49 protein-coding genes and 1 riboswitch (2 of these 50 cut by a window edge) are annotated in these 57,671 nt (G+C 51.4%); of the genes, 3 read left to right on the forward strand and 46 right to left on the reverse strand.

The genetic code is table 11. From position 1 onward, the window contains the following. The 46 genes from RJP21_RS07210 to prfA form a co-directional block, all read right to left on the reverse strand. A protein-coding gene (locus tag RJP21_RS07210; protein WP_310858699.1) for a stalk domain-containing protein crosses the window boundary here: on the reverse strand, positions 1–1,364 show its 5' portion. It extends 1,348 nt beyond the left edge of the window; 1,364 of the gene's 2,712 nt are visible here — the first part of the coding sequence; the start codon lies at positions 1,362–1,364; its stop codon lies beyond the left edge, outside the window. Between the two features lie 290 nt (positions 1,365–1,654). Next, positions 1,655–5,638, reverse strand: coding sequence for a SwmB domain-containing protein (locus RJP21_RS07215; RefSeq protein ID WP_310858700.1), 3,984 nt, complete (start codon positions 5,636–5,638; stop codon positions 1,655–1,657). 278 nt (positions 5,639–5,916) lie between these two features. Continuing rightward, positions 5,917–7,119: a methionine adenosyltransferase gene (gene metK / locus RJP21_RS07220; protein WP_310858701.1), complete on the reverse strand. Its 1,203-nt coding sequence runs from the start codon at positions 7,117–7,119 to the stop codon at positions 5,917–5,919. A gap of 448 nt (positions 7,120–7,567) precedes the next feature. Further along, positions 7,568–7,846, reverse strand: coding sequence for an alpha/beta-type small acid-soluble spore protein (locus RJP21_RS07225; RefSeq protein ID WP_310858702.1), 279 nt, complete (start codon positions 7,844–7,846; stop codon positions 7,568–7,570). 122 nt (positions 7,847–7,968) lie between these two features. After that, positions 7,969–8,547: a hypothetical protein gene (locus tag RJP21_RS07230; RefSeq protein ID WP_310858703.1), complete on the reverse strand. Its 579-nt coding sequence runs from the start codon at positions 8,545–8,547 to the stop codon at positions 7,969–7,971. Positions 8,548–8,653: 106 nt separating this feature from the next. Then, positions 8,654–11,692, reverse strand: coding sequence for an S-layer homology domain-containing protein (locus RJP21_RS07235; RefSeq protein ID WP_310858704.1), 3,039 nt, complete (start codon positions 11,690–11,692; stop codon positions 8,654–8,656). A gap of 447 nt (positions 11,693–12,139) precedes the next feature. After that, a complete protein-coding gene (locus RJP21_RS07240; protein WP_160044072.1) occupies positions 12,140–12,481 on the reverse strand; it encodes a hypothetical protein in 342 nt (113 codons plus the stop codon). A gap of 135 nt (positions 12,482–12,616) precedes the next feature. Next, complete coding sequence (locus RJP21_RS07245) at positions 12,617–16,603, reverse strand: S-layer homology domain-containing protein (protein ID WP_310858705.1); 3,987 nt, start codon at positions 16,601–16,603, stop codon at positions 12,617–12,619. Between the two features lie 225 nt (positions 16,604–16,828). Then, entirely contained in the window at positions 16,829–17,953 is a 1,125-nt protein-coding gene (locus RJP21_RS07250; RefSeq protein ID WP_160044070.1) for a glycosyltransferase family 4 protein, read from the reverse strand. Positions 17,954–18,067: 114 nt separating this feature from the next. Then, positions 18,068–18,832 (reverse strand): WecB/TagA/CpsF family glycosyltransferase, encoded by a 765-nt coding sequence (locus RJP21_RS07255; protein ID WP_310858706.1) that lies wholly within the window; start codon positions 18,830–18,832, stop codon positions 18,068–18,070. Positions 18,833–18,844: 12 nt separating this feature from the next. After that, on the reverse strand, positions 18,845–19,978 hold the full coding sequence (gene csaB, locus RJP21_RS07260) for a polysaccharide pyruvyl transferase CsaB (protein WP_310858707.1): 1,134 nt from the start codon (positions 19,976–19,978) through the stop codon (positions 18,845–18,847). Continuing rightward, on the reverse strand, positions 19,951–21,969 hold the full coding sequence (locus tag RJP21_RS07265; protein ID WP_310858708.1) for a DUF5693 family protein: 2,019 nt from the start codon (positions 21,967–21,969) through the stop codon (positions 19,951–19,953). The genes csaB and RJP21_RS07265 overlap by 28 nt, the downstream gene beginning before the upstream one ends. A gap of 82 nt (positions 21,970–22,051) precedes the next feature. After that, positions 22,052–23,770, reverse strand: coding sequence for a phospho-sugar mutase (locus RJP21_RS07270; RefSeq protein WP_310858709.1), 1,719 nt, complete (start codon positions 23,768–23,770; stop codon positions 22,052–22,054). A 41-nt stretch (positions 23,771–23,811) separates the two neighbouring features. Next, positions 23,812–24,249 (reverse strand): 3-hydroxyacyl-ACP dehydratase FabZ, encoded by a 438-nt coding sequence (gene fabZ, locus RJP21_RS07275; protein ID WP_160044066.1) that lies wholly within the window; start codon positions 24,247–24,249, stop codon positions 23,812–23,814. A 324-nt stretch (positions 24,250–24,573) separates the two neighbouring features. Next, positions 24,574–24,855 (reverse strand): DNA-directed RNA polymerase subunit beta, encoded by a 282-nt coding sequence (locus tag RJP21_RS07280; protein ID WP_397386188.1) that lies wholly within the window; start codon positions 24,853–24,855, stop codon positions 24,574–24,576. A 12-nt stretch (positions 24,856–24,867) separates the two neighbouring features. After that, positions 24,868–25,686 carry a flagellar hook-basal body protein gene (locus RJP21_RS07285; protein ID WP_310858710.1) on the reverse strand — a complete coding sequence of 273 codons (819 nt, stop codon included), beginning with the start codon at positions 25,684–25,686 and terminating at the stop codon, positions 24,868–24,870. A 30-nt stretch (positions 25,687–25,716) separates the two neighbouring features. Next, a complete protein-coding gene (locus RJP21_RS07290; RefSeq protein WP_310858711.1) occupies positions 25,717–26,598 on the reverse strand; it encodes a flagellar hook-basal body protein in 882 nt (293 codons plus the stop codon). An 86-nt stretch (positions 26,599–26,684) separates the two neighbouring features. Next, positions 26,685–27,683 (reverse strand): rod shape-determining protein, encoded by a 999-nt coding sequence (gene mreB, locus RJP21_RS07295; protein ID WP_310858995.1) that lies wholly within the window; start codon positions 27,681–27,683, stop codon positions 26,685–26,687. Between the two features lie 198 nt (positions 27,684–27,881). Further along, positions 27,882–28,163 carry a sporulation transcriptional regulator SpoIIID gene (gene spoIIID, locus RJP21_RS07300; RefSeq protein ID WP_036715046.1) on the reverse strand — a complete coding sequence of 94 codons (282 nt, stop codon included), beginning with the start codon at positions 28,161–28,163 and terminating at the stop codon, positions 27,882–27,884. 266 nt (positions 28,164–28,429) lie between these two features. Continuing rightward, complete coding sequence (locus tag RJP21_RS07305; RefSeq protein WP_160044063.1) at positions 28,430–29,176, reverse strand: M23 family metallopeptidase; 747 nt, start codon at positions 29,174–29,176, stop codon at positions 28,430–28,432. 489 nt (positions 29,177–29,665) lie between these two features. Beyond that, positions 29,666–31,051, reverse strand: a complete 1,386-nt coding sequence (gene spoIID / locus RJP21_RS07310) for a stage II sporulation protein D (RefSeq protein ID WP_310858712.1) — start codon at positions 31,049–31,051, stop codon at positions 29,666–29,668. Positions 31,052–31,457: 406 nt separating this feature from the next. Then, positions 31,458–32,801: a UDP-N-acetylglucosamine 1-carboxyvinyltransferase gene (murA, locus tag RJP21_RS07315; protein ID WP_310858996.1), complete on the reverse strand. Its 1,344-nt coding sequence runs from the start codon at positions 32,799–32,801 to the stop codon at positions 31,458–31,460. Between the two features lie 390 nt (positions 32,802–33,191). Further along, on the reverse strand, positions 33,192–33,452 hold the full coding sequence (locus RJP21_RS07320; RefSeq protein WP_160044060.1) for a DUF1146 family protein: 261 nt from the start codon (positions 33,450–33,452) through the stop codon (positions 33,192–33,194). 1,066 nt (positions 33,453–34,518) lie between these two features. Then, positions 34,519–34,929, reverse strand: coding sequence for a F0F1 ATP synthase subunit epsilon (locus RJP21_RS07325; RefSeq protein WP_160044059.1), 411 nt, complete (start codon positions 34,927–34,929; stop codon positions 34,519–34,521). A gap of 53 nt (positions 34,930–34,982) precedes the next feature. Then, positions 34,983–36,386, reverse strand: a complete 1,404-nt coding sequence (atpD, locus tag RJP21_RS07330; protein WP_160044058.1) for a F0F1 ATP synthase subunit beta — start codon at positions 36,384–36,386, stop codon at positions 34,983–34,985. A gap of 113 nt (positions 36,387–36,499) precedes the next feature. After that, positions 36,500–37,366 (reverse strand): ATP synthase F1 subunit gamma, encoded by an 867-nt coding sequence (gene atpG, locus RJP21_RS07335; RefSeq protein WP_160044057.1) that lies wholly within the window; start codon positions 37,364–37,366, stop codon positions 36,500–36,502. Positions 37,367–37,742: 376 nt separating this feature from the next. Further along, on the reverse strand, positions 37,743–39,257 hold the full coding sequence (atpA, locus tag RJP21_RS07340) for a F0F1 ATP synthase subunit alpha (RefSeq protein ID WP_310858713.1): 1,515 nt from the start codon (positions 39,255–39,257) through the stop codon (positions 37,743–37,745). 16 nt (positions 39,258–39,273) lie between these two features. Continuing rightward, complete coding sequence (locus RJP21_RS07345; RefSeq protein WP_310858714.1) at positions 39,274–39,822, reverse strand: F0F1 ATP synthase subunit delta; 549 nt, start codon at positions 39,820–39,822, stop codon at positions 39,274–39,276. Continuing rightward, positions 39,819–40,307: a F0F1 ATP synthase subunit B gene (atpF, locus tag RJP21_RS07350; protein WP_310858715.1), complete on the reverse strand. Its 489-nt coding sequence runs from the start codon at positions 40,305–40,307 to the stop codon at positions 39,819–39,821. The genes RJP21_RS07345 and atpF overlap by 4 nt, the downstream gene beginning before the upstream one ends. 129 nt (positions 40,308–40,436) lie before the next feature. Then, complete coding sequence (atpE, locus tag RJP21_RS07355; protein ID WP_036706394.1) at positions 40,437–40,661, reverse strand: F0F1 ATP synthase subunit C; 225 nt, start codon at positions 40,659–40,661, stop codon at positions 40,437–40,439. An 83-nt stretch (positions 40,662–40,744) separates the two neighbouring features. Continuing rightward, entirely contained in the window at positions 40,745–41,548 is an 804-nt protein-coding gene (atpB, locus tag RJP21_RS07360) for a F0F1 ATP synthase subunit A (protein ID WP_310858716.1), read from the reverse strand. A gap of 31 nt (positions 41,549–41,579) precedes the next feature. Beyond that, entirely contained in the window at positions 41,580–41,957 is a 378-nt protein-coding gene (locus RJP21_RS07365) for an ATP synthase subunit I (RefSeq protein WP_310858717.1), read from the reverse strand. After that, complete coding sequence (locus RJP21_RS07370; protein ID WP_160044051.1) at positions 41,950–42,204, reverse strand: AtpZ/AtpI family protein; 255 nt, start codon at positions 42,202–42,204, stop codon at positions 41,950–41,952. The genes RJP21_RS07365 and RJP21_RS07370 overlap by 8 nt, the downstream gene beginning before the upstream one ends. 177 nt (positions 42,205–42,381) lie before the next feature. Further along, positions 42,382–43,542, reverse strand: coding sequence for a non-hydrolyzing UDP-N-acetylglucosamine 2-epimerase (gene wecB, locus RJP21_RS07375; RefSeq protein WP_310858718.1), 1,161 nt, complete (start codon positions 43,540–43,542; stop codon positions 42,382–42,384). A 20-nt stretch (positions 43,543–43,562) separates the two neighbouring features. Further along, the gene (gene upp, locus RJP21_RS07380; protein WP_036706382.1) at positions 43,563–44,192 is read right to left on the reverse strand and encodes a uracil phosphoribosyltransferase; all 630 of its coding nucleotides are present in this window, start codon (positions 44,190–44,192) and stop codon (positions 43,563–43,565) included. 363 nt (positions 44,193–44,555) lie between these two features. After that, a complete protein-coding gene (gene glyA / locus RJP21_RS07385) occupies positions 44,556–45,803 on the reverse strand; it encodes a serine hydroxymethyltransferase (RefSeq protein WP_160045283.1) in 1,248 nt (415 codons plus the stop codon). 194 nt (positions 45,804–45,997) lie between these two features. Next, positions 45,998–46,609 carry a TIGR01440 family protein gene (locus RJP21_RS07390; protein ID WP_310858719.1) on the reverse strand — a complete coding sequence of 204 codons (612 nt, stop codon included), beginning with the start codon at positions 46,607–46,609 and terminating at the stop codon, positions 45,998–46,000. Between the two features lie 12 nt (positions 46,610–46,621). Continuing rightward, complete coding sequence (gene rpiB / locus RJP21_RS07395; protein WP_160045285.1) at positions 46,622–47,077, reverse strand: ribose 5-phosphate isomerase B; 456 nt, start codon at positions 47,075–47,077, stop codon at positions 46,622–46,624. A 153-nt stretch (positions 47,078–47,230) separates the two neighbouring features. Further along, a riboswitch (ZMP/ZTP riboswitch) is annotated at positions 47,231–47,313 on the reverse strand. A gap of 149 nt (positions 47,314–47,462) precedes the next feature. After that, positions 47,463–48,050, reverse strand: a complete 588-nt coding sequence (locus RJP21_RS07400) for a low molecular weight protein arginine phosphatase (protein WP_310858720.1) — start codon at positions 48,048–48,050, stop codon at positions 47,463–47,465. A 41-nt stretch (positions 48,051–48,091) separates the two neighbouring features. After that, positions 48,092–48,652 carry a manganese efflux pump MntP gene (locus tag RJP21_RS07405; RefSeq protein WP_310858721.1) on the reverse strand — a complete coding sequence of 187 codons (561 nt, stop codon included), beginning with the start codon at positions 48,650–48,652 and terminating at the stop codon, positions 48,092–48,094. A 97-nt stretch (positions 48,653–48,749) separates the two neighbouring features. Continuing rightward, positions 48,750–49,874, reverse strand: a complete 1,125-nt coding sequence (locus RJP21_RS07410; protein ID WP_310858722.1) for an L-threonylcarbamoyladenylate synthase — start codon at positions 49,872–49,874, stop codon at positions 48,750–48,752. 243 nt (positions 49,875–50,117) lie between these two features. Next, positions 50,118–50,858, reverse strand: coding sequence for a stage II sporulation protein R (gene spoIIR, locus RJP21_RS07415; RefSeq protein WP_397386189.1), 741 nt, complete (start codon positions 50,856–50,858; stop codon positions 50,118–50,120). A gap of 256 nt (positions 50,859–51,114) precedes the next feature. Next, on the reverse strand, positions 51,115–52,299 hold the full coding sequence (locus tag RJP21_RS07420; RefSeq protein WP_310858723.1) for an FtsW/RodA/SpoVE family cell cycle protein: 1,185 nt from the start codon (positions 52,297–52,299) through the stop codon (positions 51,115–51,117). A 94-nt stretch (positions 52,300–52,393) separates the two neighbouring features. Continuing rightward, on the reverse strand, positions 52,394–53,623 hold the full coding sequence (locus RJP21_RS07425) for an FtsW/RodA/SpoVE family cell cycle protein (protein ID WP_310858724.1): 1,230 nt from the start codon (positions 53,621–53,623) through the stop codon (positions 52,394–52,396). Between the two features lie 87 nt (positions 53,624–53,710). Continuing rightward, positions 53,711–54,679: a peptide chain release factor N(5)-glutamine methyltransferase gene (gene prmC, locus RJP21_RS07430; protein WP_310858725.1), complete on the reverse strand. Its 969-nt coding sequence runs from the start codon at positions 54,677–54,679 to the stop codon at positions 53,711–53,713. A 4-nt stretch (positions 54,680–54,683) separates the two neighbouring features. After that, positions 54,684–55,751, reverse strand: a complete 1,068-nt coding sequence (gene prfA, locus RJP21_RS07435; protein WP_160045293.1) for a peptide chain release factor 1 — start codon at positions 55,749–55,751, stop codon at positions 54,684–54,686. 531 nt (positions 55,752–56,282) lie between these two features. Here prfA and RJP21_RS07440 point away from each other — a divergent pair. The 3 genes in view from RJP21_RS07440 to RJP21_RS07450 are tightly spaced (each overlapping or abutting the next) and all read left to right on the forward strand, a layout consistent with a single transcriptional unit that may run on beyond the window. Beyond that, the gene (locus tag RJP21_RS07440; protein WP_212958341.1) at positions 56,283–56,816 is read left to right on the forward strand and encodes an RNA polymerase sigma factor; all 534 of its coding nucleotides are present in this window, start codon (positions 56,283–56,285) and stop codon (positions 56,814–56,816) included. Beyond that, positions 56,813–57,235, forward strand: coding sequence for a zf-HC2 domain-containing protein (locus RJP21_RS07445; protein ID WP_160045295.1), 423 nt, complete (start codon positions 56,813–56,815; stop codon positions 57,233–57,235). The genes RJP21_RS07440 and RJP21_RS07445 overlap by 4 nt, the downstream gene beginning before the upstream one ends. After that, positions 57,232–57,671: the 5' portion of a hypothetical protein gene (locus RJP21_RS07450; RefSeq protein ID WP_310858726.1), read on the forward strand. The gene runs 82 nt beyond the window's last position; 440 of the gene's 522 nt are visible here — the first part of the coding sequence; the start codon lies at positions 57,232–57,234; its stop codon lies off the right edge, out of view. Before RJP21_RS07445 ends, RJP21_RS07450 begins: the two co-directional genes overlap by 4 nt.

Genomic DNA, 57,671 nt, shown 5'->3' on the forward strand with positions numbered 1-57,671 from the left:
GATGCCTGCTGACCGATGAGAATGGCCGATGAGCCGCTGACCTTCAATCCCTTCAACTCGCCCTTTGGCGCCTCGGAAAATACGCCCAGACCGTTTACAACGCTGCGCTGCTCCGTACCGTATTCTGTATTGAAAGTCAGCGTGGCATCGTTATCTCCGAGCGGTCGGCTGACAAGCGTCGTCGAACCTCCTCCGTCAAGATTCATGCCTTTCCATACACCGATATCCACCATAAAAGATTGCAGTTCCCCAAGCGACATGCCGGAGCTGTTGTCGTTTTTCTCTACCGTTACAATGTAGGCGTAACGTTCGTCCTTCGAATAACCGAGAGCCGTCCGCGCCCGGTATCCGCCGATGCTGGAAACGTCGCGGGAATAAGACGTCGCTTTGCCGTTATTCACCAAAATGGTATGCCCGCCGATCATCATCTGCAGATTAGCCGGATCCACCGACTGCCCCATCGTCTTCGAATTCAGCATGTAGCTCGTTTTAAGCGTCTGACCGACGGCCAGATGATTTTTAACGAACTCCGCCGCCTTGCCGTGCGTCCGCAAAATATATCCGTCCTGAGGCACCGACATGCCCGTGAAGCCCCCAACATCGGAAATTTGGGTAACGACGCCGTTTTGCACCAGCACCTCAACCGGCGTCGTTGCGCTGTTTTTCGGACGTTCCGTCGATTTCCATGCGCTGGTGTAAATGTACATGGCGTCGACATGGCTGTACGTCTGGCCGCTGCTTTCGGGATTGTACGAGGTTTTGTTGATGCCTGCGAGCGGGAAAGTGGAGCCATCCTCCGCCGTAACGGTCCCGCTGAAAGCAAACTCGTCGATGATCGGTTTGCCATCGGTTGTTACCGCAAAGGAATACATCCCTTTAATGTCCGACGGTGTCGACAAAAGCACGCCGTTTGTTACTTGCCCGCCGATCGGCGCGCCATCCGCCGTCGTATTGAAATAGTCTCCGTTTACCGCCGCAACCGCGCCGTTTTCTTTGGCCATGCCGCCGGTGCTTTGTTTTGTCGTAAACTGGCCGTTTTTGCCGTTCATGACGTCGATCTTCACGTAAGGGTTTTGCAGATCTACCCGGATGACGTCCGCAAGTGCCGTCGCCTGCTTCCCGGATCGGGTCGTCGTAAATTTGTATTTCGTCAACATCGCCCCGGACGTGACCGGTGATTCATCCAGCTTGACAACCGATGCCGAAGCCGCGCTTGCGATCGATGAAATGGAATGTCCGTTCAGCGGCACTCCGCTCCCGACGACTGGCGCGATAAAAAGCAGCCCCGCCAGCGATACGACCATCCATTTTTTGCTTGCGGCTATCCCCTGCTTGCTTTTGCTTTTCTCTCTGGTTCTTTTCATGAAGCGCTACTCTCCCATCTTTTCAAACACGTTCCATCCCCGGAAACAAGAATGAACCTAATAATATACTGACGTCATTCGCTAGTAAAAAGTTCCATCACCAATCGTCGTTGCCCTGGATTTAAAACTCGCATGAGTTTAAGAGATTACTAATCTGTAACCTCTGTCCTATTTAATAGACTGTTTTAAACCTGAAAAGTTACGGAAAAATCCGCTTTTTTTAGCGAAATCGATAGAAATGGGAGAAAAAAAGCCCGGCCCCCTGCAAAAGAGAGCGCTAGGCTACGAGCTTACATATATTCTATTTTCTCTAACATTCGTTGAAGCATCACGGCGGCCTGAGCTCTAGTGGCGTTGCCTTTCGGCTGGAACGCTTTTTCGCTCACGCCTTGAATGATTCCCTCTTTGAGGAGTTTGGCGATGGCATCTTTCGCTTGAATCTGTTTATAGTCGGCGAACTTCTTTAAATACGTTTCCGGAGTATAGGCGAGCGTCGCCTGGTATCCGGCGTAATTCATGGCCCGCATCATCATGATCGCCATTTCTTCGCGAGTAATCGGGTTGTTCGGTTTAAATGAACCGTCTTTATTCCCGACGATGATCCCTGCTTTTACCGCAGCTCCTATAAATGCGTTTTCCTTCGTATTGGTGATGTCATAAAAGCGCTGGGAGGTTTGCACATCGCCCGAAAGACCCAATCCTCTGGCTACGTATTCCGCAAATTCGGCACGGGTAATCATTTGATTCGGCTCGAATTTGGAGCTCGTTCTGCCCTCAACGATCAATTTTCCGGATAATGCGTTAATCGCTTTGGAAGCCCAGTGGCTGCCGACGTCGTTATAATATTTATACGAAACGCCAACGACGACCGTATGGTTTCCTTTCGCTTTCGCCTTGAAAACTTTTTTCGAGCCTTGGTTCTCCATAAGGGACGGAACAAAGGTCATTTTATCCGCGCCCGCATCCCATTGGAACAGACTTATTTTATCGACGAGGGCGGTCAAGGTGCTTGCGATCCAATATTGACTGTCGACCTGCACCTCCACCGAAAAAGCGGAAGCGCTGTTGCTGACCGCCGTTATATAAAAGTCGAATGGCTCGGTCATTTTGGTAATGGCGGATGCGCTTATTTTGCCGTTCGTAAAGGCGGCTGCGTCTCCCGTGAGTTTTTCGACCGCGATGTTTAAAGTAACGTTCGAAGATGAGGTGTTCAAGCTCCGTGCAATTTCGTTAATGTTGAGCTTGCTCAGCTGCAGAACTATCATCGCTTCGCCCGCTTTTACGGCGATCGCCGCATTTTTGTCCTTTGCATAAATGCTCTCCAGAGCGCTTAACGGAATGCTTGCGGAAACGCCGTTTGATCCCGACTGAGCGTCGATCAACGTCAAATGCGTGACGGATTTGCTGTTTACGATATACTCGTACGTCGTTTTAAGCTTTTCCGAATCCACGACGAGATGCTTGATCATTTGATTGTTCCGGGATTGGATATTCGCCGAAGGAATCGCGGCCTGATCGTTTAATACGAATACCGAAATACCGAAATCCTTCAAATCCGTCAGCGACAAATAGTCCGGCCGATTGACGTCCGACTTGTCCCCTGTGTTTTCTCCCGCCACCAATTTGTCGAATGGCGACAATCGGTTGCCCGAACTGTCTATAATGCCGTTAGCCCCGGTCAGATACGTTACTTCAACCCGTTGGCCGCTGCTTACCGGACTGCTCAGCTTCAGGGACACGGTATCGCCGCTGACAAACGCTTGGAGCACGCCGCGGATCAACCCGTCCACGTATACCTGGAAAAGTCCGGAGGAAACGTTGGACTGGGAAAGGGTTCTATTGTACGTAATTTGCAGGATATCCCCCTGCACCGTTACTGATTTGACTTCGCTCGTTGCGCCGCCTTCAACGATTTTGACAGGCTCCAGATTGACGTAACCTGCGGAGTTGCCATTAAGGTCGGTCAGGCGGCTCGTACCCGGAACGTAGGAAACCGTAACTTTGGAAAGCTTGTTTATTGCTGTCGCAAGCGTCAAAATGACCTGATTGTTTTTAATTTCCACGGCGCTCACGTAATTCGGAACCCCATTCACCAAAACCGAAAATTGGCTTTTCATCGGTATGTTGCTCGTGCTTAACGGTTCGTTGTACGTCATGGTCACTTTTTTGTCCAAGGCTTCGGCCTTTTGGAACACAGGCGGTTTGGTATCCTGATAGTTGCGGACGAAAAAGTCGGTAAAGGCGCTAATGTTTTGCCCCCGGCTGTCCTGCAGAGGATAGTTGCCCGGCTTATAGCTTATTTTTACCACCTGACCGTCCGAAACGGGGCTGCTTAGCGTCAAATAAACCGTTTGCCCGCTTTGGCTGATCGATTTGATGTCTACCGTGGTGTCGTCCGCTTTTACCGTGAACTGCTCGTAAGCAAAAGAAGAGACCGATTTAAGCGACTGATTGAAATATAAGGTCACATTGCTGTACGACACATTACCGCTTGAAGGTTTGGGCAGGGCCGTGTCCATACCGTTGACCACATCCCGCGCCGAAAAGGTTGCCGCCTGATTTTTATAAAGATCCTGAATCGGACGCGAACCACCGCTATAGCTCACTTTGACGTTCTGACCGACGGCCACCCCGGTTTCCAGCGAAATATAGACGCTATTTCCCGACGTGGAAACATTGCTGATTTTTCGGACCTCGTCGTTGACCGTCACGGAGAAGCTGCTTGTTTGCAGCCATGTATCCGAATAGAGCTGTTTGTTATAGGTCAGCCGGATCGTCGTGTTGTTGTACATTTCGCTGCTTTGAAGCACTGGAGGCTGTTTGTCGGTTACCGGCGTCTGGAACGTCCAGCTCGATGTTAATCCCCCGTATTGGTTGTAGTAGTTTTGCGCATCGTAAAAAGCGTTTTTACCGATCGTGACGTAATACGTCGAATCATAATCGAATGTATAACCGGACTGAAGCCGAACCCGCACTTCGCGGCCGTTTACGCTGACATTGACAGGCACTTCCTTGCCGCTGCTAGACTTGCGCACCGATACTTCGCCTGTTCCCCGTACCACTTCCCGGTTAAAAGTGAAGTACAAATCGGAATCGATGGCAACGCCCGTACTTTGATGATATGGACTGAAGTTGGTGATGGTCAGAACCGAGGAATTGTCGACAGCCGTCGTGAATCTCCAGCCATTCGAAGACGTAATCCCTTGGACGGCATTGCCCTGCTGATCGGTAAAAGCATCGTCGGCGACCGTCACGTAATACCCCGAGTTGCCTGTTATGTAACTGCTCAGATCAATCGTAATCTGGGAAGTGCCGCTTCCCGTTACAATAGAGGTATCATTGGCCGAAATGGATTTGATCAAAGCTCCGTTCGTTCGTCGAAGCTCGATGGCACCGGTACCCGCTATAACCGGAAAGTTATAGTTTAATGTAAATTTTGTTGCTGCCGGAATATTCACGTCATTGTTGCGCGGATATGTACTCGCGATGGCCGTCTTCGCCTGTGTCTTAAAAGACCATTCGCTAGGGTTGTTTATGCCTTCAAACGGAAGTCCCGTTTTGGTTGTGAAAGCATTAGGGTCTATTTTTACCCAGTAAGTCGTATCGCTCGCAAGCGTTTGATTCAATGAAATGACAACCTCGCAGCCGTTAACGCTCACCTGGTTGCCGGCAGCCGGAATCGTCTCAACGATAGCATTATCCGATTGTTTGATGACTTGAATAGAACCCGTACCGGCGGCCATGTCTTCGTTGAATTTCATTTTGAGCTTCAGTTGCACAGGATTGATTCCGGTTGCATTTGATGCCGGCTCGTAAGACTGTACTGCTTTTTTGACCGTACTAAATGGATATGCGAGCTCTTCTGAAGGTGTATTTTGTCCATCGGCCGTCTGAAAAGCCTCCGCACTCATCTTTAATGCATAATTATGGCCATATTGCAGTCGCTTCTGATTGTCGAATCTCACCTCAAAATGCGTTTGTTGGGCCGGATCTTCTTGAACAGGGAGACTATCCATGCTTCCCTTCGGATCGGTAAGATCCTGTAAATAAACTCGGGTTATCCCACCGCTGAGTACGACTAATTTCATGGGTTGATTAAAATCCAAATTGAAGATCGGCGTCAGGCCAACTCCTTCCGTACTGCACGCATTCGGAGCGACCGAAATCTTCGGGGTTAAATCTTGGGTAGAAGCGGCAGCGCTAGCGCCAAGCCCCCCATAGATCACCTCGATCGTTAAGATGAAGGCCAGCAGTAGTGACAGCCTTTTTCTCATTCGTCTCATCCTTCCTTTCCCGGGCGTCGTGTTCTCCTGACATGTTTTATGAGCCCGTCACAAAACACACACCTATACTTCTTTTTCGGTTAAAAATGGGATGAAGTTTAGGACTTTGGCCGGAAGGTTTTTCTACGACAAAAAAACCTCAGCCGGCGTGAAGCCGAACTGAGGTTTTTATTTGATGAGCATCTCCCGCAAAAGTAAGAACTTACTTCGGTACCAATTCACTGTCATGCGGGGACCTCAAAGAATTATAAACGAATAAGGGATAAAGCTTATAGACCCGCTTGGGCTTTCAGCTCTTCCACTTTATCTACGCGTTCCCAAGGAAGATCCACATCCGTCCGGCCAAAATGACCGTAAGCAGCGGTTTGCTTATAGATTGGGCGACGCAGATCCAGCATGCGGATAATGCCTGCAGGACGAAGATCGAAGTTGCCCCGGATCAGTTCTACGAGTTTCTCGTCGCTTACTTTGCCTGTGCCATACGTATCGACGTTGATGGACACCGGAGTAGCAACGCCAATCGCGTAAGCAAGCTGGATTTCGCATTTGTCGGCGAGCCCGGCTGCCACGATGTTTTTCGCTACATAACGAGCTGCATACGCCGCGGAACGGTCTACCTTCGTCGGATCCTTACCGGAGAATGCGCCGCCGCCATGGCGTGCGTAACCGCCGTAAGTATCGACGATAATTTTACGGCCTGTCAGCCCGGCATCCCCTTGAGGACCGCCGATAACGAAACGTCCGGTTGGGTTAATGAAATATTTCGTTTGTTCATCCAGCAATTCGGCCGGTACAACTGGAAGAATAACCTTTTCCTTAATATCTGCTTGAATTTGCTCAAGCGTTACATCCTCAGAATGCTGAGTTGATACTACGATCGTGTCTACACGTACCGGTTTGCCATCGAGATACTCGATCGTCACTTGCGTTTTACCGTCCGGACGGAGGTACTCAAGGGTTCCGTTTTTACGGACTTCGGACAAACGGCGTGCAATACGGTGAGACAATGCGATGGGAAGCGGCATAAGTTCAGGCGTTTCGTTCGTTGCAAAACCAAACATCAAACCTTGGTCGCCTGCGCCGATGTTTTCCGTTTCCTTGTCCACTTGAGCAGGATCGCGGTTTTCTAAAGCAGCGTTAACGCCTTGGGCGATATCGGCCGACTGTTCATTCAACGACGTCAAAACAGCCATCGTATTGTAGTCAAAGCCGTATTTGGCGCGAGTATAACCGATTTCCTTAACCGTATTTCTAACAATAGCTGGGATATCTACATACTCGGATTTGGTACTGATTTCACCAATAACAAGCACGAGGCCTGTCGCAACCGAAACTTCGCAAGCTACGCGAGCGTTAGGATCATTTTCCAGAAATGCATCAAGCACCGCATCGGAGATTTGGTCGCAAATCTTGTCCGGATGTCCTTCCGTAACGGACTCTGAAGTAAACAGATGACGTCCTTTAACAGACATAGGTTCAACCTCCTAAGGATAAAATATTAAGAAAAACGTCAACCGACGTACTTTCACGGAAAACAAACCGCATTTTATCGGAGTTTTTCTTGCAATATAAGATCATGAAATACCAAGGCATCACATTTTCTTAAATCCAAAGAAAAACGTCTTCGACGTACTTTCTCTACAACGAGATGCCGCCAAGCAAGCGGCGATAAGTATGTCCTATACAAAAAATGAACCTTTTCCCAAGCAGGAAAAGGCTGCATGACAATCCTCAATGGTCATATTAACGCATTTGTCAACCTATGTCAACGAAAGGAGAAGCAATCCTCTATTTGCAAAAAACGTTCCTTCTCAGGATCAATGAGGACCCTTAATATGGGAATTGTATTGCTTTAAATGTAGATAAAAGTACTGAATAAACTATACCTTAATACATTCAAATTACAACGAAGGTTGGAAATTACAACAAGCTTTGCTGAGCTTGGCGAACCAACCGCTTGGTCATTTCACCGCCTACGGATCCATTTTGACGGGAAGTCAAATGGCCGGCGTAAGCGTCTCCGCCTACAACCCCACCAACTGCCCCCAACTCACCGGCAAATTCCGTGTCTGCCGAGCCGCCGGACGATCCGTATGCCGAGCTCAACCCTAATTCGGCAGCAATTTCATATTTCAATTGATTTAATGCATGCCCGGATTCAGGAACGATTTTACGATTTCGATTATTTGATCTAGCCATTAAAAATGCACCTCCTGCATAGATGTACTGCAGGATTAGTATCTGTAAAATGCATGGCGCTAGACGTATAAATCATTGTTACTTATGGCAAAAATAAGGTTATAAAAGTGACTCATCTTTAATTATTGAATCGAATATCCACCGCGCACCATGACAATCAAATTGTATTTATTACCATCCTGGACCATGATGCCTCGTCCATTTCTTGGAAAAGAAAGCAAATGGTTATTGCTTACAGCTTGTCCATTAGCAATATCTTTTCCATCCGTAAGGTCAGCTACGCCGTTGGCATCTTCACTGTATACCACGCCCTTGCCGCTGCGAATAATAAATTCGGTGCCGGCTTTGGCAATCAGCTTTTCGCCTGGCTTAAGCGTAACAACCGACACCGTATTTTCAACGATCGTTGTTTCATCCTTGCCACCGGATGGCTTATCCGTGGCAGGTGGCGTTGTAGGATTGGTTGGTGGATTCGTCGGTGTGGTTGGATTTGTTGGCGGCGTAGTTGTTGTGTTTCCGCCACCGCCTAAAGCCTTTTGGATTTGTTGATCTACGTAGCTTTTAGTGACAACCGGATCATCTGCTGTGCCAGGTTGGCCTACAGAGCTAGCGCCTTGGGCGGTGATGTTGAAGATGGAGCCGAGAGTGATGCCGCCAGATAGTAATGCTATCGTAAATAACATCTTAGATACTTTATTCATAAATTGCCTCCATATGATTTTAAACATAAATTAAGTTAAAAAAGAGGCTAATGAGATAATTCTCATTAGCCCCTCTTTCTTAAAGAAGAATTTAATTCCTTAAATCTTAGCGAGTTACCGAAGTTCTGAAGTCTTCAGCAGCATTACCTGCTTCGTCAACAACAAATTTACCATTTGCGTTACCATTGAGGTAAACTTCAAGGTTTCTAATGTCGCCGACTTTTACATCAGATTTGAATTGAACGTACAGTTTGTTGCCGTCTACACGAGCACCAACTGTATCGGCATAATTACCATTCACAGCAACTTTGAATGCTGCAGAAGTGTAGAATACTTTTACATTTTCTACAAATGTAAGTTCTGCTTCATAGTAAGTAGCTCCACCTACAGTGGAAGTACCGATGCTAGCACTCAAAGGATTAGCATTATTTGCTGTATACAATTCAGGAGCAATCTTATCAGCTACAGGTGCCGATACAATCGCTTCAAGGGTACGTCCGTAACCATCAACGGATCTAATGTCATTTTGTGCAACAGTTTTAAGTGTAACACCGGAATTAGCAGGAATCACATCATTGTAGAACTTAAATTCAACCGATGTTTTTCCAGCGGATGCATTTACAATCGTGGCAGAGAAGTCGCTAGAATTATACGTTTTTCCTCCGATTGTAAATTCAAAATCGGAAGCGTACAGACGAGTCAACTCACCTTTAAAGTCAGCAACGACTTTGTTTTTGGCAGTTGCTTGAACACTATCTTTGTCGACTTCAATTCTCGAAGCCTTACGATCTTTCAAGCTAACTGTTTTATCAGAGACAAAGTTTCCATCAGCATCGGAGATGTTGATTGCACGGATGCTAACATTTCCTGCGTCGAAATCAACTTTAACATCTTTTCTAGGAACTGTCAGTTGTACAGTGTTAGAGCTGTAAAGTTTAATTTCAGTCGATGTGGATGGGAATGGATAGTAAGTTGATCCAACAACATAGTTGTATTTGTTTACATCCAGAGCATTTCCGCTACCAGTAGTTACAACAGGCTTATTAAACTGAACATTTACAACGTAGTTGTTGTCCTCATCAATCGTATACCAAGCAGAGTTAAGCTCAATGTTACCTGCTTCAGTTGCAGTAAAGCTTACGCTTTGAGGAACAATAGTGTTTCCGATTGCCGTGTTATCACGAACACCCGCAACTTCAAGGGTATATTTGCCAGATGGCAATTTACCGATTGTTGTCAGAACAACTTTGTTTTTCAATTTTTCATTGTTGTACTTGCTAACAGCGAATTGAGGAACATTTACTGGATGACCTTTAGTATCAAAGCCTTTACCCGAGAAAATGTCTCCATTTTCTTTTTTCAGCGTGAAGTTTTCTCTATTAGCGATGTCAGTCGCATTTACATCTTTAGAGAATTCAACAGTGATTTTCGTAACATCTCCATCAACTTCGCTAGTTACGCCAGCTACAGTCGGACGAGTTGTATCCAACTCAGGCGTTACTTTAATTTGACGGTTAGCAGAGTTACCGCTGTAGTCAGTTACACCATCAACATAGATCGTGTTTTCACCCAAGCTCAATTGCTTATCTTTGTCAAAAGTCAAAATGAGCTTGTTGTCTTTAATTTTGTAATCAGCATTTTTGCTGCTGGAAGTATGATATACTTTGCTGATCGATTTTACGGATTCGTTGAAAGTAATTTCAACTTTAGTAAGGTCCGTTGCTTTTACGGATTCAACTTCTGGTGCAGCTGTATCTTCAGCAACCGTCAGATCCGTCTCAACCGGAGCTACTTTGAAGTTTGCATAATCTTGAACATCTTGTACTGTCAAAGTGTGTTTACCAACACTCAGATCAGTAGTGATGAAGGCAATGTTCGGATAAGTATAATCTACATGTCCGGAAATGTTTTTGCCGTCAACTTTGTAGTTAGCCAAGTTTCTTGCAGTGGTTTGTGTAACCGGCTCAGAGAACACAACTTTGAACGCTTTTGTTCCCAAAGCTTTAGCTTCTTTAACTTGAGGAAGCTGAGTATCTACTGCAGAGAATTGAACTGTTTCATTGAAAGTCTTAGTGCCGCCAGCATTTTTGACGCCGCTAACTTTCAGGTTGTAAGTTTTTTGCGAAGACAACTTGCTGTCTTCTTGCAGCAACAGAGTTACACTCTTCTTGTCGGAAGACAAAGTAGCGGACTCCAGTTTTGTAAATTCAGCAACTTTGTAGTTGTCTGCATTTTCAGCTGTTTGTTGGTCAAGCTCGCCATCAAAATTGATTACCACTTCTTTGTAGTTTGTACCGGAAGCAGAAACGATTTTTTGAGCGGCTGTCACAACCCAAGTCACTTTTGCAGTGATTTCTTGGCCAGCAGATGTTTTGAATTTCACTTCAGTTTCTTTGTTAGGCTCGAGAGCTTTTTCCAAAGTTACTTTTACAACTTCGCCGGAAGTCAAAGTGAACTCGATGTCTTTGCCGTTTTCAGCGATTTTGTATTCCTTTACGGAAAGGTTGATGATTTGGTCTGCTTGGTAAGCAGCGGTAACCAGCTGTTCGCGAGTAGCGTTAGCTTGGAAGTTGATGTCCTTTGCGATCAGACCTTTGTCGATTGCTACTTGAACATAACCTTTAGCCCAAGTGGACGCGCTGTTGTCAGCGTTGGCAGGCACTTCAAGTTTCAGTGCACGAACCAGTGCAGTAGCCATTTCTTCAACAGTTACTTTACCGTTGTAGTTGAAGATTTGTTTTACTTTGTCTTGGCCTTCCATGATGCCGGCAGCAGTTACTGCTTCGATGTAAGGAACAGCCCAGTTTTTAGCGTCGTAGCCTTTGTCTTTGTAAGACAGAGTGCCAGTTACTTCTTTCAGACCGAGAAGTTTAGTCAGGACTTTCGCGAACTCAGCGCGAGTCATGTCTCTTTCCAAGTGAGCTTGCTTGTCTGGATAGCCGTTGAAGATTCCTTTAGCTTCCAGGGAGTTGTATTTGTCTTGTACGGATACTGCGGAATCACCGAATGCTACAGAAGCAAACATGGAGAATGCCATTGCTGTAGACAAAGCGACTGTCAAAATTTTCTTCATAACCTTTTGTTCTCCTCCTTGAACTTTCATCACAATAGAGTTTTCTTTAATTGGGTAGCTCTTGTTACTCATAGTCACGTGCACCCCCTTTCCCGAGTCGGAGCAAAATTACATATAAATGATGTCTGTGACGAAATCACAGAAACTGGTAAACTTGGAATACGACAAAAAAAGAGTAGATTCCTAATCCTACCTAAGTATTATACAATGGGGTCAAGATGTCGTAAAGAACATTTTTCTAATTTATAGACAAATTTCTTCTAAAGGACATTGTTGGATTCACCCATCGTAATTGACTCTACATCTTAGACGCGCGCCGTTATAAAAAGTTGCACCTTTTTTAAAAAAATTTCAAATTTGTTACCCAGGAACGAAAACCATGCCTTCATCTACGGCTTGTACAAGAAAAATGTGGAAAATAAAGGGCTTTGGCAATTGGAAATTCATTCGTGAAAATAAAAAAAGAACGCCTGGCGGCGTTCATTATGTTCCATAAACGAGTGCAATAGTTACAAAATATTAACGGATTTTCATGGCCAAAGAAATGATCTGAGCACGCATCTCCGGATCGGAGTTCAGGTTCTCATACATTTGCTCAATCGGCTGTTTGTTTTCACGGTATGTTTTTTCGTGCTTGATCGTGGTATGGGACCACTCGATCAGAGCATTTTCGGACTGCAGCAATTCGTTATAGGCATCATGAAAGCCCGTTTCCAGTACAAGGCCTTCCATAACTTCTTGAGTAACTTCTCTCGTTTTGCGAGTCATCTCAATTTTCTTCTCCAATGTGCTGGCCTTGTTCTCAAATTTGGTTTTTGCTTTCATATAGTCCAACTGAGCTTTGGAATAGATCGGTTTCATAAGATAGCCTTCACCCTTTAAATAGTAAATTGTATTTCTACGTCATTGTATCCTAAACATCGACAAATTACAAAGATATGTAATTGGAAAAAGATATGGGAGCCGGAAATTCCGGCTCCCGTTGCTTGTTTATGCTTACATTTTAGGCAGTTTCTTAAGGTCTGCCATGACCTTGCCCATGATGATGGCCGCGTCGCCGCGGAGCATATTGGCGGTAGGGTTAAACATGTAACCCCGTTTCGGATCCGCAGCGTCGACAGGCGAGCCTTGGATGAAGCCTTTTTTGGCGATCGCCAACACCGAAGGCTGCGCATAGTAGTCGATGCTTGCGTAGTCTTTGAAATATTTCTGCAGGTCCTTCGTAATTTTGGCACGGTCGGTCTCCAGCTTCAGGTTCAGCGCCTTGGCGATCATCACCGAAGCGTCCTGGCGGGTAATGGCGCTTTCCGCGTCGAAGAACTGCGGCTGAGCCCCTCTCGTGATGCCTTCCCGCGCCGCCGTCTCGATGTATCTGAAATCCCACAATCCATCGACGTTAATGCTGGTGAGCGAGCTCGGAATATCGGAGAAGTGTTTAGGCCCCTGATAGTTCAAAGGAATTTCCAGCGCCCTAATGATCGCGCGCACGAATTCAGCCCGGGAAATGTACAAGTCCGTACCGAAGCGTTCCGACGGATCGAATGCATTCATGACGCCTTTGGCATAGATGGTTTCGATGAAATCTCTGCCATACGGATGCTGAACTACGTCGTTGTAGGAATATCCCAATTTAGCTACGACATAATATCCGAAACGGTCAAACGGCACTTTAATCGTATGTTTTTTCGCATCCACGACGCCGCCGATGTTTTCCCATTTTTGCAGCTCCGGATCAAAACGGAACACCGTGACGAGTCGGCCTGCATCCTGCGAAATGTTGGCGTCATAGTTCAGCGTCAGCGTGCCGCGTTTGGACGGTATCAGCTCGTTCATGCTTTCTCTATTATAGAAGCTTCTCACATCCGAACCTGGAAGCTGATAAGGGTCGGAACCGTGTGTAACCGGGTCGTACACCTTATCCGTGTTGATATCGTCGGCCGTTCCCGGGTCGATCCAGAATACCGGGCTCGATTTGACGAAACGCTGCTGGAAGTTGCCGATGAAAAGCTGTTTGCCCAGCGCGATTTCATTGTCAAAGTTGGCTACAGGTACTTCGAATTCGCGTCTGTCGACGACCCCGTCATCGCTGTTGGCAATGGCGAACAAAACGTCATGCCCGGAGAACACTTGGTTTTTGAACTGATCGGCCACGTTGTAGTCTCTCCGGATCAAACTTGTGCCTTTTGGAAAGGTCAACGACAGGTTGCCGTCAAAAACCTTGTGGGAGTTTTTCATCGTTTCCAAATACTGCGCGCCCGGAATGCTCGTAGGCACGTATTTTACGGTAATATAGTCTTTCAGCTGATCGTTTCCAACAAAAACCGTGATGTCGATCTTGTTGTCCTTGTTTGGTTTGAGATCTTTCACGATCGCCTTGTAAGCGTTCGGATAATCGATGCCGTTGGATGGATCATAGTCGGCGTCAAAAGCGAATTTCGTCGCTTCCTGTTTGCCGATCATCACTTTCGAAGCATTATCGGAAGATACGATGACCTCAACATAGTTCTGATTCACCAGTCTTCTTCCTTCAAGCGGACGAATGATCTGGAACGGAGCCGTTTTGTAGGTTACTTCAAGGCGATAGGTTGCCGTAGGACCGCCTTCCCCGCTGTTGTAAACCGTAATGTTATACACGATCGGACTGCCGTTCAGCGGCAAGGTTTGATTCAAAAGCTTAAAGCTGAACGTTTGGGTTTCATAGTCATAATAAACGTTCAAATTCGGGTTCGTATTACCGTTTGAGCTGTTAAATACGTCGCCAGGGCTCTTCAATGCATAAAATCTTTGATCCATGGACCATGTGTATTCCTGGGTTTTGCCGTCGGTCGTAGGCGTCGAGATTTTAATCATATATTTGGAGTTGCTGGCCGCGTTTGTTAAAAGCTTGCTGTCTACCGCGCTTTTGGTTTGACCCAAATCGATAAAATCAAACGTTCCGTACACGTTCATTTTTTTCTCGGATGTCGTGTATACGGAACCCGATTGTTCGAACTTTTTGTCTTTCGGATCCGGAACCGGATCGGTGTTATCGATGCTGTACGGGAATACCCCTACCGAATTTGGCACCGGAATGACAGGCACGTTCAAAGGCACGTAACTGATGTTGATTGATTTTTCATACGAATTTTTCGGAGACTTGAACACGAATTTAATGATATTGTTGCCCGGGAACAATGCTGTGTAAGCTTTGTTTTCGTCCGCCGAGGCGATTTTGAACTTCGAAGGATCGTTCGGATCCGTGGGTTCAAGACTCACGAGCGTATTGTTGATATACAAAAAGATCGTCTGATCCTTGCCGCTGTATTTGATCTCGGTGTCGTTTGCGACATTCATCAGTTGTCCTTTAAAATAATCCACGTCTTTCATGACGTTGTCTTTCAGGTTCGGATTATTCGTGTCCATTTCGATTTTCATGTCGTCATACAGCGAAGTAAATTGAACGTATGGACCGTACAGCAAGGTCACCGGAACGGTGAGCTCCGAGCCTGCAACGTTGTTGGCTTGGAAGGTAATCTTCTGATAGCCGGCTGCCGGAAGTTTGTCTACCTTGATGATGATGCGCTGCAGCTCAACCTGATTTCCGTTAACGTTTTTAACGACTCTTTCGGAAGCCAGTACCACGGGCTGCGTGAAAGGCGACAGAGCATTGCCTTTGGCATCCGTGATCCCCGTGATTGTAATATTATTGACGCTTGCCCCGTTGGCGACCAATACTTCCATAGCGATCGGCAAGGAGAAGATGTTCGCTCCGCTCAGCGGCGTGCCCGACAGGTTCAATAATTGCGACGTGCTCATTCCGTTGCTGTATCCGGACAAATAATTGACTTCTTGAATAAACGGCTTGTTTTTATCCCGCAATGTCAGACCTACGGTCGAGGTGACGCCGGTGCCGGTAGTTCCGTCCGCCGCGGTCAACGTAACGTTGATCAGGCTGTCAAACTGCGCCGAAGCAGGAGCCACGCCCGAGAACTCGATCAACATGTAGTCATTGGAGCTTTCCAGCACGGTTACAGGCGCCGTTCCGCTGCCAGAGGCCCCGTTCGCAAAAGCATACCCCAAATAGGTCGACAAGGCTGTCGCGTCCGGCAATTGGCCGTTTTTGATCGGGATGATCGCTTTACCTTTTACAGTGAAATTGGTGCTGCTTACATTGAAGTTAGGGAAGGACGACAGATCCGGCGATACATCGGTGCCGTCCGTCGCTTTTACGTCGAAAAAGGTGACTTTCCCGTTATAAAACGTAATTTCGCGGCTGGTTTCCAGCGTTTGGTTTTGGTTCAACACTTTGATTTTGACGATGTTGCTTCCGCTGTTAACATTGATCGGCGAAGCAAAAAACTTATAGTTGTTGTAGCTCGAAACCGAATACGTCCAGCTGCGTCCATTGACCTCGACCGTTACCTTTTCTGCGCTTGGCGCGTAACCGGAGATGCTGATATCCGTTTTGGTTTTGCCATACGCAGGGCTTCCCGCGGAAGCCGTCAATACGGCCGGGCTGTCTTCTTTCAATTCCACGGCTTGGCTGCCGTCCACCAAATTGGCTTTCAGGTCATAAATCGTAGGGCCGTTGCGGTACTCGACATAGATCGAATCTTCGACCTGCGTCGTCCCCTGCAATCCTTTAAATGTAATCCGGTTCAATCCGGAAAACAGCTTAATGTTGGACACCGTGATTTTGCCGTTGTTGACGATAATATTGCCGGTCTGTCCTTCGTTTGAGTTGACGATGGAAATCGTTCCGTCCGCTTTCTTCGTCAATTGGTATACGCTGTAGGAGATTTGCTTGTCATTGACTCCGTTCAGCGTACCCGTCAAGCTGACGCGGTCTTCATTAACAAGGCGCGCCGAATTGGCGTCATACTGTTCGTTCGGAAAAATAAAAAAGGTGCCAGCTTGCGCTGCGCTTGCCTTACTTGCAAAGGAAGCCGGCAACAAACCTATGACTAGGGCTACCGTCAAAAGTACAGATAGGATCCTCTTCAAAATCATTTCCCTCCTGTTTATGCATTTATCTAATTTATCGGCACCAATCTATCGATAATTTAGAAAAAGCTAACAATAAAAAAACCTTTCCACACGAGCACCCAACATGATCGCTTAATTCATGGCCGTACCCGTTCGTCAAAAGACAATAAAAAAACGCCGCACCTCAGTGCAGCGTTCTCCATATAAATAAATATAATGGCATGAATCCATTTCCTTAAAACTTCACTTCGAACCTCGTTCCGCGCTTGCCTTCATCCTAAGCCTTGCAACCAAATCCAGAATCGGACGTTTCGTCTTGCCGACAAGGCCGATGACCTCGGCGCCGATTTGCATGAAAAACATCATCACGCAGATGACGACGAAGGTGACCCAATTCGCTTCATACATCGCGGCGGAGGACTGAATGACAGCCAGGACGCCGAAAAATGCGGCGATGCCGTATACGATGAGAACAGACTGGCGGTGGCTGAAGCCAATTTCCCGCAAGCAATGATGCAGGTGGCCCTTGTCCGGAGCGAAAATCGGTTTCTTCTGGATCCAGCGGCGCACGATGGCGAAAAACGTATCCGACAACGGCACGCCGATAATGATCAGCGGTGTAATAAACGATACGATCGCGATCTGCTTGAACCCGAGCATGGACAACATCGCCAGGCAAAAGCCAAGGAATAGCGATCCCGTATCGCCCATGAAAATCTGTGCCGGATGGAAGTTAAAGAACAGGAATCCGACCACCGCTCCAAGCAGCAGCAGGCACAGCAGCGCAACCGTCAGGTTACCCATCAACAAGGACATGACAAGGATCGTCCCGATCGCGATGCCTGAAACCCCCGCAGCCAACCCGTCCAGACCGTCGATCAGGTTGATGGCGTTCGTGACGCCGACGATCCAGAAAATCGTAAGCGGGATGGCGATCCAGCTTTCGAGCGACGAATAGGAATTGTTAAATGGTATATTCACAAAATCGACGGTGATGCCGAATCCGAAAACGACGATACACGCGGCGACGATTTGTCCAAGCAGCTTTACCTTCGCCGACAGCTCAAACCGGTCATCCAAAGCACCGATCAGGACGATCAGCGAGCCCCCCGTCAAAAAGGCTTTAATAAAATTCGCATCCCGAGTGGAAAAGTGATCTGCGACAAATGGAAGGACGGCAAACATGGACAGCATAAACGCCAAAAATATCGCCAATCCGCCAAGCCGGGGCATGATTTTCGTATGCACTTTTCGGGCGTTCGGAACATCGACGGCGCCGATCTTAATCGCAAATTTCTTCACCAGCGGCGTTAACAGCAGTGCCAAAGCCAATGACACGATACATCCGATGATGGCTATCATTAACATGTGTACGTTCAACCCCCATTTTCATTACCGGATTGAATTATACTCTCATCAAAAAAATAAAACCAATCCTGTTTTTTAGCAAAAAATCGGGTTTTTGCAGCTCATTTCAATCTTTTATCTGGGTTTTGTCACGTTTTCTTTATCCCGCATCACTTTTAAGGCGAATTTCGGCAGCGCAAGCATTCTTGCAGCCCGCGTCGGCTCCCGCAGCAGCCGGTAGAACCATTCGAGGCGCAGTTTTTGGAACAGCTTCGGCGCCCGTTTGGACTTGCCTGAAATGACGTCGAAACTTCCGCCGACGCCCATCATCAGCGGCACGCCAAGCTGCTCCTTGTACCGGGCAATCCAAGGTTCCTGCGTATCCGCCCCCCGTGCCACGAAAAGCAGATCCGGAGCCGCTTTGCGGATTTCGGCGATCACTTCCGCATCCTGATCCGCCTTGAAAAATCCGTCGCGGTATCCGGCGATTTCGACGCCGGGATATTGCAAATGTAACCTCTCCGCGGTAGCCTGAATCACTTCCGGTGTCGAGCCAAGCAAATATACCTTCCAATGGTAGTCTTCTCCGACCCTCATCAATTCATGTAAAAGATCGAAACCGGGCACGCGCTCCTGAACAGGCATCCCCGTTTTGGCGGCCGCCCAGACGACGCCGGTCCCGTCCGGAACCAGCAGCTCGGCGTTTTTCATCACCTGCATGTAGTCCGGTTCTTCCAGCGCCTTCATTACCATAATCGGATTGGCCGTAATGATCTGGACAGGCCTGCGCTCTTCCGATTGCAACATATGGGTTAAATACTTGACGGTATCCTCCATCCCCCATCTGCAAATCTGCAAACCGTAGATGGACACCGTAGGTATCTGTTCGAATTGGTTCACGGTCTAATCCCCTTATCCTTTACTGCTCAAAAAATCGATGATATGCCGCGCAGGCTCCTGCGCTTCCCGCTTCAACCCGTCGACGCGAGGTTTGGCCTGATCCTTCCAGCCTTGCGGGTCGGATAGAAGACGGGACATTTCCGACGCCAGCTTGGCCGGATCGAGCGAACGGCTTGTTCCGACCGGCGAAATATCGAGTCTTTTCAAAAAATGGTCGATTTTCGGATCGTACGAAATGCCGATCAGAGGCACAAGCCGGTTCGCGGCATAAATCAAACTGTGAAGACGCATGCCGATCACGAGATCGCAGCGCCCCACTTCAGCCAGCATTTGCCGCGGATGAACCGCCTCCCGGCATACCGAAATTTTGCTGCCGCCGGAAGCGATGTCCCCCAGCTGCTGGATAATTTCCTGCGAGGCCTTCTCGTCGCCCGGAAAATGGAACGGAAGGAACCGCAGATGGACAGGCTGCTTCCCGCAAAGCATCCGAAGCCCTTCGGCGATCCCGTGCAGTTCCCGGCGCTGCTCATCCCAGTAGCGGACCGAAATGCCGATGACCGGCAGCTGTGGATCTTCAGCTGAACCGACAAGCCCCGGACCTTCCGCTTCGGGCGTTAATCCCATCACGGGATCGGGGACGACCTGAATACGCCCCCTTTCAAGGCCCATGCTTTGCAGCAGCTCTGCGGATTGCTCGTCGCGCACGGAGATGTATTCGCATTTTTTAAACGTACCTTTGATGAGAGGATAAAACAGTTTCCGGTTCACCGGACCGACCCCCTGGGAGTAAATGAACACCGGCTTGTTCAGCCATTGCGCCAGTTTGATGACCCCCAGGTAATACGGAATGGTTTTGGTTCCGGTGGCGTCCTGCAGCAGGCTGCCGCCCCCGCTGATCAAGCCGCTGCTGTTCTTCAGCGCGTTTCTCACTTCGCCCAGCTTCATCCGGTGGACCGCCTGCACGCCATAAGTCGACGAAGTCCACTCCGGATCGATCGAAAGCACGACGGGGTTGATTTTGACCCCCGCCTGCTTCCCCTGCTCTTCCAGCGCCGTCAGGATGGATTGCAGCACGGCCTCGTCGCCGCTGTTTTTAAAGCCGTAATAACCCGAGATGACTATTGTTTTCTGAGGCGAGGTGACCATTTTTTCCAACATCCTTCCGCGATTTGCCATACCAGGATAGCGATCAGTCCGAGAATCAATCCGATTCCCATACCCAACAGGTCACGGGCAAGCGAAATTTTCATCGGCGAATGAATATGGGCAAACGTATCGACCATGGACAATTGTCCGATGACGGCGACGATCATAAGATAAACGGCATTCCGGTATCTGATGGACAGGAAAATTCCAAGCAGGAACAGCGGATGTCCCGCAAAAATCTCCTTATTCCGCGGACGCACATGGAACGTATTTTCCAGGAACGGACGGATCACCATCTCGATGGAGCTGACCTTGCCTCCGTTGCCTGTTCTGCTCAAATAATACATGCCGACGCCGGCGATCAGAACGCCCGCGACCACCCACAGCAGCGTAATCGGCGTTCTGAAGAGCTTGCCGATCTGCTGGAACGGCTTTCCGCCCCGGTACAAGATGACGAACACTGCGATCAGCAGAATCGGTGCCGCATGCAGCAGGCTTACGCCGCGGAACTGGTTCAGCACCAAGCTGTACGTGATATTGTTAAGCAGCGCGATTACAAACGGAATCGCCGCCATTGAAATAATGGATGTTTTGATGAACAAAACGATCGCATGCGCGATACGGCGTCCTGTAGACAGCTGCGAATCGGCGTTATTCAGCGCATTGAGCTTGCGGACCGCAAGAATCATCGCTACCGTCGGGCCGCTGATGGCCACGAACAGGGCAAGCGCCTGTTCAAACAACGTCGGTTTCAGGACATACAATCCCGCGCTGCCGATGAGCCCGAGCACGAAAGCCGGCAAAGTAAGCAGCGGCAGGAAATACGAAATCATAAGCGCAATAAAGGCGACTCCGCCAAGTACAACGACCATTTTGAAATAACGCTGCAGGGAAGAATCGGTAATATGGAATGCTTCCGCGCGTCCCATGGTAAATCCGTTTTTCTCCATCTGCTTGATGGCGTGGCCAGGCTCGTCCAGACTTTTAATGATGTTGTCGATCGAATTGGTGACCGTCGCTTTGGCCGTGTTTTTGCTGGCTGCCGTATTGATGTACAGCATCCGGATATTCCGGTCTTTGGTCGCCAAGGCAAAACGGTCGGCAATCGTGTCTTCATCCAGCTGGGCATCCTTATCGCTCAAAGAATACAAACGAACCACATTATAATGAATGTAATACGCGAGCTGGTTCATGCCTGCCTGCGGTTTTTTCGTGTTTTCGATCGCCGCAATGCCGATGCCATGCTGGTTCAGCAGGTTCGCGAAGCTTTGCAGGCTGTGTTTATCCTTATTATCGTTAAATCCTTTAACAGAGTCCCCTTCGAACAAAATCCGCTTGACGTCGTTCGCTTCATAATAAGCAAGCAGCTTATCCATCGCCTCCTGATCGTAAGGAAGGCTGTCGGACATCCGCGGCACGACGTGGAACCCTTTGCTCCGCAGCATCTCGAACGCAATCGGGTCCGGCTGCATCGGTTTCAGGGCGGCATCCTCCGGCGAAGTTTCGATGATCAGGCCTTTTTGGTCATGGAATTCCCAAGGTTTTACGTTAATATCCAAACTTTTAAACGTGTCTTCAATGAGCGGCGTTAACCGGCCTGCATTTTCTTCATTGGTAAACAGAATATACGTGAAATTTTCATCCGTCGGAACGACGCTTTGCGTCATTTGGGCAATGTCTTGAGCGTTATAGACCATAAGGCGCCGGGATTTTTTGAAATCGTCCAGCGTGCTTTCGAACATAGCCATGCTCGTAATCCCGGCCGCTTTTAATTTATCCAACTGCTCCTGCATAAATTGCTCCGGATGCGCCTGGTATGAAGCCACTTCCGCCAAGCCGCGGTAATTGAATACCAACTCCACGTTGTTGGCCGATGATTCCGTTTGGTATCTGTCGTACGCCACCGGCATTGCGGCGATGATGCCCAGTACGACCAGGATCCACAGCCATTTGCGCGATGCCGTGCTCCAGCGCTGCCATTTTTGATGCACCAAAAGTACCTCCTCATTAATAACTCCGCAAAGCCGCTGCAGCAGTCGCGGCGGCTTTGCGGACTATCCTTGTCTTGTGTGTCTAGGCGTCTACTCTCGCCATCACTTCAGCCGCGAGCTTGACGATCCGCTCTTCGGCATCCTGCAGCGATTGGCCGCGGACGGCGAAATACACTTTAATCTTCGGCTCCGTACCGGACGGGCGAAGACAGAACCACGAACCGTCCTCCAGCATATATTTAAGCACGTTTTCCCGAGGGAGGCCGTTCAGCCCTTTGGAATAATCCAGCACTTCCGTAACACGGGCACCGGCGACCGCCTGCGGCGGATTCTCGCGCCAGTCCGTCATTTTCGCCTGGATTTGGGCCAATCCGTCCTTGCCCTTCAGCGTGCGCGATTCGAGCTTTTCGCGGAAGTAGCCGAACTGCTCGTACAGCTCCTGCAGCACGGCGTACAGCGTTTTGCCCTGGGCTTTATAATATGCCCCCGCTTCGCAGATCAGGAGCGATGCCAGCACCGCGTCCTTGTCCCGGGCATAGTTGCCGGCAAGATAACCATAGCTTTCCTCATATCCGAATAAATACGTATATTTTCCGGATTGTTCAAACTCCGTCATCTTCTCGCCGATATATTTGAAGCCCGTCAGCGTGTTGAAGATTTCGGCCCCGTAATGGCGGGCGATCGCCGCGCCCATTTCGCTTGTCACGATCGTTTTGATAACCGCCCCGTTATGCGGCAGCATGCCCTTGTCCTTCAACTGGCTCAACAGATAATGGATCATGATGGCCCCGGATTGGTTGCCCGAAAGCACCTCATATTCGCCTTCATCATTCAGCACGACCGCTCCCATGCGGTCGCAATCCGGATCCGTGCCGATCAGGATATCGGCCTGTACTTCCTTGCCGAGCTTCATCGCAAGGGTAAATGCTTCGCGTTCTTCCGGGTTCGGCGATTTGACGGTGGAAAATTCGGCATCCGGCTGTTCTTGCTCGGTTACGATATGAACGTTGGTAAAACCCACCTTTTTGAGGACGTTCCGCACCGGAACATTTCCTGTGCCGTGCAGCGGGGTAAAGACGATGTTGAAGTCCTTTCCCAGCTTCGAGGCGATCAGGTCCCGATTGACGCTTGTCGCCGCTACCGTATCTTCGAAGGCCTCGTCCTCGGCTTCCTCTAGCCATACGAGCAGTCCCTTCGCTTCAGCTTCGGAACGGTCAAGCCGTTTCACGGCCGCAAAGGAATCCACTTCCTGGATGTATGCGATGACTTTCTCCGCCTGATCCGGAACAAGCTGGCCGCCTTCGGCATTGTAAACCTTGTATCCGTTATATTCCGGCGGGTTATGGCTCGCGGTCACCACGATGCCTCCTGTTGCGTTCAAATGGCGTACGCTGAAGGAAAGCTGAGGCGTCGGACGGAGCGACGGAAACAACTTGGCCGTAATGCCGTTGCCTGCCAGCACGAGCGCGGCCTCAAGGGCGAATTCCGGAGAAAAATGGCGGGAATCATGAGCGATCACGACCGACGGCACGCCTTCGGCTTGACCGTGCTGCTCCAAAATGTAGCGTGCAAATCCTTGCGTCGCTCTGCCCACAGTATAACGGTTCATCCGGTTGCTCCCTGCGCCGATCACGCCGCGGAGGCCTCCCGTACCGAACTCGAGATCTTTATAAAAGCGGTCTTCCAGCTCCATAGGCTGCTCGCGCAATTGCTGCAGCTCCTGTTTGGTCTCTTCGTCAACCGAAGGATCGGACAGCCAGCGCCGCACATTTTCTTCTGCCGTCAAGCTGAGTTTTGACATATGTTTTCCCCTTTCACCGTCTTTTGATCGCGTTAGCTCTTTTAGCCTTGATTCGGATCGGACAAAGCGAACATAATCTCGCCTTCGGCCACAACCTTGTCGTCAACCTTGGCGACCGCATGGCCTTTGCCGATGCTTCCCTTCAAACGGGTAATTTCCACTTCCAAGCGGAGCGTATCCCCCGGAACGACCTGGCCCCTGAACCGGAATCCGTCCAGACCCGCCAAAAAGCCGATTTTGCCTTTATTGCTCTCCACCTGCAAAATAGCCGCGGCGCCAACCTGGGCGAGCGCTTCGGTAATAAGTACGCCGGGCATAACCGGATATTCCGGAAAATGTCCAATAAAAAACGGCTCGTTGATCGTCACGTTTTTAATGCCGACCGCACGTTTGCCGACCTCCATTTCCACGATCCGGTCCACCAGCAAAAACGGGGGACGATGCGGGATAATTTCCTGAATTTCTTTCACGTTAAGCACGATTCATTTCTCCTTCCAAAATGGTCATTCGCCGGTTGGCGCTCCTGCCTAAGCAAAACACCGATTGACGTTTTCTATCCTCTATATTGCATAAAACCATAAATATACGGAAAAAACTATAGTTATCCTTCACCAACTGCAGAAGGCGAAGGTTCAGATAAGGGGCTTTCTCCATCAGCCGCAGTTTAATCGGCCGTGGCTTGGAGAGGGCCCTTTTGGGTGTTCTGAAGTCCCCCATCATTATACATTTTCCGAGTAAAAAAAGAAAACTCCCACGGACGAACGAAGGAGTTTTCTGTCACTCTGTTGCAGCGTTTCGACCCCTCACGGGGCAAAAACCAAATCGATGACATGCTGCCATGTCTTCCACTCAAACACGTCGGACAAGCTCTGCTTACCCATGACCACATATCCGAAGATCAATCCGCCGATCAGCGCGAGCAGCAGAAACAGCGGAATCATCCAGCGAATGACTATTCTCCAGCGCGCCGTCTTTCTTCTGGCAGGCTTCATCCAATCGTCCCGATCCTCTTCCGGTTTGCCCTGGGCATCGCTTTGATGCCGGGTTCTCGTCAGACGATCTGCCGGCTTATTCGTATCACTCATGGCCGCTTCCACCTAACCCCGCATATTGTTGGCCAGGTTCATCATCGTATCGCTTGAAGCAATGGCCCGGGCCGCCAGCTGATAAGCCCGCTGCACCTGCATCATATCGGTAATTTGACCCATGTAGTCAACGTTCGATTGTTCGAGATACCCGGAACGGATTTTCGTATCCTGCGGCATTCCCCCGCCCGTCGGCACCTGGAACACTTGGTTTTCCGTCAAGCTTGTCGGAACGACGAACAGGTTGCCGTCCATCTGCTGGAGCTCGTTTTCGCGGAGCGGCTTGAGCACTTTGAGCGTGCCCACGGTTGTAATCGCGCTTCCACTGTCCACCAGAACGTTGCCCTGAGGGTCAATGGCCACTTTTGCCGTATTCGGCACCCGGATATGCTGGTTTTTGTCGTTTAATACGAAGTATCCTTGATTATTGACGAGTACCATACTCCCTGGAGCTCCCGGGTCTGGAGCGAAATGAAAGGCGCCTTCCCGCGTATACGCCCGTCTGCCGTTTCCTTCGACTGCGAACATGCCGTCCCCTTCGATCGCAAGATCCAGCGGCTTGTCCGTCTGCTCAAGCGGGCCCTGCGAGATGTCGCGGAACACGTCGCCCGTACGGACGCCGAAACCTGTCGTGTACCCAAGCGGCGAAAACCTTCCCTGCTGCTTGAAGTCGCCCGGCTGCTGCATCACGGAAGTGAGCGTATCCTCAAACGTGGTATCCTTTTGTTTATATCCCACCGTATCCAGGTTCGCGATATTGTCGGCGATGATATCCAGTTTACGCTGAATACCGTTCATCGACACCAACGCGCTGATCATGGAGTTGTTCATCATTAACCTCCCTTAACCCTCATTTCTGCTCTATACCCGGCCGACCTCATTGACGGCTTTGTCCAAACTTTTATCATAAAATTGAATGACTTTCTGATTGGCTTCGTATGCACGCAGCGCCGTATTCATATCGACCATGGCCACGGACGCGTCGACGTTCGAGCTTTCGATATAATTTTGGCGCACTTCGACGCGATCGGTTCCGCCCACAGGCCGAACGCCGGCTCCCTGCGGATCGTCGATCCGGAACACGCCGTTTCCTTCGCGCACCATCTGAAAAGGCTGTCCCACGACCGAGACGCCCAGACGCGCTCCCCGCGCTCCGGTAGCCGGGTTCAGGACGTACCCCTGCTCGTCCACTTTAAAACGGTCCGCCGGACCTGTCAACACAATCGGCCGATTATTGCTGTCCAATACCTGGTAACCGGTAGAAGTCAGCAGTCTGCCGTCAAGGGCAACCTTAAATCTGCCGTCTTTCGTATACCGGATGTCTCCGTTCGGATCCTGCACCGTAAAAAAAGCTTCCGGCTTGTAAAACACTTCGCCGTCGGCGCCCACGTATTTGCCGGAGCCGTCGAACCGGATATTCTCCCCGGTGGCCGGGTCCTTCATTTCCATGTCGGACACAAGCGCGAAATCCGTCGTTTTGCCGCTTTCATGAATCACGCCCTGCTGATAGATCGATAACGCTTCCTCGGCGAATACGCCCGTGTTCAGCTTGCCGATCGTCGGAACCGGAACGTCGCTTGTACCGCCAAGCATCGTCAGAAGCATCTCCGGAAACGAGCGGGCTACGCTGTTCACCTGTTTGTAGCCGGGCGTATTGATATTGGCCAAATTTTGCACCGCCGTATCATGCCGGCTCTCCTGGGTCAGCATGCCGGCTGCTGCCGTGTAAAGTCCTCTTATCATTTGAGCGGAACCCCCTTTTCATGGTCGTGCCATAACCGTTAGCGGGCCGAAGACAGCCCGTTATCCTACTTTATTTTATCGGCGGCTCAGAAGGATTTCTTAACCACCTTGTCCAAATTGTCCAGCATGATGCCCGTTCCTTTTACGACGCAATGCATCGGGTCTTCGGCAATCAGCACCGGTACGCGAAGCTCTTCCGCAAGAAGCTCGTCCAGTCCGTTCAACAGCGCTCCCCCGCCTGTCAAAATGACGCCGCGGTCGATAATGTCCGCCGACAACTCCGGCGGTGTCCGTTCCAAAACCGACTTGGCTGCAGCGACGATGGAGGAAACGGGTTCCCACAGCGCTTCCTGGACCTCGTCCGAGGAGATGGTAACCGTAAGCGGAAGACCCGAAACCATGTCGCGTCCGCGAATATCCATCTCATCTTTGCGTCCTCCCGGGCGCACTGTGCCGATTTTGATTTTGATGTCCTCGGAGGTGCGTTCCCCGATCAACAGTTTGTATTTGTTTTTGATATATCTCACGATGGACTCGTCAAACTTGTCCCCCGCCATTTTAATAGAAGATGCGGTCACGATGTCGCCCATGGAAAGCACGGCCACATCCGTCGTACCGCCGCCTATGTCGACGACCATATTTCCGCTCGGCTCGAAAATGTCCATGCCGGCGCCGATCGCCGCAGCTTTCGGTTCTTCTTCCAAAAATACGTCTTTCGCTCCGCTGCGCTCGGCGGCCTCGCGGATCGCTTTCTGCTCAACCGACGTAATATTCGTAGGCGCACAGATCAGAATGCGGGGGCGGCTGCTCCAGCCGCGTGCACCCACACGTCCGATAAAATATTTGAGCATCGCCTCGGTGATGGCAAAATCAGCGATGACCCCGTCGCGCAGCGGACGGATGGCCACGATGTTGCCCGGCGTACGCCCTACCATTCTCCGCGCTTCTTCGCCGACGGCAAGCACTTTCTTCGAATCGCTTTCAATCGTCACGACGGAAGGTTCGTCCAGGATAACCCCCTTCCCTTTCACATGGATCAGAACGTTAGCCGTGCCGAGATCAATTCCAATATCCTTGCTAAACATCATGAAAAGAGCCCCCAAAGTCATATTTTATGGTAAAAGAGTCCCTGAGCCTTTCGAAGTCCCTTTTCGACAAGATGCAGCAAGAATTATGTATATAGGGAAGCAGGGATCACATTTTTCGACCTCATACCATCTTTTAACATATCATACTTCAGGGGACGGATTCAATGGTTTAACGCGTCGGTGGCTCCGCAAAAATTACGATTTGGCCGATGCCACAGCTTCGCGTTTTTTCGTCTTTTTGTATTTGATTTTTGTCGCTTCCCCTCCCCGCAGATGACGGATCGATTTATGGTACTCGAGTATGTGTTTGACCTGGTCAGCCAGATCGGGATTGATTTCCGGCAAACGCTCGGTCAAGTCCTTATGCACCGTGCTTTTCGACACGCCAAATTCCTTGGCTATAGTCCGGACCGTGTGCTTCGTTTCGACGATGCAACGTCCAATCTTAATAGTCCGTTCCTTGATGTAATCGTGCACGTTCCCGCCTCCCTACTGTGGATAGTTTGGTACATTATATGAGGGGCGTGCCTATATATTCGCGCTTTAGAGGGCTGACAAGCTCCATTAGGCCTATTTATTTTTCGCGGGATGCAAAAAAGACCCCTAAAGCGGGGCCTTGTCTTCGAAGCCGATTCGGGTGCCGTACGGGCCTTCGGTGCTTTTACGTTTACTTGTCTCCATCGCTTTGCGGGGGATTGAACGACAAAAGACGGGGATAACCCCCGCCTTTTACCGCTTATTCATTATTTTTTGGGAAGCAGCTCCTCCGGATTAACCGGCGTTCCTTTTTCATGGACTTCGAAATGCAGATGGTTGCCCAGATCTTTTTCGATTTCGCTGCGGCCGGCGGTACCGATCGGATCGCCCTGCTTCACAACGTCGCCTTCTTTGACTTTTGCGTCGGACAAAGCTTGGTATACCGTTTTGACGTCATTGTCGTGCGTAATTTCGATGACCGTGCCCGTCAGCGGCGGATTTACTTCCACCCGGGTCACTTTGCCGCCAAGCGCCGCTTTGACTTCGAACGTTTTGTCGTCATCGCGGGCCAGGTCTACGCCGACGTTCGGCATAAACGTGTCATTGTACTGCACCATGGCTGCCTGATTGCTTTCAGGCGTTCCATTTTCGTCAAAAAACGGCTTCACGACTTTAATATCCTTGGCATCGGCCACCGGCCATGCCATGTCTTCCACGGTAGCGGTCACTTCAACAGCCTTATCGTTTTTGGTTTCCTTGCCGGCTTCGCTAGCGGTTGGCGTTTTCGCAGTCTCCGACACTTTAGCAGGGTCTTGTGGAAGTTTCTTCATGCTGGCATCCTGGTAGACCCAAACTAAGGTTAGTATAATTGCTGCTGCGGCCACGTAAGCTGCCGGGTATACCCACCGTTTGGACAACAGCTTTTTCCATGAAGACGGCTGATTTACCAGCTCTCCCTGTGATTTTTTAGGAGTTTCTCCATGGTTTTGATTACTTTTGTTTTGTTCATTCATATGGTTATCACCTCAGTAATCATTGTTACCGGGGTCAAACCTTTTATACGTATCTCTTATATTATTTTTGAAAAAATATTCTAGCGGCACGGCGTAAAAGATGCTTAAAAACCGCGGCGGTGCAGGCTTCGGGTTTTATATAAAAGATTATTTGTTGTCTATGAAAAACCTTTGCCCGCTTTCATCCGTCTATAATAAAAGAAGTATTCTAAATCTTTATAAGAGATGAACCAATGTTTTGCACAGATGAAGGCAGCCGGGTGAAGAAATGTACTTCCGCTTTTGAAATTCTTCTCTTTTAAAATCGGATTCGCCGCAGTCGATCCTTCTTTTCAGAAAAATCCGGCCCAAAGATTCAGCTTCATTCAAGGATTGGTTCTGGTATAAAAATCACGCTTTCGGCTTTCGTCCATTGACTCATCTATTTATAGATGAATTTTTTGCGAACCCGTCGTACCGGCCGGGTTTTCTGCCGGCTAACTTTAAAAACTACTTCACAAAGTCGGAAGCTTTTGAAAATTGGACGCCGGTATAGTAGTGCTTCAAAATTTGGGTAGCAGTGTAGCCTTCTTTAGCCATGCCTTCCGCTCCCCATTGGCTCATACCTACGCCGTGTCCGTAACCGTATGTCGTAATCAGGACGTCACTGCCGGACGTTTGCCAGCTGAATTCGCTGGAGCGAAGTCCGAGCTTTTCCCTTACTTCGCGCCCGGTGAACGTTTCACCGCCGATCGAGATCTCCTTGATCCGGTGGCCGGCCGTCTTCGCAAGAATTTGGATAAAAGGCTGCTGTTCTTCAGTTGCCATAGCGGGGATCGCTTTGCCGACCAAGCCGAGTTTTGTTAAAAAATCTTTAATACTCATCGTAACCGTCTCTTTATAGCCCGGGGCCTGCTCGTCCCATGGGCTGGAGACGCTGCGCAGATACGGTATGCTCTGATTCCAATAATCTTCGGAATTTTCGGTGTATCCGTTACCCGTAGAGAAAAAGGAAGCGGTAATCGGCTTTCCGTTATAGGTCATGATCGTGTTGCGGCTTTCTTCGACCGCTCTTCTCAGCTTCGCCAGCTCCTCCGGTTTCTCCTTCCACTTGGCCTCAAGCTCCGCTTTTGAGATGTAGGCCTGATGGTTGACCGTATCGGTGACGTTGGCTTGGGAACCCGGTACGCCGCTTTGATCCCCGTCCGCCAGCCTGCGGACGATGAAGGTGCGCGCGGCGACCGCCTGCGCTTTTAATGCCTCCAGGTCAAACTTGGCGGGCATTTCTGCGGCGACGACGCCGACGACGTATTCTTCGAGCGGCAGCTTTTCCACCTGGCCCGTCTTTGACAGATAGACGGACACCTGGGGCTGTGCCGTCTGCTGCGGCACAGCCGGGGCGACCGGCGCGGGGATCGGCGCCGGCGCGGGTTCCGGCTTGTGGTGCGTCGTCACCACAAGCGCAGGGATGAGCAGCGCCAGCGTCAGCAGCCCGCCCGCCCACATGGCGGCGGGGCGAAGCCTGCGGGCGCTGCCCGGGCCACGCGGCCGCCAGGCGCTGCCGCGGCCGCGTGCGGGCGGCGGGGCCCATGGCCGCCGCCCCGGGTCCTGCCGGGCGCCTGCGGGCGCGCCCGGCTCTTGCCGGAGCGCTTCGCGCGGCTCCGGCGCCGTTGGCGCAGCGGCCTGCGGCGGCTGCGCCGGGGGTGCCGTCAGCACCCGCAGGTGCTGACGGCCGGGGGCGGGCTTCGCCCCTGCGCCCGCCCGGGCACCGGCGGCCGGGCCGTGCCCCCGGCCGCTTTCGGCGTTTACATCCGTTTGATTTATCGGAATGTCGGCTTCCGCCGCTTCGTGTATCGGAACGACGGCCACCTTAATCTGCGTGCGCGGATCTTTCATATACTTTCAACCTCCATTGGTTCGGATCAACCGCTATTGGTAGAATGAAGTCGGCTTCCGACTTTATTTAGGAAACAAAGGCGTATTCCAATCTTTGTTCCTCTCATTTTTCCCTATACCTATAGTTATGAACCAATAACAGGTGATAGAACCCTTTTTTAAGAGAATAGAAAGATTCATATGCAGCAGATCGCGGATTTCAGGCTTGCAAAACCATAACCAATCATATCTCCTTTCCATACATCGTAAGAATAATAAAGGAATTGTAAGCGGATTCACTCAGCCGTCCGGCAACACAAAAAAACCGAACCCTTGCGGGTCCGGTCTTTGTTCACTGTTCCAGTCCAGGTTGTAGCTCATTCCAGTACAATGTTCGTTTACTTCAATAAATGCGAAATAAAAACGGTTATACCCATGTCGGCTGGATTTTGAACAGAGAAACCTCTTCTTCCAGCTCCACTTTTTTCTTCGCCGGCTCGAGCGCAGGCTCGTCAACGGAAATCCGCCAAATGTCGGCGCCAAGTGTAGACAGCTTCTCGGCCAAATCCACATAACCGCGGTCAATGTGATGCGTTCCGCTCACTTCGGTTGTACCTTCGGAAACAAGGCCCGCCAAGATCAGCGCGGCACCGGCACGCAAATCGGTTGCGCATACTTTAGCGCCTTTCAGCTTGGCTCCACCTGTCACAATGGCCGTACGGCCTTCGACCTTAATCTCTGCATTCATAAGCTGGAATTCATCCACATGCATAAAACGGTTTTCGAACACTGTTTCAGTTACGACACTCGTTCCTTCCGACTTTAGCAAGAGCGCCATCATTTGCGACTGCATATCAGTAGGGAATCCTGGATAAGGCAGCGTTTTGATGTCCACCGCTTTCAGCGGCTGGTCAGCTTTTACGCGTACGCCGTTCTCGTCGGTTTCAATCGTAACGCCCATTTCCTCCAACTTGGCAATCACCGGGCCCAGATGGTCCGCAATGGCCCCTTCCACATATACGTCGCCGCCGGTAATCGCAGCCGCCACCATAAACGTGCCTGCTTCGATCCGGTCAGGAATGACCGTATGTTCCGTTCCGTGCAGCTTCTCCACGCCTTCGATCCGGATGACGCCGGTGCCTGCACCGCGAACTTTCGCCCCCATGCCGTTCAGGAAGTTCGCCAGATCGACAATTTCCGGCTCTTTCGCCGCATTTTCGATGACGGTGATCCCTTCAGCCAAAGTGGCAGCCATCATAATATTTTCAGTAGCGCCTACGCTGGCCACATCCAAATAGATTTTTGCCCCACGCAGTTTGCCATCTATTTTCGCTTCAATGTAACCTTGTCCGAGACTGATTTCGGCGCCCAAAGCTTCAAAGCCTTTCAAGTGCTGATCGATCGGTCTCGTTCCAATGGCGCAGCCGCCCGGCAGTGAAATCCGCGTATGCCCCATTCTAGCAAGCAAAGGACCCATAACCAGGAAAGACGCACGCATTTTTCGCACCCATTCGTAAGGTGCTTCGCAAGAGGAAATAGCTTGGGCATCGACCCTCATTACATTGTTGTCGTATGTAATGCCTGCACCTATGGATTCCAACACTTTGCTGATTGTAATTACATCGTCAAGAGGAGGTGCGTCATGAATGACGCTTACTCCTTCTTCCCCAAGAAGAGAGGCAGCGATGATCGGAAGAACTGAATTTTTTGCCCCGCTGACTTTCACGCTTCCGGTCAGTTTATTGCCACCGCGGACGATAAATTTGCTCATCATGATTCCCTCCGCGTCCATTTTTTTCCGCAAATTCTGTCTTTTTAGAAATTACAATGTGAATTCCCTAACCTCCATCTTAACACCGACCATTTCATGGATACAAGCGTTTTTTGACGAATGAGGCCCTGAACACAGCTTTGTTTGTGCCCTAAGACCTACTTTCAATTTGGCCGGTACATTTCATGAATTCGGAGGGATATCGATGCGCGCGAACATCTGCAGTTTCAGACCCGGGCAGCCGATATGAAAAGGGGGGTAAAACAAGCAATACATTCCGTTATATTCATTGTTGACATAAAAAAATGTTATTATTCGACAAGGTTATTGTCCATTCGACATTGTCGCCGGCAAGATAACCTAATCGAGTTATAACCACATACCTTGACGTTAAAACATGTATTTAATCATTTGGCTCCAGTTTAGATAGTCCAGCAGGAATTTGGCGACGAAATGCCCCAAGACGATGGCCAGCAGCAAATGCAGCAGTTTACCCTGAGGACTCTTCGGAAACCGGATAAACAAATCCAGCTTTACATGTTGCAGAGCCCACCAAGACAGTCCAATGCAGACCAGCGAAACGATCATCGAGATCAATCCCGTAACGCCAAGGCTTCCAACCAGGTTGTTTGCAAAATTGGAATCCGACATGGCCACTCCACCCTTCATCAGGATTTGCTTTTAAGCAAAGGTTCAATCGAACTATTATATAATACTTGGCTTTGGATCAATAATCCAGCTTCAAATCCGTAATTTTTCAAAAACTTTCAATCCAAAATAAGGAATACGATAATTTTTTCAGGGGAAATCGGATCCAATACGTCAATATCGACATAATCCTATTCGGTTTACTGCCAGATTCTTTGCGTCAATGATCTCAGAGACTCAAATATTCAATCCTAAAATATCATATGACGAATCCCATTAAAGAATCCATTAAAGAAGATGAACAAAGGATGCTCTCCCGTAGCTCAAAACGCCGCATCTCTATTTTTTTATCTTGGCAGCCTAGTTTTCTTCTACTCTTTATTTCGTCATTTCCTCGGAAATATATTTGAAAATAGATAGAAAACGATGATTATCCCCTTTTTTCTACAAAAGAACATGGCGAGTCATTCAAAAAGTTCACTTTAGGAACACTTTAATACGATATTTATAGCGATCAAATCATTTTAAATATTGGAACAATATCCAATATATGATCTGTATATTGCGAAAATCACGACATCCACGGGTTTATATAATCATTTGAGCCGCATCGTTGATTTCTTCTATAATTGAGACTCCTCTACGGCTAAATCCATGGGATTCTTGGGCGGCAGTCGGGAGTTCATTTCAGCTAACCGTCGTTCCCCAAGTTCAAGGCTGTCCCATCAACCATCCTAAGACAGTGCATCAAGCTTCTTAGGCTGACAGACCGTTGCCATCCGCCACAGGTTGATACATGATATTAAGCGCTCCAGTCCGATACGATGAGCATTAAATCCGCATGAACTTTAAACGGGGGTGGGCACTATTTTTAGAGTAGTTCATGGACCGAAATTTATTTATCGTTTTAAAAGGTAAACCGTCTATCGATGTATTCCTAAGAAGACAGACCGAGTTTAAAGGTAATTTTCCTTGTTATATCAGGAAGAAATAGCTTAGTAGTGTATACTTTTCTGATATTATGAAAAAACCCGCCTCAACTAAGGATGAGACGGGCTGAACAGCTTATTTATTTGTTGCTGCTGTACACATTGATCCGGTTGATAGCCTTTTGCAAAGCCATTTCCGCGCGGCGGTAATCAATTTCATCCTGCTTGTCGGCGTTGGCCAAACGGCGTTCCGCACGCTCCTTTGCGGCCTGTGCGCGCTGCAAGTCGATTTCCTCGGCTGCTTCGGCGCTCTCCGCAAGCACGACCACTTTGTCTTTGCGAACTTCCACAAAGCCGCCGTTGACCGCAATCTTACTGGTCTTATTGCCAGTTTTGATGACAAGCGGAGCGACCTGAAGTGGGGTTACCATCGGAATATGCCCCGGCAAAATGCCGAGATCGCCTTCCACACCCCGAACCGTCAGGCGTTCTACCTCTCCGGAATATGCCAAGTGATCCGGCGTCACAATTTCCAATAAAAAGGTACTCACTTTCATCCCTCCTGAACAGCTCCTATGGGAAGCCTAGGCCCCCCGCACAGGACTTATTCCAGTGTTTTTGCTTTTTCTACGGCTTCTTCAATCGTTCCTACAAAGAGGAAAGCTGCTTCAGGAAGATCATCGTGTTTACCATCGAGGATTTCTTTGAAACTGCGGATCGTTTCTTTTACAGGCACGTACGTTCCCGGCATGCCGTTAAATGCTTCCGCAACGTGGAACGGTTGAGACAAGAAGCGTTGTACTTTACGCGCACGGGCAACGATCAGTTTGTCTTCTTCGCTCAATTCATCCATACCGAGGATCGCGATAATATCTTGAAGCTCGTTATAGCGGGCAAGAAGCTGCTTAACGCCTTGAGCTACGTTGTAATGCTCTTCGCCTACGATTTCAGGCGTCAGAATCCGGGAGCTCGAAGCGAGCGGATCCACCGCCGGGTAAATACCCATCTCGGAAATTTTACGTTCCAAGTTGGTCGTGGCGTCCAAGTGAGCAAATGTCGTTGCAGGAGCCGGGTCAGTATAGTCGTCCGCAGGGACGTAAATCGCCTGGATGGACGTAACGGAACCCTTTTTCGTGGAAGTGATACGCTCTTGCAGTTGGCCCATTTCCGTTGCGAGCGTAGGCTGGTAACCTACGGCCGAAGGCATGCGGCCGAGCAAAGCGGATACTTCGGAACCGGCTTGAGTAAAGCGGAAAATGTTGTCGATAAAGAGCAACACGTCTTTGCCTTCTTGGTCACGGAAATATTCCGCCATCGTCAGACCTGTCAACGCAACGCGCAGACGTGCGCCTGGAGGTTCGTTCATTTGTCCGAAGACCATTGCCGTTTTCGAAATAACGCCGGAATCGCTCATTTCATGATACAAGTCATTACCTTCACGGGTACGTTCGCCAACGCCCGCGAATACGGAAATACCGCCATGTTCTTGTGCGATGTTGTTAATCAATTCCTGGATGGCAACGGTTTTACCTACGCCCGCGCCTCCGAAGAGACCGATCTTACCGCCTTTTTGGTAAGGAGCAAGAAGGTCGATAACTTTAATCCCCGTTTCAAGCATTTCCGCTTGCGTGGACAATTCATCATATTTAGGAGCTTCACGGTGAATCGGGCTGGTAACTTCCGAAGAAACGTCTCCAGCTTCGTCGATCGGCTGACCAAGCACGTTAAATACGCGGCCGAGCGTTGCGCTCCCTACCGGTACGGTGATTGGAGCGCCAAGGTCGACGGCTTCCATGCCGCGAACGAGACCATCCGTGGAGGACATGGCGATACAGCGTACCATGTTGTCGCCAAGATGGTTTGAAGCTTCCAGGGTCAATTCGACTTGGCGTCCGCCAGCGACAGTGCCCTCAATTTTGATCGCATTGTAGATTTCCGGAAGTTGACCTCTTTCGAACTCGATGTCGACAACCGCACCCATAATGCTGACTACGCGTCCTTTGTTCATCTTTTTTGTTCCCTCCTACAAGTCTGCTTATATGCAAACCTTCATCGTAAGCTGCAAGTAGCTTTACGCCAAAATCCGTTCATGGTTTGTCATTTTGGTATAAAAACGTCATTTTACGCCTGAGCGTTCGCTCCGGCCACGATCTCGGTAATCTCCTGCGTAATGGCAGCCTGACGTGCACGGTTGTACGTAAGCGTCAATTCGTTGATCAGCTTGGTCGCGTTTTTCGTAGCAGCGCCCATCGCCGTCATTTTCGAACCCAGCTCACTTGCCTTGCCGTCCAGCAATGCGCTGAAGATCAGGGTTTCCGCATATCTTGGCAGAAGAGCTTCCAGAACAGCCTCCGGAGACGGCTCGTATTCGTAGCTTGCCGTTACGCCGGTTGTCTGCGTCCCCATGTTTTCCATAGGCAGAAGCTGATTCACTTCAGGGATTTGAGTAAGTGCGTTCACGAAACGGTTGTAACAGATAAACAGTTCGTCGATTTGGGATTCTTCAAACTGACGCACCGCCGCATAAGCGATAGACTTGATATCCGAGAAAGAAGGCGTATCGGACAGATCGGTAACCTCCTGCACGACCGGCATTTCGCGGCGGCGGAAATAGTCACGGCCTTTGCGTCCGATGACGAAAATGACGTATTCGTCCTTGGACTTATGCTTCTCTTTAATCGTGGACATCACTGCTTTTAGGATGTTGGAGTTATATCCGCCGCAAAGACCGCGATCCGAGGTAATGACCAGGTATCCGGTCTTTTTCACCGGGCGCTTTTCAAACATCGGATGCTTGATGCCTTTCGTGCCGGTAGCGATGCTGGACACCACTTCTTTCAGCTTCTCCGAGTAAGGACGGGCATGCTGCGCCATCTCCTGCGCTCTTCTCAGCTTGGAGGCGGCGACCATTTCCATCGCTTTCGTGATTTGCTTCGTACCTTGAATACTTTTGATCTGGCGTTTAATTTCACGCAATCCTCTTGCCATGTTTTCACCACCTCAAAACTTTGGCGGAGCCAAAGTTACTTCGAAAGCATTTACTTAGCTTTGGCGAAGCCAAAGCTAACTTCGTAAGCACAAGCTTAAACTTTGGCGGAGCCAAAGTTATTTCGAAAGCATTTACTTAGCTTTGACTGGTAGCCAAAGCTAACTTCGTAAGCATAGGCTAAACTTTGGCAAAGCCAAAGTTACTCTGAAAGCACTTGTTTCGCTTCGACTAGCAAGCGAATTTCAAAGCATATATCCGTCTTTTGGCTTAGGTTCAAAGCCTGCATTGTGCGGCTCCGATACCTAAGCCAAAGCATGTTCGCTATTCATTGAAAAAGATGAATCCGAGCCTTACGGCCCGGTTCATGTTAATGACTTACGCCGTCACAGCAAAGCCTCTCTTGAATTTCGCGATGGCATCCTTCAGAGCAGCTTCGTTTTCAGCGACCAGGTCTTTGGTATCGCGAATGGACGCCAGAATTTCCGGATGGTTGCTTTCCAGGAACGCCAGGAATTCTTTTTCGAAGCGGCGGATGTCGCTCACCGGAATGTCGTCCAGATGGCCTCTGACTGCCGTGTACAAGCTCGCTACCTGCTGCTCGACTTTAAGCGGCTGGTTGACGCCTTGCTTCAAAATTTCCATCAGTCTTGCACCGCGGTTAAGGCGGGCGAGCGTGGATTTATCCAAATCGGAACCGAATTGCGAGAACGCTTGAAGCTCACGGTATTGGGCAAGGTCGAGCTTCATACCGCCGGCTACTTTTTTCATCGCTTTGATTTGGGCGGAGCTACCTACACGGGATACGGAGATACCCACGTTGATCGCCGGGCGTTGACCGGCATAGAACAGCTCGGACTCCAGGAAGATCTGACCGTCCGTAATGGAGATTACGTTGGTCGGAATATATGCGGATACGTCGGAAGCTTGCGTTTCGATAAACGGCAGAGCGGTCAAAGAACCTCCGCCGAGTGCGTCGCTGAGCTTCGCCGCGCGTTCCAGCAAACGGGAATGCAGATAGAATACGTCACCAGGATAAGCTTCACGGCCTGGAGGACGTCTAAGCAGCAAGGAAAGTTCGCGGTATGCCGCTGCTTGTTTGGACAAGTCGTCATAGATGATCAGGGCATGCTCGCCTTTGTACATGAAATATTCGCCCATGGCACAACCCGCGTAAGGAGCGATGTACAAGAGCGGGGACGGCTCGGAAGCCGATGCCGTAACGATGATCGTATATTCCAAAGCGCCATGGCGGCGAAGGTTTTCTACGACGTGAGCAACCGTGGATTGCTTTTGGCCGATCGCAACGTAGATACATTTTACGCCGTTGCCTTTTTGGTTAATGATCGTATCGATCGCGATTTGCGTTTTACCGGTTTGACGGTCACCGATGATAAGCTCGCGCTGTCCGCGGCCGATTGGCACCATGGCGTCAATCGCTTTAATACCTGTCTGCATTGGCTCATGTACCGATTTACGGTCGATAACGCCTGGAGCGTTATTTTCAACAGGACGGAAGTCGGCCGTTTCGATTGGGCCTTTTCCGTCCACCGGTTGACCCAGCGGATTCACAACGCGTCCGAGCAGGGCTTCACCTACAGGAACCTGCATGATGCGTCCGGTACGTTTTACCTGGTCGCCTTCTTTGATTTCCGTGTAAGGTCCGAGGATAACGACACCTACGTTGCTTTCTTCCAAGTTCAGCGCAAGGCCTACGACACCGTTCTCGAATTCCACAAGCTCGCCGGCCATACAGTTGTCGATCCCGTGAACGCGGGCAATACCGTCACTAACTTGAATAACGGTACCGACTTCGGATACCTCGATCTCCGATTTATATTGTTCAATTTGACTTTTAATCAGCGTACTGATTTCTTCAGGTCTGATACTCAAGTGTCTTCACCCCTATCTACTGTGCTTGTCTGTTAAAAGACTTTTCAAGCCGTTCCAGCTTCCCTGCCAGACTTCCGTCATACAGCTTGTCGCCGATGACGACTTTCACGCCGCCGAGCAGGCTTTTATCAATCACGTTTTCCACGCGGATTTTCTTGTTAGCCAAAGCTCCAAATTGTGCAGCAACGGTCGCTTTTTCCTGCTCACTCAGCGGATAAGTGGAGTACACTGTCGCATCCGCAATTCCGAGGCTTTCACCTTCGATCCGGATATAGCTTTCCAGAAGATCCGGGAGGATATCAGCTCTGCCCCGCTCAATGAGCAGTTCTAAGGTGTTGATGACCGGCTGGGATACTTTTTCTTGAAGGGCTTTCTTCAGCACATCCAGTTTTACGGTTACGGAAATGTTGGGTGTAGAGATAAACTGCTGCACGTCATTGTCCGCCGTAATGGCTTCCACGACTGCCTTCAGCTCCTGCTCCACTTCCAGCGTTTTCTGCTGCTGTGCAGCCACTTCAAACAGCGCCTTTGCGTAACGCTTGGCTGCTATCGTTTCCCGGCTCATGGTCTGCCCCCTACCTCTTTAAGGTATTGGTCCACAAGCTCTTCCTGTACGCTGTCGCTGCTGACTTCTTTCTCAAGCAGCTTGGAAGCGATCTTCACGGACACGGCTCCCACTTCGCTGCGCAGCTCCTGAACCGCCTTGTTCTTTTCGCTGGCGATTTCGCGGACGGCATCGTCCTTGATGCGGGCTGCTTCCTCTTTCGCCTGCGCCATCAACAGATCAGCCTGCTTGCTGCTCGTTTGCTTGGACTGTTCGATGATTTCGTAAGCTTCTTTGCGAGCCGCTTCAAGAGCTTGTTTTTGCTCCTCTACGTAAGCGACTGCCTGCTCGCGGGTTTGCGCCGCTTCGTTCATTTGCTGCAACACCAGCTCGCGGCGTTTCTCCATAATCGAGAAGAGCGGTCCGAAAGCGTACTTGTTCAGAAGCAGATACAAAATCGCGAATGCGATCAACGCGAGTATAAAAGACGGGATGTTAATACTCAATCTTAGTCACTCCTTTCCGGTGCACGTGCACTGCCGTTCACTCTCGTTTACGAAAGACCATAATTGTCACGGCTAAAAAGAAGGCGCGGATGGCCGTGGCCTTCCCCGCCAAACCCTGCATGTGTTAAATTAAGCTCCTGCGTAGAACAAGAACGCGAGTACGACACCGATGATTGGAAGTGCTTCGACCAGACCTACACCGATAAACATCGTTGTTTGCAGAGTGGATTTTGCTTCTGGTTGACGAGCGATCCCTTCAACCGTTTTAGATACGATCAAACCGTTACCGATACCTGCGCCAAGCGCGCCCAAACCTACTGCGATAGCAGCTGCCAAAAATGCCCAAACTCCCATTTGTAAATCCTCCTTAGAGATGTGTATTTTGTTTGAATTTATGTTGAGTTAAGTGAAGCCTTACTCCAAGCTTAACTTTGAAGCTAATGTTCGTCATGCGACTCGATCATTTGCGAGATGTAAACCATGGTCAGGATCGTAAATACGAAGGCCTGGATCGCGCCGACGAAAACACTGAATCCTTGCCATACCACGAGTCCGAGCGCCGAAGCCACCCAGCCTACTGCGCCGAGCGCAGTCAATTTCAGCAATACGGAAATGAGAACCTCGCCCGCAAAGATGTTACCGAATAGACGCATGCCCTGCGTGAGCAGTTTCGCGAACTGTTCGATGATGTTGATCGGGAAGAAGAACCAGTATGGCTGGAAATAATGTTTGAAATAGTTCTTCGTATTTTTCGTCATGCCGAGGATATGCGACAGCAGGAAGACGATCAAAGCGAGCGCCATCGTCACGGAAGCGTCAGCCGTCGGCGATTTCCACCAAGCGACGCCAACTTCCTCCAATTCAGGATGTTTGTCGAACGCCTCTTTGACGGAGACGATCTCTTTCCCGAAAATGTGCGCATGTTCGGCGCCGTGGTAGTCGGTGACGATACCAAACGGCAAACCTAGCAAGTTCGCTACGAAGATAAACATGATGAAAGTGAGACCAAGGGACAGAAAATGCTTCCCTTTTTTCCAGTCCATCGTGCTAGAAATCAGATTTTGAACGAATTCAACAGCCCATTCCATGAAGTTTTGCAGTTTGCCCGGATTTTCAACCGACAAATTTCGAGTTGCCAGTTTCGCAATGACAAACACGATTACGCATGTCACAATGAGCATCAGAACGATGGAAAGGTCAATTGGAATGCCGCCCAATTCAATAATCGGTGATTCATGCATATTTTTCTCACCCCTTTCTCAGTTGAGCAATCTACTCTTCTTTGCGAGACAATCGAATTCCTATAAATAAGAGAAGGAACTGCGACAAGATCAGGGTAGCTGCAACAGCGTACAGATTAAACGTTTCCGGCTTGCGATACGCAAGTATGACGGCCAGCACGCTTACCGCTGCGCGGGTCAAGAACCCCATATTCACTCGTTTGCTTTCTCCGCCGGTGACCGCATCGGTCACCTTCTGAACCTTATAGCCCAAATAAAAGCTATTTAGCAGGCTGACGGTAGCGCCGAGCACCATCCCGAGCGCAATGCTCTTGTAATCGGGAAAGAAAGCGGCGCCCAAAAAGCATAGGGCAAGAAAATAAAGCGTGGTTCTGGTCAATACCCTGCGGTATTTCCAAAGTTCATTCATCACTTTCCCCCAGGACTGCCTTGGTGATTATAAAAACGCTTACGCCACCGATGAGAAGCCCGAATAGAACGCCGAATGCGATCCAAAGTCCCGGCCCTCCCCAGATCTTGTCCAGCCAGGAGCCCAAATAAAAGCCTCCTAATGTGCATGCTGCCAGATCTATTCCGATTGCGCTTGCAAGTCCGATATATTTCATAGGGGTTGCAACGTTTTTATTGGTTTTACGCGGCTTTTCAGGTTTACTCATTATAGTCCACCCTCATAATCCCTGTTCATTTTACTGAATGTCACAAGAGTTTGTCAATTGAGCGGATTAATGTCATTTTTGCCCGAAACTATGAAAATAATCACAGCAAAACGCCGCAACACCGTGCAAACCGTACAGTTTAACTGTATGCTGTACTCTTTGCCTCAAGAATATGGTTTAACTTTCCTTTGTGAACATTCTGTGAAATTGTTCCGGACGTTCTTTTCGGATGCCAAAATGATGCAAAATCGCCTGAACGATCCGCTCCGACGCTTTGCCGTCCCCGTAAGGATTCGCCGCCTTGCTCATCGATTCGTACAGCGCCTGATCGGTCAGCAGCGCTTTGGTGCGCCCGTACACTTTTTCCTCGTCCGTGCCTACCAGCTCGAGCGTGCCTGCCTCAATTCCCTCCGGACGTTCGGTCGTGTCGCGAAGCACGAGCACCGGAACGCCGAACGAAGGAGCTTCTTCCTGAATTCCGCCGGAATCCGTCAGAATCAGATGGGTATGCGGGAAGAAGTTATGCAAGTCTACCACATCCAGCGGGTCGATCAGCTTGATTCGTGGATGGTCGCCAAGAACGGCATGTGCCGGTTCTCTTACCGCTGGGCTTAGATGAACCGGATAGCAGATGGCGATGTCCTCGAATTCGTCGGCGATCCGTTTGACGGCGCGGAAAATATTCATGTGGGGCTCCCCTTGCGATTCGCGGCGGTGCGCCGTCATCAGGATCAGCCTTTTGCCTGCCGCCCACTCCAGAACCGGATGCGTGTAGTCCGGCTGTACCGTATATTGAAACACATCGGTAACGGTGTTGCCTGTGACATAAATGCTTGATTCATTTTTGTTTTCACGTTTCAGGTTGCCCGCGGACCAATCCGTCGGCGAAAAATGAAGATCCGCGAGGATGCCGGTCAATTGACGGTTCATCTCTTCCGGATACGGAGAAAGCTTGTTCCACGTCCGGAGTCCGGCCTCAACGTGCCCCACCTGGATTTTTTGCAGGAACGCCGCATAGCTGGCCAGGAAAGTCGTCAGCGTGTCGCCGTGCACCAGCACGATGTCCGGCTGCGCTTCGCGAAGCACGGGCTCAAGCCCCTCCAGCACGCGGATGGTAACTTCATTCAGCGTCTGCCGGTCCTTCATGACATCAAGATCGTAATCCGGCTTGATTTTGAACACGTCAAGCACCTGATCCAGCATCTGGCGATGCTGGGCGGTCACGCAGACGACCGATTCGATATGCTCAGGATGCTTTTCAAGCTCCAAAATGAGCGGCGCCATCTTGATCGCTTCCGGACGCACGCCGAAAATCGTCATCACTTTTATTTTAGACATGAACTATAACCTCTTTTCGCTTACTTGGTTCCGAACAGGCGGTCGCCGGCATCGCCGAGCCCCGGCACGATATATCCATGGTCGTCCAATTTTTCGTCAAGAGCGGCAACGTAGATGTCAACGTCCGGATGCGCCTCCTGAACCGCTTTGACGCCTTCCGGCGCAGCGATCAGGTTCATCATTTTGATCTGGGTGCAGCCGCGTTTCTTCAGCACGTCGATCGCCGCGATCGCGGAGCCTCCGGTGGCCAGCATCGGATCGATGACGATCAGCTCGCGCTCCGTCACGTCGGTAGGCAGCTTGGTGTAGTATTCGACCGGCTGCAGCGTTTCCGGATCGCGGAACAAGCCGACATGGCCCACCTTCGCCGCCGGAATGAGCTTCAGAACCCCGTCAAGCATGCCAAGACCCGCACGCAGAATCGGAATGAGTCCGAGCATGCGTCCGGCAAGCACCTTGCCGTCGACCTCGGCGACAGGCGTCTGGACCTTCACCGTTTCAAGCGGAACCTCGCGCGTAATTTCATAAGCCATCAAAGAAGCAACTTCGTCAACAAGTTCACGGAAATCTTTTGTGTTTGTCCGCACATCACGGATAAAAGTCAGCTTGTGTTGAATCAAAGGGTGATCGCAAATCACCAGTTTTCCCATTGTATTGTCCCTCCGGTAATCGTAAGTCTAAGTGCTGCCAGTGCCGGTTTGCCATGTGCAAAGACGTCTAGGTACACAAATCTTGTTTATTATATCATTCCCTGAAATGAAATTGCACCACGTTTCACATGTTTATTTTCGCCCTAAGCCGCGGAAGATTAAACCTTTTGTGACACAGGGCATAAGACGCCTGGCCGATTGTTCGCCGGATCGGTCCGGAATGGGTATGGGCTAATGCAAACAACCCGCAAGTAGCGGCCTTAGCAATGAAGCCGAATCAGCCGCTTGCGGGAATCCCTGATCTATTAAAAAAAGAGCCGGAGGCCAAGCCTCCAGCCCTTTCAGGTGTACGTCGCTTCGAAATTAATAGTTGAGTTCCGGATACAGCGGATATTGATCCGTCAGTTCCTTCACCATGGCAGCCGCTTTGGACAGCACCGTTTCGTCCTGCGGCTGCTTCAGCGTCATGGCGATAATTTTGCCGATCTTCTCCATCGCCGCTTCGTCCATGCCGCGCGAGGTGGCCGCAGGCGTGCCGATCCGGATGCCGCTCGTAACGAACGGGCTGGTCGGATCGAATGGAATCGCGTTTTTGTTGACCGTAATGCCGATGGAATCCAGCACCTTCTCGGCGTCCTTACCCGTAATGTTGACGCTGCGGGTATCGACCAGCATCAGGTGGTTGTCCGTGCCGCCGGACACGATGTTCAGGCCTTCGCCGATCAGTGTTTCGGCAAGAACCTTGGCGTTTTTCACGACGTTTTGGGCATAGGTTTTGAACGAAGGATCAAGCGCTTCGCCGAGAGCGACGGCTTTGGATGCAATGACGTGCATGAGCGGTCCGCCTTGGGTTCCAGGGAAAACCGCCTTGTCGATCGCCTGCGCCCAAGGCTGCTTGCACAAGATCATGCCGCCGCGCGGACCGCGCAGCGTTTTGTGCGTCGTCGTCGTGACGAATTGGGCGTGAGGCACCGGACTTGGATGAACGCCGGCGGCTACCAAGCCAGCGATATGGGCCATGTCGACCATGAACAATGCGCCCACGTCGTTTGCGATCGAAGCGAATGCTTCGAAGTCGATCGTGCGCGGATACGCGCTGGCGCCGGCAACGATCAGCCGCGGACGATGTTTGAATGCGGCTTTGCGCACTTCGTCGTAATCGATCAGGAAGTTGTCTTCGCGAACGCCGTATGCGACGAAGTTATACAGCAGTCCGGATGCGTTTACGGGGCTGCCGTGCGTCAAATGGCCGCCGTGCGCCAAATTCATGCCGAGCACCGTATCACCCGGCTTGATCGCGGCAAGGTATACCGCCATGTTCGCTTGTGCGCCGGAATGCGGCTGCACGTTGACGTGTTCCGCGCCAAACAGCTGCTTCGCGCGGTCGCGGGCGATATCCTCGACGATATCGACGCGTTCGCATCCGCCGTAATAACGTTTGCCCGGATAACCTTCCGCATATTTGTTCGTCAGAACGGAGCCCATCGCTTCCATTACCGCTTCGCTGACGATATTTTCGGAAGCGATCAGCTCGATGTTGCTGCGCTGCCGCTTCAGCTCCAAATTCATCGCATCCAATACCGCTGGGTCTGCTTTACGCAATTGATCCATCTTCTTGTTCCTCCCTTAAAATAAACTTTCATATTTGCGGCTCAAACAATTTAGTGGCTGACATCGTGCGAGGTGACCGCTACGGTTACGGATCGTTCTTCGTAAGAATCGATTCCGTCCCCTCCGCTGCTTTCGCATTTTATCAAAACTAATATTGAGCCATACTTGTTGCCTCTACTGCTAAATCGCCGTGTTTAATCGCAATGCGATGCACTGCCCGCATCCTGCTCCTCCGGCAATACCCGGTAGACCGCCCGCTCGCCGCCGATCAGCTTCGGGCGGGTGAACGCGGCATTAACGCGCGCTTGCCCGACGTACCGCAGCTTGGTACGGTAGGGCACGGCGACGCGCCGCAGGTGCATGCCGATCAGCGTTTCCCCGATGTCGATCCCTGCATCCGCTTCGATGGATTCGGCCAGGCACGGCTCCTTCATCGAGCGGTAGGCGGCGCTGGCCATCGACCCGCCGGCCTTCGGAACGGGAACGGCGGCCACTTCGGTAAGCCGCAGCGCCGCAAGAAGCGAACGCTCCACCACGAGTGCCCGGTTCAAATGCTCGCAGCACTGGAACGCCAGCTCGAATCCGAACTCGCCGCTGACTTCCCGGATGCCTTCCAGCAGTTCTTGGGCCACTTCGAACGCTCCCGAGGTGCCGATCCGCCGGCCAGCCACTTCGCTCGTGCTGGTTCCGACCACGACGACTTTGCCGGGGCCGAGCCCCGCCGCTTCCGCCAATTCCCGCAAAATATCCGATACTTGCTCTTTTAGCGAAACTTCCGATGGAATGCTCGGTTCAGCCGATTCCATGCGAACACCTCCCTAATGCTGCAGATAACGGTCCTCGATCGCTTTGATTTTGCTAACCCGCTGCGTATGGCGCTCCCCGCTGCTGAACGGCGTGCCGAGCCAGATTTTGGCGATTTCCTGCGCCAAGCCGGGACCGATAACGCGTTCGCCCATTGCGAGCACGTTGGAATCGTTGTGCTCCCGGGTCGCTTTGGCGGAAAATACGTCATGCACCAGCGCGCAGCGGATGCCCGGAACCTTGTTCGCAGCGATGCTCATGCCGATCCCGGTTCCGCAAATAAGAATGCCGCGATCCACTTCACCCGAGACGACCTGCTCGCATACGGGCAGGGCATAGTCCGGATAGTCCACGGAGTCAGCGCAGCTGCACCCCACGTCCACGACCTCGTGACCCATTTCCCGAATGACGGCGATGATGTCTTCCTTCAAACGCACACCCGCGTGATCTGTTCCCACAGCAATCTTCATGTTTCGAAAAACCTCCCTGAATTTCGTGCTTATGTGACTTCTTGTACATTATACCCTATTTCAAAGCCACAAGATGAAAATACCTTCACGGGGATGACGCAAAATTCCCTCATGAATACAAAAAAGAGCAGTCCGCGGGTTACCGCAGAATTGCTCTTTTGCCCAGGCGACCGGCCGTATCATCCGGTGCTCCATCGTGGTTTCATCCACAGTTGTCGCCAGTTACACCGGATCCAAGGTTTTTCACAACCATCATAAGCCATTAAGCGCCGAAAAGCAAGCCATTTCACTCTCGCCCTTCCGCCGCCTAAAAGACGGCTTTCACGGCTTCTTCCGAACGAACGGGGGCCGTCCCGCAAAAGATCCGGCGTGCGGCAGGCTGTTATCAGAACGCGCGGTAAGCCTCCAGCTTATCGAGCAACCGTTCAATCGCGGCACGGATTTCGGCCGCCGCCAAATCATAATCCTCCCGGGATCCCCCGAAAGGATCTGAAATATCGAAGCTCGGCACCCGTTGCTGGATTTCGATCAAGCGTTCCCGCTCCTCATTCGTCAGCTCCTGTCCGAGCGAGCGTTTGACCTCCCAAGTCGCGTACAGGCCGTCCAGCTCTTTCAGGTCGTTTAACACGCTCTCGTCGTCTTCCACGTATTCTTTCAGCGTGTACACTTTGTCCGCCGCCTGCGGAAAGTTCCGGATGACCTGCTGCTTATGGCTTTGGGTAAGCGTAAGGATCAAATCGGACCAATCCACCGCATCCGGCTTCAACGATTTTGATGTCAGACGGTCATCGATCTCGTGGTCGCGCAAAACGGCTTCCGCATGACGCGACATCGATAAGCCGTCCATCGCCGCGACGCCGGCGGAACGGGCTTCGACAGCGATGCCGCGGTCTTTGGCCATTTTGCGGAGAAGAGCTTCCGCCATCGGGCTGCGGCACGTGTTCCCGGTACACACAAACAAGATATGTTTCACGTCTATCGCACCTCCCGGATTGTTCTTTGGCGATTATTGTATCAAAAGATAAAGGCGAGGCCAAATGCCAGCAGGATTACACCTCCCAGCGCCTCCCCGTAGTCCCCCAGGTTGCGGCTGGCCCTCCGGCCCAGCATGAGCCCCAATACCGACATCGCCCCGCCGCTGATTCCAAAGGCCAAAACGGTAAACGCCAAATTGCTTTGGAACATCCCGAGCGAAAGCCCGACGGAAAAGGAATCCACGCTGACGCTCAAGGCGAACAGCATCATGCCCAGCAGCGAGCGATGGTCGATCACCCGGTCCTCCCCGCTTTTAAAAGAGCCGAACACCATGTGGACCCCAAGCAGGATGAGCAGTCCTCCGGCAACGTAATCCGCCACCTGCCCAAGCAAAGAGCTCATGTATTGCCCGGCGTACATGCCCAAAAGCGGCATCAGGATATGAAACATGCCGATGAGCGCGCTGATCTTCAACACATGCAGCAGGCGAATCCCTTTCATGCCGATCCCGATGCCCAGAGAAAAAGCATCCATACCAAGTGCCGCGGCCATAATGAGGATCGCAATCAGCTGACCCAAACCGGCGGATGTCTCCAACATTCCAATTCCCCCATGTCCGTTAGGTTCTTGTACAACCATATGCGGACATGTGGACAATCATGACTTGTACGTTCTGGCGGCCAAGCTATCGAAAAGTTCAATCAAGCCGGATCACGCGCTGTCCCGCCGCCTTTCGGAGACGATTCATAATCGCGGCTCCCAGTCCTTCTTCCGGGCAAGCCTCGGATAAAATAAAACCGATGCCCTCCTCGTCCATCCGGCGGAGGGCGGCGTACAGGCGATGCGCAGCCGCGCTTAAATCGGACAAGCTGCCCAGGCTTTCAATGCAATCGGCTTGGTAACGCCCGATGTGCTCCTCGAAAGCGAGAACCCCGGTTCGCTCGCCGCGGGCAGCCGCTTCCCGCAAGCTCCGGCTGATCCAATCGGACACTCCCGCCGCCGACGGCCCGGCGACGATCCGAAGCACGCCCTTCGGGGCGTAATGGGTATATTTCATCCCGGGAGCTCTCGGAGCTTCGATGTGGTCGCTCCCGGCGTCGGGCAAGAGCGCCGGGTCCAAACGCACGGGCGCTCCCGCCGCCTGCGACAGCTGCTCCAGCGTGACGCCCCCCGGACGGAGAACGATGACGGAACCGTCCTCCGCCACCTGAACGACGGTCGATTCGACGCCGACGCCGGTCGCGCCGCCATCGACGATGCCGCCGATCGTGCCGGCCAGGTCTTCCATCACATGGCCGGCCAGCGTCGGGCTCGGGCGTCCCGAACGGTTGGCGCTCGGCGCCGCCACGGGACAGCCCGATTCCGCGATGAGCGCCAGCGCCACCGGGTGATCCGGCATCCGGATCCCCACCGTGTCCAGTCCTGCCGTCACTCGGGGCGACAGCGCGCCGGGCCGAACCGGCAGCACGATCGTCAGCGGCCCCGGCCAGAAGGCATCCATCAGCCGCTGTGCCGCAGGACTCACCGCCTTCACCAGTCCGTCCAGTCCGCCCCGGTTCGCAATATGGACGATAAGCGGATTATCCGACGGTCTGCCCTTCGCCGCAAATACCGCCTCGACCGCCTCCGTCGAACGCGCGTCCGCGCCAAGACCGTACACCGTTTCGGTCGGAAACGCGACCACGCCTCCTTCCCGAAGAATCGCAGCCGCCGGCTTCAGTTCCTCCCGCAGCTTGGCAGGATCGGACAATAGTTCCGGCCCGATGCGCCAAAAAGGAGTGGACGGCCGCCCCGTCCCAAGCTCTTGATCAGTATGTTCCATGGATATCCCTGTCTTTCTGTCGAATGGTTCACCCGGTATCGAAAAAGGCTCAAAACGAATCAATGCTGCGGCGGCCGGCCCGTAAAGCCGTTCAACCTCCGTACGCCTAGCAATGATTGTGACGTTGAGCCGTTTTAATCCTAATTTACCGCGTATATATTGTACCCCTATATTACCACACCTGAAACGAAGGTTGTAACCGGCCGATCCGTACGGAAACCAGTGTCCCCGTATCCGAATCGTTTAGAACAAAGCTTTAAACCAGCTGAAGATCCCTTCTAACAGATCCCAAAGGAAGAATCGAACCTCCGGTTCGGAAGCTTTGACCGGCGCCTGCTCCGAAGCCTTTACGGTTTTCCCTTCCGGGTCTCCCGGTTTGTAGGCCGTCTTTTTCGCCTTGCCCTGCGCCTTGGCCGTTTCCGCTTTGGCCGCCGGCTGCGCCGCAGCATCGCCGCTGCCGGCGTCGATGAAGCAAAGCGGCGGGAACAGCACGCACCACCAGTTCTGGCCTTTGCCGGCACCCAGCGTAATCCGCAGCGCTTCATAGTTGCCTGCCGGATAAACCGTTCCTCCGTACAATTTCGTAGGGAATGGAACGACACCCAGCTCTACGCTGTATTCATAGTCGATCCCCTTCTTCCCCAATTCCCTTCCGACCAGTTCGTTTATTTCGGGCAAATGCTCCCGAATCGTCTTCCGCGCCTCCTCCAGGCTTTGCGGATTGTCCAGCTCCTGTACCCATGCATCCATTTGCTCGACCACCGCATCGCGGATTTGCCTTTTGACCAGCTGGTCGTCCGGATTATCGGAGTTGGCCAAAATGCGCAGACGGATCGATTCCTGGGGAATCGGCCCCCCGGCAACGGCGGCGTCCGTTTTTTGCGCTTCCCAAGTCATGGCAAGCATCAACATGATACAAAAAATAATGGCGGTATTCTTAACCAAAGACCGCAAGCGGTCTTCTTTTTCGTTATGATTCCACATGCCTTTCGCGCCCCCTCTATCAAATCCTGCTATGATACTGACCAGTATGGCCGAAAATGATAGAGTCTAAACCCGGCAGTCTATGAATCTAGCGAAAAAATAAAAAGGTGTCTACTGAGCTCCGAAGAAAGCATCGCATGTATCGACGGTTTTTCCGAGGCGCAAGCGTACGGTTTTCGAAGCCCTACACTTTCCTTGCAATGAAAAAGGCCGCTTCTCCTTGCCGTTAAAGGCAAGGAAAAACGGACCTATTCGATCAAGCCTGCTTGGTGGCCGACATTTTCTGCGGCGCCGGCGAGACGATATCCTCGCTAACTTCATGCCCGTGAACGCGAACGCTCATCACGATGCCGATGCTGGCCACATTGATGAGGAGCGACGTGCCGCCGTAGCTGATGAACGGAAGCGTGATCCCCGTCAGCGGCATGAGGCCGATAAACGCGCCGATATTTTCAAAAATTTGATACAGCATCATGGATATGACCCCGACGATCAGCAGCGGCCCCGCCCGGTCCCGGCATTCGAGGCAAATCAGGATCATCCGGTGGATCAAAATGAAATACAGCAGCAGAACGACCGATGACCCGACAAATCCGAACTCCTCGGCGATTTCCACGAAAATCGAGTCGGAATACGTGTAAGGCACGCGGCCGGACTGCACCGACGTTCCCTGCATGTACCCTTCGCCCATCATGCCGCCGGAGGCGATGGCAAGCTTGGCGTTTTTCGTATGGTACGAGGCCTTGGCCGTCGCCTTATCGGGAACGAGCCAAGGATCGATCCGTTCCGTCCAATGCTCTCGCCCGATATTTTTCAAAAATTTCTCGATGTTGTCATGGAAATGGATGTAAGAAAAAATTCCGCCGACAGCCACCGCCGCCAAAATAACGAGGGCCAGAAACGCATGCAGAAATTTGATATTGCCGATCCACAGCAGCCCAAGCAATATGAGAATATAGCTGAGGGCGTTACCGAGGTCGTTTTGAACCATAACCAGCGCAAACGGAATGAAGGTCAGACCCCCAATCGGCAGCACGTCTCTCCATAACGAGAGTTTGGCCTTCGGCCTTTTCATCAATAAGTACGTCAGGAAAATGATCAAAATCAGCTTAAACAGCTCGGCCGGCTGAAGGCTGAATCCTCCGAACTTAATCCACCCCTGGGCACCGTTCACATCGGACCCGATAAAGTTGACGGCAATCAGCAGCAATATCCCGAACAAATAGATATATAACGCATATTTAACGAGCACCTTGTAATCCAATAAAACCAGTCCGAAAAATACGACAAACGCCAAAATGTAAAAATACAGCATTTTGATGTGAGAGCCCGCAAACTTGGTCCCCGTCGTGACGCTGTATATCGCCATAATGCTGACGCCCATGAATATCAAAAGTATAAACACGACGACATAATCCACTTTTTTCAGCTTTTGAAGCATGTGCTATCCCCCTGTGCGGGCCTCTCCCGCCCTTCTTGCCGTGATCCTAGTTAAAAACTCACTGTACTATTGTAATGGAATAGCAGCCCCATATTCAATTCCTGTTAAATCCATTGCGAATACGCTGGAAAACCTTGCCGTACCAGCCGCTTTCCACCGTACTTTCCGGAAGCGGAAACGGCTCTTCCTCCTCCTGCCCGTGAATCCGGATGCTCATGACGACCCCGATGCTCACCATGTTGATGACCAGCGAGGTCCCCCCAAAGCTGATAAAAGGGAGCGTGATGCCGGTCAGCGGCATGAGGCCGATAAATGCGCCGATGTTGACGAAAATCTGATAGACGAACATCGTGATGATGCCCGTGATCAAATAAGGCCCCGCCCGGTCGCGGCAATCCGCCGCAATCAGCACCATCCGGTGGATCAGGATAAAATAAAGCAAAAGCAGCACCGAAGAGCCGATAAAGCCGTATTCTTCGGCAATCTGCACGAAAATCGAATCGGCATAGGCCAGCGGCACGCGCTCGGACTGGATCGTCGTTCCTTTCATGTAGCCTTTGCCTTCGATCCCGCCGGAACCGATGGCCAGCTTTGCGTTGTACGTCTGCCAGCTGACGTCGCGGGAGGCGAGATCCGGCACCAGCCACGGGTCAAAACGGGCGATCCAGTGCTTTTTGCCGAGATCCTCGCTTATCAGCTTGACCGCCTTGTCATGATAATGGATGTAAGCCTGGATGCCGCCAAACACCGCGGCGAAGGCGACCGCCAAAGCGATGAAGGCATGGCTGTATTTGATGTTGCCGACCCAAAGCAGTCCCGCCAAAATGACCATGTAGCTGAGCGCGTTGCCGAGGTCGTTCTGCAGCATCACGAGCGCCCACGGCACAAGAGTGACAAAACCGAGCGGAACCACGTCCCGCCAGAACTTCAGTTTGTTTTTCCGCTTCCGCATCAGGAGGAAGGATATGAAAATGATGAGAAACAGTTTGAACAATTCGGCCGGCTGCAGACTGAGGCCGCCCGGGAGTGTGATCCACCCCTTGGCGCCGTAATACTCGTTACCGAAAAATAGCACCAGCACCAGCAGCATCAAGCCGAACAAATAAATATATAAGGCATACCTGATCAGCAGCTTGTAGCTGGTCAGCGAGAAACTCAAAAAGGCCGCGAAACCGACCGCATAATAAACGGCCATCCGCTCCGAATAGTGCCCGATTTTCGGCCTGCCCGCCGTGACGCTGTAAATGGAAAACAGGCTGAACGCCATCAACGCAAGCAGGATGAAAATGATGGACATGTCCATACGTTTGAATTTCTGCAGCATGCGGCATCCTCCAATATGTTTTGGATTTGGCGAAATCCCCAAGCCTCAATACCTCTATTGTAGTTTAAACCGGATGCAAAGAAAAATTTACCGCGGCATATTCGAAATGCCGATCACATGACGCTCGATGCCGGCAAGATCGGGGACGATAATGATTTCGTCCCAATGGCCGGCGGCGCGCAGCAGCGCCGCCACGTCCCGTGCCTGCCCCTGCCCGAGCTCGAAGGCGATGAGCCGGGGCGGGGCCTGGAGCAGCGGCAGCTGCTCCATCATGAGGCGGTACGGGACGAGTCCGTCCGTGCCGCCGTCGAGAGCGGTGCGCGGCTCGTGGTCGCGCACCTCCCGCTGCAGGCCGGCGATGTCGGCCGCAGGGATGTACGGCGGGTTGGACACCAGAATGTCCAACCAACCGCCCGCAAACGGCTCAAGCAGGTTGCCTTCCAGGAAGTCAACCTGCGCGCCGTTTGCGGCGGCGTTGCGCGCGGCGACCCGCAGCGCGTCCGCCGAGATGTCGCTGGCACGGACATGCCAGCGCGGGGCGTGCAGCGCCAGCGTGACCGCGATGGCGCCGCTGCCGGTGCCGATGTCGGCGCACTCAAGCTTGCGCAGCGCGCCGCCTTTGCCCGATGCCCCTTCGCCGGAGGCATCGGGTCCGCCTGGAGCGCCGCTTCGCGCGGCGCCCTCCGGCCACAGCCGCTCGGCCTGCGCCAGCACGGCCTCCACGAGCAGTTCCGTTTCCGGCCGCGGAATGAGCACGGCCGGCGTCACCTCAAACGGGATGCCGTAAAATTCCTGCATCCCGATAATGTACTGCGCCGGCTCCCCGGCCCCGCGGCGCGACACCGCCCGCTCCCAAGCTTCGCGGCGCTCCCCGGGAAACGGCTCGGGCAAGGCCATGTAATAGGAAGCGCCTTCCAGCCCCAGCACATGCTCCAGAAGCAGCTGGGCGCTGCGCTGCGGCTCCGTCACGCCGCACGCGCTTAAAAAAGAGGAAGCCTCAACAAAGGCTTCCCGTATCGTTTGCTTTGGCGTCATCACGAATGTGGTTTCTTGCAAAGCATTATTCCCCTTTTTCCATCAATTCCGCCTGCTCGGCAATGTTCAGGGCGGAAATGATTTCCTCGATTTCGCCGTTCATCACTTGATCGAGCTTATGCAGCGTCAAGCCGATCCGGTGATCCGTCACGCGGCTTTGCGGGAAGTTGTAAGTCCGGATCCGCTCGCTGCGGTCCCCGGTGCCGACTTTGCTTTTGCGCTCGCCGGCGTATTTCGCTTCCTCTTCCTGGCGTTTCATATCGAAAATGCGGGCGCGCAGCACCTGCAGCGCCTTTTCTTTGTTCGAGTTTTGCGATTTTCCGTCCTGGCAGGTGGCTACGATCCCGGTCGGGATGTGCGTCACCCGCACGGCGGATTTGGTCGTGTTGACGGATTGTCCGCCCGCGCCGCTGGAACAGAACGTGTCCACGCGGATATCCTTGTCGAGAATTTCGATGTCGATATCTTCGACCTCCGGCATGACGGCCACCGTCGAGGTCGACGTATGGATCCGCCCGCCCGATTCCGTCGCCGGAATGCGCTGCACGCGGTGCGCTCCGCTTTCGTATTTCAATTTGCTGTACGCGCCGCGGCCGTTGATCATGAAGATGACCTCTTTAAAGCCGCCAAGGTCGTTCATGTTGGCTTCCATAAGCTCCACGCGCCAGCCTTGAGTATCGGCATAACGGGTGTACATGCGGTACAGATCAGACGCAAACAGCGCCGCTTCGTCGCCGCCTGCGGCGCCACGGATTTCGACGATGACGTTTTTGTCGTCGTTCGGATCTTTGGGCAGCAGCAGAACGCGGATGCGCTCTTCAAGCTCGGTCTGCCGGGCGGTCAGCTCTTCGATTTCCATTTTGACCATTTCGCGCATGTCGTCGTCGAGCTTTTCGCCCTGCATCGCTTTGGCAGCTTCCAGCTCTTCCGTTACGGTTTTATATTCAGTATAAGCCTCGTAAGCAGGCTGTAAGTCGGATTGTTCCTTCGAATATTCCCGAAGTCGCTTGCTGTCGTTCACAACGTCAGGGTCGCACAGCAGCTCGCTCAGTTTTTCGTAGCGGTCTGCCAAGGCTTGCAATCGGTCCAACAAGGGGGGTCACCTCTCCTGTTTTTTAATATATTCCGGGGCCCCGCAAAGTAATCGGAATAAGCTTCAGAGGCCGCTCGTCACTTTATGGGGCTATTTAAAGTGCTTTAAGTATCATATGAAGAAAAAGCCGTTTATCCTTTTGTTAACATACCATGGACAGACGACTTTTTATTATACCATGAATCATTCGTTTTTTCCAGCCTCAAAACAGGGACCCACGGAACGCGAAACTGCCGGGCTTCAAGCTTCCCGGTTTGAGGGCCATGCCGATGGCTAAACCTTATTTTATTACCAAAATGAGAAGCATGCAAAGGCCATCGACAAAACCTTCGGAGCCCTTGCCCCTCTTTGACCGATACATGCCGATCCGCTTTCGCGGAGATGTTTTTATCGCTATCGTTCCAAAATAAAACGCAGCATTCTTCGGCCATGCGGTACAATGGAAAAAAGTTTTTTAAAAATCTTGCAGGGTTCGTTCCGGGCCCGTCGTCAAACGAAATGAAACAGGAGGAGGGGAGAAGACTGGAAGAGTTGCAGTGGGTCCGGGCCGTCAAGGCCGGCCATCCGGAAGCTTACAAATTTCTGGTGCAGCGGTACCAAAACATGGTGTACCACGTGTGCCTTAAAATAACATCCGACGAAACGTCGGCCAAAGATTTGTCGCAGGACATTTTCATGAAGGCTTATTCCGCCCTTCCCGCCTTCCGCGAGGATTCCTCCTTCTCCACTTGGCTGTACCAGATCGCCGTCCGCAAATGTCTCGACTGGAAGCGCGCGCAGCAGCGCGAGCAGGCGCGGCGGAGTCCGGGAGAAGTCAGCGAAAACGACTGGGTCACCAATGAGACCCCGGAACAAATCGTGTTGTCGGAAGAAAGGAGCAGCAGGCTCCGAAGGATGGTCGACGAGCTCGCTGAGCCGTACCGGTCGGCCGTCCGGATGTATTATTTCGAGCAGTGCTCTTATCAGGAAATCGCCGAACGGCGCGGAATTACCGCCAAAACGGTGGAATCCCAGCTGTACCGCGCAAGGGCCATGATGCGAAAGAAAGGAGAGGAATTACGATGAAATGCGAATTGATCCAATATCAACTGGGGGCTTATACCGCTGGGGAACTTCCTCCTGAATCCTCCCTTTATATCGAACAGCATCTGCGTACCTGTCCTGCGTGTCAGGCATGGCACAAGGAGGTGCAGGAAATGGCCCTCATCTGGCAGCAGCCTGACCAGGAGACCGATTTTCCAGATTTAACGGCGGACATCATGGGTGAAATCCGGCAGATGCCGCCTCTATATACGCGCCAGGCTTCGCGAATGAGACCTAGGAATTCCCGAAAATCGGTGATCGCCCATTTCGGGGTGGCGGCTTGCTTGGCCTTCTGCCTGTTCCAGTTCGGCGTGTTCGAACATTTGAGCTCAGGCATTTCGCAGGCGACCGAAATCTTCTCGCATTCCGTAAATCACTTATTTAAGGAGGGTAAACGATGATTAAAAAAAGTAGATGGCTTACGTTTTTGCTCGCGCTCATTCCCGGTGTGGGACACCTGTATCTTGGATTCGCCAAACAAGGACTGCAACTTATGATCGGAACCGCAGCCTGCATCATTTTGATTCCGTCCATTCCGATGATCTTCTCGTTCGCGCTGGCGATTCTCTGGTTTTACCAGCTGTTCGACGCGCTGCAAAGAGCGGCCTGGATGAAAGCCGCGGCCCTGGAGCATGAACGCATGATGATGGGCCAGGAGACCTTCGGATATCCTTGGTCGATGCAGGATTTAATGGCAATGGGCGGATATCCGCGGGAAAACCAGCTGAATCCGGTTTGGACCGGGGTCGGCTGCGTCCTTGCAGGCGCCGCGGTGCTGCTCGTGACCATTTTTCCAGCGCTCTGGCATTGGGTGCTTCAGGAAAATACGGCCAGCTT

The sequence above is a fragment of the Paenibacillus sp. VCA1 genome (genome assembly GCF_031583795.1).
Taxonomy (GTDB): domain Bacteria; phylum Bacillota; class Bacilli; order Paenibacillales; family Paenibacillaceae; genus Paenibacillus_AQ; species Paenibacillus_AQ albilobatus.

Coding starts and splice junctions, on each gene's coding strand:
- murA (WP_310858996.1), bottom strand. CDS start 32,801: ATGAGCAAATTTATCGTCCGCGGTGGCAATAAACTGACCGGAAGCGTG.
- RJP21_RS07225 (WP_310858702.1), bottom strand. CDS start 7,846: ATGGCTAGATCAAATAATCGAAATCGTAAAATCGTTCCTGAATCCGGG.
- RJP21_RS07420 (WP_310858723.1), bottom strand. CDS start 52,299: ATGCTTCAAAAGCTGAAAAAAGTGGATTATGTCGTCGTGTTTATACTT.
- atpB (WP_310858716.1), bottom strand. CDS start 41,548: ATGCATGAATCACCGATTATTGAATTGGGCGGCATTCCAATTGACCTT.
- upp (WP_036706382.1), bottom strand. CDS start 44,192: ATGGGAAAACTGGTGATTTGCGATCACCCTTTGATTCAACACAAGCTG.
- spoIID (WP_310858712.1), bottom strand. CDS start 31,051: ATGAAAGATCCGCGCACGCAGATTAAGGTGGCCGTCGTTCCGATACAC.
- metK (WP_310858701.1), bottom strand. CDS start 7,119: ATGTCTGTTAAAGGACGTCATCTGTTTACTTCAGAGTCCGTTACGGAA.
- RJP21_RS07280 (WP_397386188.1), bottom strand. CDS start 24,855: ATGAGTGATACGAATAAGCCGGCAGATCGTCTGACGAGAACCCGGCAT.
- RJP21_RS07345 (WP_310858714.1), bottom strand. CDS start 39,822: ATGAGCCGGGAAACGATAGCAGCCAAGCGTTACGCAAAGGCGCTGTTT.
- RJP21_RS07215 (WP_310858700.1), bottom strand. CDS start 5,638: ATGAGAAAAAGGCTGTCACTACTGCTGGCCTTCATCTTAACGATCGAG.
- RJP21_RS07370 (WP_160044051.1), bottom strand. CDS start 42,204: ATGAGTAAACCTGAAAAGCCGCGTAAAACCAATAAAAACGTTGCAACC.
- RJP21_RS07285 (WP_310858710.1), bottom strand. CDS start 25,686: ATGAACAACTCCATGATCAGCGCGTTGGTGTCGATGAACGGTATTCAG.
- RJP21_RS07445 (WP_160045295.1), top strand. CDS start 56,813: ATGAAATGCGAATTGATCCAATATCAACTGGGGGCTTATACCGCTGGG.
- csaB (WP_310858707.1), bottom strand. CDS start 19,978: ATGGTCACCTCGCCTCAGAAAACAATAGTCATCTCGGGTTATTACGGC.
- RJP21_RS07290 (WP_310858711.1), bottom strand. CDS start 26,598: ATGATAAGAGGACTTTACACGGCAGCAGCCGGCATGCTGACCCAGGAG.
- spoIIR (WP_397386189.1), bottom strand. CDS start 50,858: ATGTGGAATCATAACGAAAAAGAAGACCGCTTGCGGTCTTTGGTTAAG.
- RJP21_RS07235 (WP_310858704.1), bottom strand. CDS start 11,692: ATGAGTAACAAGAGCTACCCAATTAAAGAAAACTCTATTGTGATGAAA.
- RJP21_RS07305 (WP_160044063.1), bottom strand. CDS start 29,176: ATGAATGAACAAAACAAAAGTAATCAAAACCATGGAGAAACTCCTAAA.
- RJP21_RS07410 (WP_310858722.1), bottom strand. CDS start 49,874: ATGGAACATACTGATCAAGAGCTTGGGACGGGGCGGCCGTCCACTCCT.
- mreB (WP_310858995.1), bottom strand. CDS start 27,683: ATGTTTAGCAAGGATATTGGAATTGATCTCGGCACGGCTAACGTTCTG.
- RJP21_RS07270 (WP_310858709.1), bottom strand. CDS start 23,770: ATGTCAAAACTCAGCTTGACGGCAGAAGAAAATGTGCGGCGCTGGCTG.
- RJP21_RS07250 (WP_160044070.1), bottom strand. CDS start 17,953: ATGTTAATGATAGCCATCATCGGATGTATCGTGTCATTGGCTTTGGCA.
- RJP21_RS07240 (WP_160044072.1), bottom strand. CDS start 12,481: ATGAAACCGATCTATTCCAAAGCTCAGTTGGACTATATGAAAGCAAAA.
- RJP21_RS07230 (WP_310858703.1), bottom strand. CDS start 8,547: ATGAATAAAGTATCTAAGATGTTATTTACGATAGCATTACTATCTGGC.
- atpG (WP_160044057.1), bottom strand. CDS start 37,366: ATGGCAAGAGGATTGCGTGAAATTAAACGCCAGATCAAAAGTATTCAA.
- atpD (WP_160044058.1), bottom strand. CDS start 36,386: ATGAACAAAGGACGCGTAGTCAGCATTATGGGTGCGGTTGTCGACATC.
- RJP21_RS07390 (WP_310858719.1), bottom strand. CDS start 46,609: ATGGAATCGGCTGAACCGAGCATTCCATCGGAAGTTTCGCTAAAAGAG.
- rpiB (WP_160045285.1), bottom strand. CDS start 47,077: ATGAAGATTGCTGTGGGAACAGATCACGCGGGTGTGCGTTTGAAGGAA.
- RJP21_RS07425 (WP_310858724.1), bottom strand. CDS start 53,623: ATGCTGCAGAAATTCAAACGTATGGACATGTCCATCATTTTCATCCTG.
- glyA (WP_160045283.1), bottom strand. CDS start 45,803: ATGGATCAATTGCGTAAAGCAGACCCAGCGGTATTGGATGCGATGAAT.
- wecB (WP_310858718.1), bottom strand. CDS start 43,542: ATGTCTAAAATAAAAGTGATGACGATTTTCGGCGTGCGTCCGGAAGCG.
- RJP21_RS07365 (WP_310858717.1), bottom strand. CDS start 41,957: ATGAATGAACTTTGGAAATACCGCAGGGTATTGACCAGAACCACGCTT.
- RJP21_RS07405 (WP_310858721.1), bottom strand. CDS start 48,652: ATGTTGGAGACATCCGCCGGTTTGGGTCAGCTGATTGCGATCCTCATT.
- atpE (WP_036706394.1), bottom strand. CDS start 40,661: ATGGGAGTTTGGGCATTTTTGGCAGCTGCTATCGCAGTAGGTTTGGGC.
- RJP21_RS07320 (WP_160044060.1), bottom strand. CDS start 33,452: ATGTCGGATTCCAATTTTGCAAACAACCTGGTTGGAAGCCTTGGCGTT.